The sequence below is a fragment of the Brevibacillus gelatini genome (assembly GCF_050920745.1).
Classification (GTDB): domain Bacteria; phylum Bacillota; class Bacilli; order Brevibacillales; family Brevibacillaceae; genus Brevibacillus; species Brevibacillus gelatini.
This window is the reverse complement of the sequence record NZ_CP154342.1, coordinates 132,501-185,000: the sequence shown is the minus strand read 5'-3', so window position 1 is coordinate 185,000 and position 52,500 is coordinate 132,501. Positions and strand designations below refer to the sequence as shown.

The following is a 52,500-nucleotide window of genomic DNA, read 5'->3' as shown; positions in this document are numbered from 1 at the left end:
CAATACAATCAAATAGCGATACGGCGTACCTTGTAAAAGGTACGCCATGATAAACTGCTTACATGTTAATATCGAGGATTTCGTACTGAATGACGCCTGCTGGTACGTTCACGTCTACAATCGCGCCCTTGGTCTTGCCCAAAAGCGCCTGACCTACAGGAGACTCGTTGGAAATCTTGTTGTTCATCGGATCGGATTCGGCAGAGCCTACGATTGTGTAATCGACGATGTCGCCAAACTCCAGGTCTTTCAGCTTCACTGTTGAGCCGACGCTTACTACACCTGTGTTCACGTCATCATTGGTGATGATGGTGGCCTTGCGGAGCATTTTTTCCAGCGTCAGAATGCGGCCTTCGATGAACGCCTGCTCATTCTTCGCTTCTTCGTATTCAGAGTTCTCACTGATATCTCCAAAGCTGATCGCTTCTTTAATCCTTGCAGCAACTTCCTTGCGTTTAACCGTTTTCAAATCTTCAAGCTCTTGCTCCAGTTTTGTCAAACCTTCTGGTGTCAGGAAAACTTCTTTTTCAGACATGATTCAATTCCCCCGTTTTATAAATGATTCCTTTGGCACTGGGTAAAGTACAAAGGATTATATGTAGTTGTTCTATACAATATACAGCAGAACGCAACAACGGTGAGGGTTCAAAGGTAAAGCTGCCAGGGTTAACTGGCAGCTTGGCTCCCAATATTACGGAGTATTATAGGATATGAAGGAACCCTTGTCAATGTCTGGAACAAACAACCATTTTAGTAGCTGACAGCCTCATCGCGTGCCGATTCCAGAGGCTCCTCCAGGTCATCTGCGCAGTTTTCGACCCAGTCGACATAGTCAGTCAAAACCCGCCGAAGCTCTTCTTCCGTCTCCACGGCATTCACCAGGTTTTTCGTATGGGTCGAGCCGCGCAGCCCTTTCAAATACCACGCTGCGTGCTTGCGCATTTCCAGCACGCCTACGCGCGGACCTTTCAGCGCAATCAGACGCTCGGCGTGCAACAGACAGATCTCGATCTTTTCGCGCACGGAAGGCTCGGGTACGAGCTCGCCTGTCGTCAGGTACTGGACCGTCCGATACAGCATCCACGGATTGCCAAGTGCGGCGCGTCCGATCATGACGCCATCGCAGCCTGTCGTATCGAGCATGCGTTTTGCATCCTCCGGTGACGCGACATCGCCATTGCCAATGACCGGAATCGAAACAGCTTCCTTCACGCGTCCGATCCAGTTCCAGTCTGCATGCCCTTTGTACATTTGTACACGCGTGCGACCGTGGACTGCGATTGCCTTGCCGCCTGCGCGCTCAACCGCCTGGGCATTTTCCACCACGTACAGGTGCTCTTCGTCCCAGCCCAGACGCATTTTCACCGTAACCGGCTTTTCCACGGCATCCACTACAGCCGAAACAACCTCGTAGATTTTATTCGGATCGAGCAGCAGGCGGGCACCTGCGTCGCAACTCGTAACTTTCGGAACGGGACACCCCATGTTGATGTCGATAATGTCTGCATTTGTATGTTGGTCTACATACTTCGCCGCTTCTACCAGCGTTTCCTTGTCGCCGCCAAAAATCTGCAAGCTTAGCGGTTTCTCGCGCTCATCGACATACAGCATATCAATCGTCTTTTTGTTGCCGTGGACGATTCCTTTGTCGCTGACCATCTCCGCGCACACCAGTCCGGTGCCAAACTCTTTGGCAATCAAACGAAAAGCAGGGTTGCACACACCTGCCATCGGGGCGAGAACGACGTTGTTTTTCAATTCAACGTTACCGATTTTCATCTATTTTCAACCTCCTTGTTCCCGATTCACGGGTTATTGGAGAGGAAGAGACTCATCCAAACAGTCTATCATTTATTTATAGCACATAATTCTTCGTAGTCGACCTGTAAAGTGCTGGCGATCTTGCGCAGGACCGGCTCTGTCGGCGTGCGGGTTCCCCGCTCAAGCGATCCGACAAACGACAATGATACCCCCAGCTTTTCCGATAGCGACTGCTGTGTATACCCTTTTAACTTGCGGAAGGATCTGATCCGATTTCCCAGTTGGTTGCTCCCCACTCTCGTACCCCCTTCTGATCTTCTGCCAATAAGGAAAGATAATGGTCAATAGTCTGGTCGTGGCCGGGCAAAACTCCGCCCTCCCAAATATCGCGCAATGGAACGAGCACAAAAGCACGCAGGCTAAGTCCCGGATGCGGGATGACGAGATGCTCCAACGAGACGGAGGATGTGCCGTACAAGAGAAGATCAATGTCTATTGTACGCGGTCCCCAGCGGATCGTGCGAACGCGTCCCAGCTCCCGCTCCACTGCCAAAGCCGTTTCCAGAAGCTGCTCTGGGGAAAGGTCTGTTTCGACCGCTACGGCCATATTTAAAAACGCCTCTTGCTCGACGTAGCCGAACGGCTCTGTTTCGTAAACAGGCGATACACGCAGTACGCGAATCCCTGCTTGCCCATCAAGCTTGCGGATCGCCTGACGCAGATTCTCTGCCCGATCCCCCTGGTTCGAGCCAAGCCCCAGATAAGCAGTCACACTCATGAAGCAAAATCCTCTCTTTTGCGCGTCATCTCAATGGCGACAGATTCATAGTGCCCGTTGATCGGCGGGTTCGGCTTAGTCACCTTGACTTTGACCTCTTGCAGAGGAAATTGCGTCAAAAGCCGTTCGGCAATGACCGCCGTCAGTTTTTCCACGAGATTGAACCGTTCGCCCTCGACAATTTTTTGCACACAAGTATAAATATCGGCGTAATTGATCGTGTGTTGCAGTTCATCGCTTGCGCCTGCCAGCGACAAGTCGGCAAAAAGCTCCAGGTCGACGTAAAAACGCTGGCCCAGCTCCGCCTCTGCTCCAAACACGCCGTGGTAGCCGTAAAACGACATGCCGTTGAAGTAAATTTTGTCCAACGTCAAATGCCCCCCTTCAGCATCGCGTCCATCATCTTCGCAACCCGCTTCATCTCTTTGACATCGTGCACCCGCACCATGTGGCAGCCTTTGGCGACACCGAGTGCAACCGTCGCTGCTGTCCCTTCCACCCGCTCATCCACAGGAAGGTCGAGGACGTGGCCAATCATCCGTTTGCGCGAGGTCGCGAGCAGGACCGGATACCCGAGAGCGACGAGATCGTCGAGTCGGCGCATTGTTTCAAGATTTTGCTCGACCGTTTTGACAAAGCCGATCCCCGGATCGAGAATAATCTGTTCCTCGCGCACACCCGCTCGCCGGGCAATTTGCACAGACTCGCGCAAGTCTCTGACAAAATCGGAGTAAAAGTCCCGGTAGTCCGTATCTGTGCGGTTGTGCATCAAAATAATTGGCACCCCGCGCTGTGCAGCCACCTCCGCCATGCGCGGATCGCGTTTTGCTCCCCAAACGTCATTGATGATATGCGCCCCGGCATCGAGAGCGCGCTCCGCTACAGCGGCTTTGTACGTGTCGATGGACAGCGGGACAGAAAGCTCCGCGGACAAACGACGAATCACTGGCAGCACCCTGTCCAGCTCCTCCGCCTCCCCGACCGGCTCCGCTCCGGGACGCGTAGACTCGCCCCCGACGTCGATGATGTCCGCTCCCGCTTCGACCATCGCGCGCGCCTGCGCCACAGCGTGGTCAAGGTCCACGAAGCGTCCTCCGTCCGAAAAGGAATCGGGCGTCACATTGAGAATGCCCATTACCAGCGTCCGTTCGCCAAGCGGCAGGGTGTAACGGCCGCAATGCAGCTCCCGTCTGGCCCGCAGCCGCCCAGGCATCGCCAAAACCTCCCGTACCTCTGCCGCCACGGCTGCAAGCTCCTCATCCCGTTGTTCCAGCTGCGACAGCGCCTGCTCCAACTGCTTTGGTCCCGCAAGCAAAAGCAGCCGTACTTTGCCAGTTGTACCCGGCTGCCCGGACACAACGGCGTCGGCCCCGACCGAGAGCATGTCCAGCCGCACTTTTTCCGCAGCGGCTGCACGCAAGTTTTCCACGTGGATCATCAGACCCGTTCTCCACTCGGCCAACTGCTCGGCCTGTTCGCCAAAAATCCCCCGCTGGGCAAGCTCCGCCAGCATCTCGTCAACGGTTGCCGCATGGATTCGAAATGGATTGTACTTCATGGACCTACTCCCTTTTTTCCGTCTTCGCATGTTGATTAGTAGCATACCACAAATTACATTCCAGTCGCTACAGACTGACGATAGGCCAAGTGCAGTTCACGTGTGAATTTTCCGTAGGTCGATGCGACTGGCTGGCCGTCTACTTCTGCCACCGGGACGATTTCCTGCACGGAGTTGGTGGTGAAAACCTCATCCGCCGCAAACAACGCTTCCAACCGATACCGTCCTTCCGTTGTCGGAATCGCCAACTGTTTTGCCAGGCGCAAAACATGGCGGCGGGTCACTCCATCGAGAATGCCCGTATCCAGTGAAGGGGTGAACAGCTGCCCGTCCTTGACCCAGAACAGATTGCTGACGATGCCTTCTGCGAGAAAGCCGTCGTGCGTCAAAAACAGCCCTTCCGTATCTGTACGCGCCCCCAGCTCCTGGCGAGCCAGCGCGTTGTTGAGGTAGTTGTGCGATTTGAAGCGCTGGTGCCCCTCCGCAGTCTGCCGCGCCAAGGCCAACGTCTGCAACCGCTTTGGCTGAGGTGGAACGGCAAGCGGGGCGACCGGCTTGGCAAATACGAACAGCGACGGGCGCTCGTAGCCGCCTGTCACCAAGCCCACTCCTTCCGGCCCGGCGGTGACGCTGAGGCGCACATACGCATCCCTGAGCCCATTGGCGTCAATCGTTTGCATGATCGCCTCCGCCAGCTCCGCCTTCGACCATACGGGCTGAATCTGCAACGCCAAAAGCCCGGAGCTAAGCCGGGCAAAATGGTCGTCCCACAAAAACAGTTTGCGGTCGTACACACGCATCGTCTCAAACAGCCCGATGCCGTACAAAAATCCGTGATCCAAAACCGATACGCTCGCCTCGTGTGCCGGACAGATCGTCCCGTTTACATAAACGTGCATCTTTGCCCTCTCCCGATAACATAGTCGAGAGCATCATACCATATTTTCCGGCGAAAGCGCAGTTTCCCGAGCGCGTTTTCCATGTATGAAACGTGGCGTATACGCTGCCAGTGGTGCCAACTAGGGCCGGCCAGTTTTCGTGCGGACAGGGATGACTGGCAGAAAAAACAGCGGCTGCTCTCGGACCAGAAACGAAGGTCCGGGACAACCGCTGCTTTTTACAAAACATAGGCATGCCATTAGTTAAACAAGGCGACAATTTTCCCCAAAACAATCCCGACAACCCCGAAGTCCGCGTCTCCGAAGGTCGTTCCTTCAAACCCGAGCGAGCCAAGGACCGGCAGCAGCAGGGCTGGCAGGAAGCTGATAAGAAGGCCGTTTACGAATGCCCCGGCGATGGCACCGCGGCGTCCGCCCGTCGCATTTCCGAACACCCCGGCTGCAGCACCCGTAAAGAAGTGCGGGACAAGACCAGGCACGATGACTTTCAGACCGAACAACGGCAGCAGGAACATCGAGATCAACCCTGCTACGAAGCTGACGAAAAATCCGATGATGACGGCATTGGATGCAAACGGAAAGACCGTCGGGCAGTCCAGCGCCGGGATGGCATTGGGCACCACTTTCTCAGCAATCCCTTTGAAGGCAGGAACGATCTCCGCGAGCAGGATGCGTACCCCAGCCAGGACGATGTATACCCCGGCTGCAAACGTAATGGCTTGCAGTACGGCATAAACCAGGTAGTTTTGACCTGCGCTAAGCTCTTTTTCTACGTAGCCGGGACCTGCCGCGATCGCTACGATGAAAAACAGTACAGTCATGGTCAGCGAGACTGACACCGACGTATCCCGCAAAAAGCCGAGCGATTTTGGCACTTTGATATCTTCTGTCGATTTTTCCGGATTGCCCACCACTTTTCCGATCGCGCCTGCGACCAGATAACCGATGGAGCCGAAGTGACCCATGGCAATGTCATTGGTACCTGTAATTTTGCGCATGAACGGTTGCAGCATGGCAGGAGACAGGACCATCAAGGCTCCGAGAATAATCGAACCGATGAGTACCAACGGGAAGCCTTTGACACCGCCAGTCGACAGGATGACGGCGATCATGCACGCCATGAACATGGTATGGTGACCAGTCAGAAAGATGTACTTGAACGGCGTAAAGCGGGCCAGCAGGATGTTGACAACCATCCCGAACAGCATAATCATCGCCGTTTCCGCGCCGAAGGTTTGCTGTGCCAGCGCTACAATCGCTTCATTGTTAGGAATAACACCTTGAATCTGAAACGCCTTGTCGAACATGCTCCCGAATGAGCCGAGTGCGCCAATCAGTATGCCTGCACCGGCACCCAGGATCAGGAACCCCATGATTGTCTTCAAGGTTCCCGATACAACATCCGTGATGCCTTTTCTTTGCAAGAGCAGCCCGACCAGGGCGAACAAGCCTACCAGAATCGCGGGAGTTCCCAAAATATCTTTCATAATCACGTCGAGCATCGCTCATCATTCCTTCGTGAAGTATTGTTGGAGTGCTTCCTTGATTTCAGACTGGTTCAGGATGTTTTGCAGGCCGATCACATACCGTTTGCCGTCTTCCAGCTGACCGACGATGTCTTTCGAGCCAAGGTACACGTCAGCGCTCTCGGTTTTGCTCGTAGCCAGGTCGGTATGGGAAACTTCTGCCTGGATGCCCAGTTCGCCCAAAATCTTTTTCACGTTCATCTCTACGATGAAACTGCTGCCCAATCCGTTTCCGCAAACGACCAAAATCTTTTTCATGATTCAATTCCCCCTGTTTTTGGAATACGCAGTGATGTAACCAAGGATCGTCTCCTTGTCTGCCGCGTCGATCAGCTTGTCGATGTTGTCTTCTTCCGACAGCATCATGGACAGCTGGGACAACGCTTTGAGATGGGTTTCGTTATCGACAGCCGCCAGTACGATGATGAGCTGTGCTTCCCGCTGCTCCGTTTCCGAAAAAGAAACCGGCTGTTTCAAGCGGAGCAAGCTCATCCCCACCCGCTGAACCCCTTGCTCCGGTCTTGCGTGCGGCAGCGCCACCTTGGGTGCGATTACCACATAGGGTCCGTGTTCCTCCACATTGGCGATCATCGCCTGCACGTACGCCTCTGTGATGGAGCTGCTGTTCAACAGCGGTTCGGAGGCGATGCGGATCGCTTCCCGCCAGTCGCGCACGCTGTCCTTCAGCTGGATAAACTCGTCTTGCAGCAACTCGTCAAGCATTGGTTTTCTCTCCCTCTTCAGCTGTTTCTGCTGTTGCAGCACTTGTTGGATTTCCTCAGTCAGCTGATGTTCGTTCTCTACAACCGCATATTTTTTGACGATACTCAGGATCGTCTGTGCGGTAATGTGGGCGGGTGTGTTACCCGAAAGCGTTTCCATTTGGTGGAGCAGTTGCACCTTGTCCCGATCTGTCAAAATCGGGTTGACCAAAATGATGCGATGGCGTGGATTCGCGATTTTCGTGGTGGAGACGACGAGGTCGACGTCTTCGTGAAACTGCTCATACTGCCGCAGAGTGATCGGCCCTTGCAGATCGATGTTGGAAAACAGCCCTTCCAGCTGCTGGGTCAAAATCCGCGATGTGCCCACGCCATTTGCGCACACCAGCAACACCCGCCGCAGAGAGGTGGCGGTGATCCCCTGCCAGCGCATCCAGCCTCCGAAGTGAACCGTAATATAGGCGATCTCGTCGTCGCTGATCGTCTTGCCAATCAGCTTTTCCAATGGCTGCACGCTTTTTTTCGTCAGCTCGTAAATATCCCGGTACTGGCGCTGAATCATTTCCTTGATCGGATTCGTCACTTCGATGTCGTACAAAAACCGATAGTACGCAGGCTGCAGATGGAGATACAGATTGTGCTCCAGTTGCGCGCGCTGGTCAAAAACGACGCAAGCGCGGACCTCAAACAGATCAACCATTTCCGCGATCGCCTGCCGCAGTGCAGGAATCTCGTTCGACTTCGCTGCCTGCCCGAATTCGTTGACCTTCGCGCTGAGCAGCAGCGTAGTCAGGTAGCAAGCTTCATCATGCGGCAGTTCCAGCGGCAAGGTGCGCGTCAGCGCCTGGACGGCCTCGTAATGCCTCGTCTCCATGATCGGACTGATTTGCCGCTGGGGAAAGGCAACCGTATGCCCGTTTCCAATCCGTTTTAGATAGCAGGGAAAAAGATAGCTCAAAGGCTTCGTCGCATCCTCGGCAAACTGCACCTCCAGTTGCTTTTCGCAATCGCTTAACCATTGCAGGATAGCGTCGGGATTCGGAACGACCTGCTCCCCGCCCAGCAAATCCTTGAGCAGCGGCTCCTGCCCTTCATGCACCAGGGAATGGACATGGTGGCTGAGCAGGTTGCGGATGGTCAGCTCATCCCCGGTAATTTCGTAGCCGTCTGCGTAGGAGTATGCGAGCTGCAGACCATGCTTTTCCGCGTCCTCCTTGACGCTTTTCAAATCGTGCAAAATGGTATTCCGGCTGACGCCTGTTTTGTCCATGCACACTTGCGTAGTGATCCTCTCGTCCGCGAGCAGCACGTACAAGAGCAAGTAGACTTGCCTGTCCGCTGCACGCAGCACCAGCACATTCGGCTTGTTTTCCCCGATGATCCGGCCCGCTGCCTGCCTGCTCGCCGCGTCCAGGTAAAACCCTTTCGCATAGATGTGCTGAATCTGCTGAAGCCCTGCTTGCTTGAGCCAGTCGTTGATTTTCTGGATATCGTAGTACAACGTTCTGCGCGAAATTGAGAACTGCTCCATCAGCTCCTTGACGGACAAGGTATGATGGGACTGCACAAAAAGCTGCAACATTTGCATTGCTCTTTTGTCTAACATGGTGGCCACCCTTAGCACAAAATCATGCACATTTTGTTGCACCAGACGTTGTCTTGCCTCGTCTTTATGCCTCTACTTTACAACAGTTTCATTTTGGACAGTTAGAACGAATTTACCCCATGAAGTTGTGCAAAAAATGTGCTCAGAGGACTTTCCCCTGAGCAGTATGCCTGTCCTTGTCTATGTATGTAGGCCGGCTGTCTTGCTATCTCCGTTCACTTTCATCGGTTTTGCTCGCATCTGCTGCCTTTGTGCAGCGACAAACATAGGCATCGCCAACAGCGTTATCACCATCAACAAACCGAAAACGATGCCACCTTGCGAAAAGCCAAAAAGCTTGAGAAGCACGCCGCCAAACCAGGGTCCCATACTTTGGCCAATAAACTGAAACCCGCTTGCTCCGAAGTACGTGCCGCGAAGACGCTCCGGTGCGATCTCTTGAATCACCACTTCTGCCATCACAAAACTTAGCAATTCCCCTACCGTAAACAAGATCATGGACAGGATGAGCAGGAAAGGGGAATGAAACAAGCCAAACCCAAGCAAAGCCAAAGCAAGAAAGACGCTGCCAGCCTGCATGCAGGCCATGGAAGAAAATTTGCGGGCAAGTCGCATGACCGGCACTTGCAATAGCATCACGGCAACCGTGTTCGTCGTGACTAGCACAGAGAAAAGCTGTACCCCGTTCACAAACCCTGGAGCGTTTCCCATGTACTGGACCAAGGTAGATTCCATCTGGGCGTATGCGGCCGTCAGGAACATCGTGCCTATCAAAAAATAGCGGAATACGCTGTCCCGCAGAACCACACCAAATGCCTGCCGAAGGCCAATGCGCTCCGACTGTACGCGATTTGCGGACGCCTGCGGGTACATTCCTTTCAGGAGCAAGACCAGTACGAGGAATGCGGCATAGGTACCTGCTGTGAGAAAAAATGGCGCTGTCGACTCGGCGCTCCCCAGATAGACACCGGCAATCGGCCCAAGCGCGGCACCGGCATTGATGGCAAAATACCGGGTGTGGAACACGGCCAGTTGATCTTCCGGCTTCGTGATGTCGGATAGCAGTGCCTTGGACGTAGGCTCAAAAATATTCCGAAAAAATCCATTCAGTCCGCTTATCAAAAAGAAGCTCGTGATGGATTCCGTAAAGGCATAGCCAACGAATGTCAGACACCACCCCAGCAAGGAAACAATCATGACGGGATAACGTCCGTATCTGTCAGACCAGACACCTCCCAGGAAGCTGCTAAAGGTACCGACCAGAAAGCTCACGCCAATAATCGCTCCCGTAATATCCGCTTCGATTCCTTTGCTTTTGTATAGGTAAATTGCCAAAAAAGGCATCGTCATATATGTCGCCGCTCTGGACAAGAACGTTCCCGCTATCATACACCAGACGATGGGATGGAACCTTGCCACCTGAACCACCTGCTCTTTTCCCCGAAGTATACTGCCAATTCCTCCGTTACTATAGCGCAAGATGGGGAAATGGACTCTGCAGCAATTGCAGGAGTAGTTGCAGCAATAAGTGAGAGGCAGTCAAATAAAAAAACAGTTTGAGGGATCTCTCCCATCAAACTGCTTCTTGGCCATGATGTGCATTGATTGAATCAGACACTTTTTCTGAATTCGCTCGCGGTCATGCCGTACTTCTTTTTAAATAACCTTTCAAATGTGCTCAAGCTTCCGAAACCTACTTCAAAAGCAATATCCGTTACTTCATTGGGAGTTTTTCGCAACAGCCGTTCCGCTTGGCGAAGCCTGTAATCCGCAATGTACTGGCTGGGCGTCTGTCCAACATACTCTTTAAACAAGCGGATTAAATAAAATTTGCTGATTCCCGAAGCCTGTGACAATGTGTCGAGGTCCAGCTCTTTGGAAAAATCGTCGTGGATGTAATCCATCGCTTTGCGCAGCGAAGGGTGGTCTGTACACGATGCCGCGTTTCTCCAGGCATCGGAGTGAGCCCCTTTGGTATGCGAAAAAAGCAAAGATGCCAGCTCGTACTCAAACTCTCGCAGTTCTTCCAACTGCAAGGAGCTATCAAGCGTATGCTTCATCACATGGGCAGCAATTCTTTTAAAGCCCTCCACAGAGCTTTCCACCCAGGTCGCAAAGTCGAGCTGATCCACACTCCGCTCCAGCCGCTCTGTCAGCACCTTCTCTAAAAATGACCGTTGCAGGTTGATTAGCAGCAGTCTCGATCCTTCTTCATTTGCGTAATGGTAGTGCTTTTCACCAGGAGAAGTAATGCACCAGCGTCGTTCTTCAAACTTTCGCTCGTGGTTGTTGATTTGAATAAACGGTGTTCCGATCAGCGGAATGCTTAGCTGATAATCCGAACCGTGGCCGTGAACTTTGGGATCAGCCATTTTCGGCGAAAATTGAATCATCATCAGCTTGCTTTGCCCCAAATTCAATTCAAACAGTTTCATTGTGATTCCCCCAGCCATCCTCTTTCCAAAGCACCCCTACCATTACCGCGGCAACATGATAACCATGACAACTATTATAATAGGTCCATTTGAAACATCGACCTGTTTTTTACAATTTTTTATACAATTCGTTTTTCTTTTTCTCTGTGCGACGCGAAAAAACCCCGATACTGATGTACCAGGGTTTTCCATATTGCTCGTTACTCAACGGTTGCCCATTTCCAATCAATGAAACCGAGACCGTCAATGAGCACACCTTTGACATTCTCCTTCTGTACCCAGGTCTCCGTATTGTGGTAGATAGGCACAATGGGCATTTCATCCATGAGGATTTGTTCCGCCTGCGCCAAAAGTTGTTTCCGCTTTTCCGGGTCCGCTTCGATCGAAGACTGATTGAGCAGTTCTTTGTATTTGGCGTTTTCCCAGAACGTATTGTTGTTTCCGCCGTTTTTGTCTTTAAACATTTCCAGAAAGTTAATAGGATCGTTGAAATCACCGAGCCAGCCGGAACGGCAAACCATGAAATTGCCTTGGTTTTGGTCTTCCAGGTAAACCTTCCATTCCTTGTTGCTGAGCTGCACTTCGACACCGAAGGTCTTTTTCCATTGATCCTGGATCGCCTCCGCAATTTTCTTGTGCGCTTCCGACGTATTGAAGGAAAGCGCGATCGGCGGAAGCTTGGTGATGCCCAACTCCTGCATTCCTTCCTGCAACAATCGCTTGGCCGTTTCTACATCGTTGTCTTTGTAATATGGTTGGGTCGATACGGCCATCGAGGGCGGCACGAGACTGAACGCCGTTTTCTCGTTTCCTTGTGTAATATTGTCGATGATCTGTTGCCGATTAATGGCATAAGCAAATGCCTTCCTGATTTTCGCATTGTTGAAGGGCACTTTTTCCGTATTGAATTTATAGAAATACGTTCCTGCGATTGGCTGTGAAACTAATGTACCAGATTCTTTCAAGGCAGGCATGGCGTCTATGGGCAAGGAGCTTAAAGGCTTCCCGGCCCAATCCAGCTCATCGTTTTCAAACATGGAGAACTCCGTGTTTTCGTCTTCCACAATGGAGAATTTGATGCCATCCAGCTTCACGGTGTCCTTGTCCCAGTAGTTTTCATTTTTCACCAGGACCAGCTTGCTCTTGTGCTCCCATGACTCGATTTTAAACGGCCCATTGCCTACATGAGTAGCTGCCTCTGCTGCCCATTGCGGATTGGCCTCAACGACTTTCCTGTTTACCGGATAATAGGTATAGAACGCCGTCAGTTCGAGGAAAAACGGAGTTGGATTTTCCAGCGTCACTTCCAGCGTCTTCGCATCGATGGCCTTCACGCCCACCTCTTCCGCCTTCGCTTCTCCCTTATTGAATTTTTCGCCGTTTTTCAGATAAAACAACTGGTAGGCGTAGCTCGAACCTGTCTTCGGATCAAGGGCGCGCTTCCACGCAAACTCAAAATCCTGTGCCGTAACAGGATCGCCGTTGCTCCACTTGGCATCACGGAGATGAAAGGTGTACGTCAGCATGTCAGAAGATACATCAATTTTTTCAGCCATGGATGGATTAGGTTTCATATTTTCATCAGTCCGGGTCAACCCGTCAAAAGTGGCACGGATAATGGCACCCGAAGTCGTATCTTCCGCAAGCCCTGGATCAGCGGTCGGCGGTTCCGAATGGAGATTCCATCGCAGCACTTTCGGCTCGCCCTTCTTTTCAGAAGATGAAACTGCCGTGTCATCTGTCGGTTTGGTGGCCGTCTCACTGCCGCAGCCAGCCAGGACGGACCCGGCTACGAAAAGTGAACAAATTCCTGCACTGATGCTTCTTTTCATGTTTATCCCCCTCTTTCTGTTGGTCGGTACTAGACCCGACCTCCCAAAATATATAGGAGATTGCCTCTCTGTCATCGTCAGTAATTGCTGCATTTTCACAGCAAAAATTGAGAAGCCCGGCCGCAGGGAACCGGCTACAATCGGTGGGCAACACATCGGATAAGAGGGGTCTGTCATGAGAAACGCAATCGAGTCTTATCTCAAGCAACACACCAAGAAAAAGACAGATACCGTCGACTTGCAGAACCATGTCTTTGCCATCGGGGGCACGCAAAAAACCGAAACCAGCCCGTATATCCAATTTGCAAAGGAAATAGGCTTTTTTGTAGAAAAAGGCGTGTTGACACCGATTGTCTCGCGAAAAAAATACGGGTGGAACTTATCGCTGTATGAAGGCTATCGCATCGACCAGTTGGCGCTGCAAAATCTGCAAAAAGGGCTCGCCCAAACAAGTCCCGTACAGGCAGCGTTGCAAAAACTCCATCCGCTCATGAAAACGGAATACTACGCAAGGAATCCCGCAGCGTTCGCAAAAGCTGAAAAATATATGGTGGCCATCAGCCATTTTTTATATAAAGCCGACCAAAATCATGATACGGACACGGTATCGATTGAACAGCGATCTCTCTACCTGTTTCAAGACGAACAATTTTTAAGCAAACCATATGGAAAGCAACTATTGCACAATCTGGGCCTCACCTACGCTCACCTTGCATGCAGCAACTTCCATGAGCCTTTTATTTATGAACTCCTGGAGGAAGCGGACGCACACCGTCTGCTGATCGTGGAGGCAAGGGACACCTATTTTTTGCTGAAGAATTTTTTTCAGAGCGGGTCCCCTTCCATTTGCGGCACTACGTTTACGGGGCTTATCTACGGCGAGGGGGATAAAATTGAGACCAGCTTCGGCTATCTTTCAGAAATAAAAAAGATACGCGCCAAGGAGGCCCGCATCTATTATTTCGGGGATATTGCGCCTAAAAATCTGGCGGTGATGCGCAATCTGATGAAAAAGTATACCCAGTACACAATTGAACCGTTTCTTCCTTTGTACGAACTCTTGTTGAACCGACACCAATCATTGGCTCCGACCAGTAGACGAAATTCCCGCTGGAACCGGTACGCAGAGCAGGAGAACATACTAGCGATTTTTCCTGAATCGCTCAAGTTGAAAATGAGTCTTTTGTTTGCAAGAAATAAGTATTTACCGCAAATTGCCCTTTGTTCGCAAGATCTTCTGGATCTACTGCACTGATACGGATACTTTTTCACCAACCCTGTTTTCCGGTGAAAGCGCCGTATCTCATGTGCGTCTCCCATGTATGAACCGCGAGATCGTAATGGAGATTTCGTACAGCACGATCAGCGGCACAATCACCAGCAAATCGGACAAAAAGTCAGGCGGCGTAATCGTAATCGAAATGATCGCGAGCACCAGGTAGGCGGGCTTGCGCATTTTTGCCAGCCGCTGCGGATTCAGTATGCCCAGATGGCTGAGAAACAGAACCACCACTGGCAATTCAAACAAAAGCCCGAACGGCAAACAAAGATTCAGCATGAACGTGAAGTAGTCATTGGCCGTAATCACCAGCTCAAAGTTGCCCGCAGACAGCCCCAGCACGAACTGATACATCAGCGGAAACAGGACAAAGTAAGCAAAAGACAGACCGAACAAAAACAGCAGAAACAGCGCCGGAATATACATGAGCGCCACTTTTCTCTCGCGCTCCTCCAGCGCCGGGACAACAAAACGCCACGCCTGGTAGGCAGCGACAGGAATCGTGACCGCCACCGCCCCAACCGCAGACAGCTTTACATAGATTGACAAAATATCACCGGGACCAAGAATCGCCAGCTTTTCGCCCGAATGATTCGACAATGCCAAATAGATGTGATCGACAAACAAAAAGCACACGACCATGCTGACGGCCAGCGTCGCTGCCACAATCAGCAGCCTGCGGCGCAAGTCACTTACATGCTCCAGAACAGGCATCGTTTGGTTCACACGCACTCCTCCTTACTTACGCGCTGCGCTGCAAAAAGGCAGTGCGCTTCTTGCACGCACCGCCTTTTTTCCAAAGTATGACAGACCGATTAGTTGATCCGTTTGACCGCTTCCTCAGCGCCCTTGTCTTTTCCCTCGTCGTCGTCCTTGGTCAAATCTTTGGCAGCACTTTTAAACTCCGTCAGCGTCCGGCCAAAGGCACGACCGATCTCCGGCAGCTTGCTCGGTCCAAAAATGACCAGGGCGATAATTAAAATCAAGATCAATCCGGGAATCCCGATGCTCGATAGCATGGTGCACTACACTCCTTGTCCTAGAAACCCGTAATGGCAATCACACTCGGCAAAGCGACTGCATTGCCGCCTTTTGGCCAATGGCTGGTTGGCTGGCTGTAGTCCTTGAGGTTTTCGCCCGGATGCTGTACCGACAGAAACAGCGTTTTTTCGTCAGGTGTAAACCACGGGCCTGTCATTTCCGCGCCTACGGGAGCAGAGGCAAACTGGGCAGCTTGTCCCTGGTTGTTGCCCGAGGTGGGAATGAAAAATACCCCGTTGTTTCCAAACGGCTTGTAAATGCCGCTGTTCATGGAGGAAGAAGAAATGTCGGTTACAACCCACAGGTTGCCAGCGCTGTCAAACGCCATGTTGTCCGGCGCAGCAAACCCGCTTTGCGGACCGCCCGCTGCGAAAATTTCAAAGGTGAACTCCATACCGGCATGGTTGTTGTCTTTTTCAAACAGACGTACGATTTGTCCGTAAAAATTGCCGTGCTTGTCGTTGTTGGTCAGGGCGATAAAGACGGAGCCGTCAATCGGATGGACTTCGAGGTCCTCCGGGCGATCCATCGGTGTTGCCCCAACCGCTTTGGAAGCTTCGCGGCAGTTGATTAACACGTCAGCCTGGGAGGTAAACAGCGGCTTGCCTTCTCCATTCACCGCTTTTTTCAAAGCGTCGTTGGTAGCGTAGTCAAGCGCGATCCATTTTCCTTTGCCGAAGTTGGCGACATACAGCGTGCCCTCTTCCAGCAGCTTCGAGTTGTTTTTCCCGGCTTTTGGATCGTACTTCGCTTTGGAGACGTATTTGTACACATACTGGTCTTTGGCATCGTCGCCCATGTACACAACCAGTTGTCCTGTCGGCGCCAGTACCATCGCTGTATTTTCGTGCGAGAAGCGGCCCAGTGCCGTATGCTTTTTCGGCGTCGATTTCGGATCGAACGGATCTACTTCAATGACCCAGCCATAGTGCTTTGCGTCAGGCAGCTTGCAATCGCCTACAACGTCCATGTAGTTTTCCTCACAGGAAAGAACGGTATTCCATAAAGTTACTCCACCGGAGCAATTTGCAAACGTTCCGGTCACTTCTTTTGCGATGGAAGCGGCTGGGCCAGTCAGCACGTGCCTGGTCAGTCCGCTGACGCGGCGGCCGTACCTGGAGTCGGCAACCAGTTTCCATGTTCCTTGCTCTTTTTTGATCTCGATAACGGAGCCGCCAAGCGCGTACAAATATTTTTGAATTTGCTCAGGCGTGCGCTTGTTGTCGTCCGGATCGGCATGCAGGTAGTCGTATCCGTTGACGTAGTATTCCAGCTCACCTAAATACTCGTGGTTCACCCACAAAAGTCCGTGGTCAGACTTGCCTTCTATCGGCAAAAAGCAAGTAAAGTCATTGTTGAAGCCAAACGTATCTCCGGCGGCATTGATTTTATCGCCGTAGGAAGCGATGACATCGTACTTGAATCCGTCCGGCAGCACGACATCGTCTTTTGTCGTCGGATGAATTTCTTTGAATTTGGGTTTAAATGAGTGGTTTTTCGTTTCGAGACCAAACAGATGATCGGCTGTTTTCCCAGACAAGGTACTGCCTGCTGCCAATGCTGGAATCCCTGTTGCCATTGATGCCAGTGCTGCCGTACCTGCACCCAGATAAGTCAAAAACTGTCGACGGTTTACATCCATTCATCATCTCTCCTCTTTCGCCATCTTATGCCTCATTGTACAGGCCGAATGTCGAGAGATGGTAAAGCTTGCATGAAGAGTCTGTAAAATACAAAAACCGCCCGAAAAAAGGCGGTTTTTGTCCTCTATCTAACGTTATCCTGTGGTATGGCGTGCATAGGTGGTGAGGAAGTTTTGCAAAAGCTGCTTGCCGTACTCCGTAATAATCGATTCAGGGTGGAACTGCACCCCTTCAATCGGGTACTCGCGATGGCGAATCGCCATGATTTCCCCTTCAGGCGTCCGGGCCGTAACCTCCAGCTCACTCGGAATGGAGGATTCCTCCACGATCAAGGAGTGGTAGCGTGCGGCGGTAAAAGGAGACGGAATATCGCGGAAAATCGTTTTGCCGTCATGAATGACCGGAGACGTCTTCCCGTGCATCAGTCGCTCGGCGCGAATGACTTTTGCGCCAAACACTTGGCCAATCGACTGATGTCCCAGGCACACGCCCAAAATCGGGATTTTTCCGGCAAAATGGGAGATGGCCTCCATGCTGATCCCCGCTTCGTTCGGTGTGCAAGGACCAGGCGACACCATCAAGTAATCGGGTGCCAGCCGCTCGATTTCTTCCAGCGTAATTTTGTCATTGCGATACACCTGCAGTTCCTCGCCCAGCTCACCGACATACTGCACCAGGTTGTACGTAAAAGAATCGTAGTTGTCAATCATCAAAATCATCTTACACTCATCTCCTCTCAACTCATCGTTCTCTGCTCGCTAATCTCTAATGCCTTCCACAACGCCTCTGCCTTTTTCAGCGACTCGGCGTACTCTGCCTCCGGGACAGAGTCAATCACGATGCCTGCCCCTGCCTGCACGTGAGCCATCCCGTCCTTGACGACCATCGTCCGGATCGCGATGTTGACCTCGACATCTCCGTTAAAGCCAAACCAGCCGATTGATCCCGTGTACACGCCGCGCTTGACTGGCTCAAGCTCCTCGATGATTTCCATCGTCCGCACTTTTGGCGCTCCTGTAATCGTACCGCCAGGAAAAGTCGCCGCCACAGCATCGAAAGCATCTTTGCCCTCTGCCAGCTCTCCTTTTACGTGGGAGACGATATGCATGACGTGGGAGTATTTCTCCACGACCATGAACTCGCTGACCTCCACGCTGCCATAGCGGCAGACGCGGCCCAGATCGTTGCGCTCCAGGTCCACCAGCATGACGTGCTCGGCGCGTTCCTTTTCATTGTCAATCAGCTCGCGGGCCAATGCTTCGTCCTGTGCGTCGTTTTGCCCGCGCGGACGGGTGCCTGCGATGGGCCGCGTATGAACCTCGCCGCCTTTTACCTTGACCAAAAGCTCTGGCGACGCGCTGACCAACTGAAACTCCGGAAAGCTGAGGTAGCCCATGTACGGGGACGGATTCAGCTTGCGCAGCACCTTGTACACATCGAAAGCAGGCACCTGGATCGGCTTGCTTTGCCGCACGGACAGGTTCACCTGAAAAACATCGCCCTGGGCAATATACTCCTGCACCCGGCGCACCGCGTCCTCGAACTGGTCTTTTGCAAACGATACAGACGCTGGCGTCATCTGAACCAGCGGTCTTTTTCGAAGCGCATCCCAGTCCACGGTGTCGGCTTCGGCCACCAGCTTTTCCAGTGACTCCAGCCGCTTTTCCAGACGTGTTTCCGCTTGTCGATAAGTCTCTTCGCTCAACTCGTTTGCAGACAAATGCGTCAGACAGACGATCTCCCGCGTCTGATGATCGAAGACAACAAGGTCTTGCATTATCATAACATACAGGTCTGGCAACTGTAAGTCGTCCGTCGCGATCTGGGGCAGCGTAGGCTCAAAAAAGCGGTTCATGTCATAGCTGAGATAGCCTACTGCTCCGCCGGAAAAATCAGGCATATCTGGAACGACTGGCGTGCGGTAGCGGGCAAGCAGCTTGCGCAAGGCATCGAGCGGCTGCTCCGCCTCCATATTTTCTACCTGCTGATCGGGATAGATTACAATCGTTTCGCCCCGCTGACTGCGCAACGTGGCTACAGGCTGGTAGGCCAAAAAAGTGTACCTTCCCACTCGGCCGCTTTCCAGCAAGACTGCATCCTGCATGGACGGCTGCAGCGTAGTCAACACCTGCCACGGGTCGATTTCAGCAGACCATTTGCCGCGAAGGGCAAGCGGAATCAATGGGTATGTCAAAGCGTACGTCTGGCATTGTGCATAGGTAGGGAACATCAATTTCGTTTCACGCTCCGGTTTTTTCACTGTTTATCCGTTCATTATATAGTCGCGCCGGGCAAAAAGAAAAGACCACGCAGCCAAAATGGCATGACATGGCCTCAAATGTAAAGAGCATGGTTAAGAATCTCGTCCTTGAAAAGGAAAAATCCAGCACCCGTTTTAAGGTACTGAATTCTTAAGGTTTACCCCATCCCATAAGCATATCTCGTTACTTTTTTGCTCTCATACCTTTTAAAAGAAGGACAGCTAACAAATCACAGCCAGCCCCTACGTCCCAATTAGTTCCAATTAACCTGTGATATTTTCCATTTAAAAGCCGCAGATATGAAATACAAGATTGAGGTAATAAAAAATAAAATAAACATATCTCCATACATCAAAAAGTAAAGACTTAAAGGTAAGGAGATCACAAAAGAAATAATAATAAGAGGTTGTTTAAGGAACGAGGTAATTAAACCAAATATCGCTGGAAGTAACAAACAAAGTGCAGTAAATACGGAAACAGTTGGTTTGTTGTAAAGCAAAATGTACCAAAGAATAATTGTTCCTACAGAAGCAAGAAAACCACATATCAGCGATAAAATAAACATAGCACTAGATTTCACGTTGCTCACCTTCTTTCAAAATATTGGAAATACCTCTTCGCTTTCCGGGATGCTTATGATAATATATTACTATAATGTTAAAAAAAGTTAATAGGGAGAGAGAATCAAATGTCAAAAAAGTGGATAGTAGTTCCAGTAGTCTTGTCACTTTCTTTTTTAAGCGCATTTACTGTTCTTGGTAAAGAGAACAAAGTCATGAAATTGAAAGCTGAACCAGGAAGTGAAGTCATTTTAAAAAAAGTAGAGTATCGTGAAACTGGAGATGGGGAAGGTCAAGTCACTATCGAAGGCAGAGCGACAGCAGACGGGATAATTGAGGCTTATCAAATTCAAATTGATACAGAAAATGGAACATACATTACCAAACCATTAGATTACGAGCTAAGTAAAGAAGAGAAAGAAGAATTTGAAGCGGAACTCTCTTATGAAAAAGGGGATTCTACTGAAAACAAACTTCTCGCTGCTAAAAGTTACTACAAAGGATGGCTGAGAGCCTCCACGGAAGATCCAGTTCGAATCGAAACCGCTGCATCAAAAATTTCGATGTCCTGGAGTGAAGATATTGACGGTCTGTTGGAATGCACAAGCAGTACCTTCAATACATGGGCAGCGAATCCATCCGAGTTTGATACACACTGGTATAAAAATGGCCAATCGTTCCCTAAATATACATACAACTCGGACAACTCAAAAATTACACAAACTGCTTGGGCCGCATATTATAATTACGATTTTGGTAATGACAACCTCCGAACAGATGTAAAACACAACATGACAATGATCCCGGTAAATAAGAAAATTGGTAGTGGTCAGTTTGATTATAAAGTAACAATGGATAAATCCGGAGAAGCTTCTGCTTTACTTCAACTTAATGTAACAACGAATTAAAAAGTTCCTCCAAGATGAGACAAGATTAGATCATTATGTAAAAAAACGCTCGAATTATCAAATTCGAGCGTTTTTTGCTGATATGAGCAAGTATTGTGTATAGGGAGACCTCCATCTTATGAGTCACAGTTCAAATGGCATGACATGGCCTCTCGTATTTTGCTGCCAATCAATCCTCGAATTGGTACAGAGGAGTAGACAGGTAACGTTCGCCGTTGGATGGAATCACGGCGATGACTTTTTTGCCTTTGCCCAGCTTCGCCGCCACCTGCAGCGCAGCATGGATCGCCGCCCCGGAGGAAATGCCGCCCAGAATGCCTTCCTGACGGGCAACGCGACGCGCTGTTTCAAAAGCTTCCTCGTTTTCTACCTTGATGATCTCGTCGTAAATTTGCGTATCGAGAATTTCCGGAACAAAGCCCGCGCCGATCCCCTGGATTTTATGCGGACCTGGCTTGCCGCCAGACAAAACAGGGGATGCTGCCGGCTCGACTGCGACGATGTGCACGTTCGGATAGTGCTCGCGCAGTACCTGTCCGACACCTGTGATCGTTCCGCCTGTTCCGATTCCGGAAACAAAAGCGTCTACGCCGCCGATTTCTTTTGCTTGCTCCAGCAGTTCGCGCGCGGTCGTATCGCGGTGGATCGCCGGGTTGGCCTTGTTTTTGAATTGTTGCGGGATAAAGTAGGTGCTGTCTTCCTTCGCCAGCTCTTCGGCTTTGCGAATGGCCCCGCCCATTCCTTCCGATCCTGGGGTGAGAATCAGTTCAGCGCCGTATGCACGCAGCAGATTGCGACGCTCGATACTCATCGTCTCCGGCATTACCAGGATCGCGCGGTAGCCTTTTGCTGCAGCCACCATCGCAAGCCCAATCCCTGTATTTCCGCTCGTCGGTTCAATAATGGTATATCCCGGTTTCAGGCTGCCATCTGCTTCGGCTGCCTCGATCATCGCCAGTGCGATACGGTCCTTCACACTGCTGCCCGGGTTGAAAAACTCAAGCTTCAAGTAAATGTCTGCAAGATCTTCAGTGACAACACGATTCAGCTTCACAAGCGGAGTAAAGCCAATCAAATCAGTAATGGAATTCGCCACGCGCATATGCCTTGCCCCCTTATTTTTAAATAGCCGAGTAAAACGCTAGGATTTGTTGTCATAATTATATCAACGGTTGCCCAATTGGTCAATGAGGCATTTGCCCAAAAAGCTGAACCCCTACCGATTCGCGCAACCGCGCAAGGACAGTATCGAGAGACTCTACCTGCGCAAACGCAATTTCCCGGCGCAATTCCTCTTTTACCTCTTCAAACGACCTCTGTGTAGCCTCTCTGTTTTGCTCCAGGTGATAAATCACATAGTTGCCGTCTACCTTGACCGGTTCGCTGTTGTCTTTTGCCTTCAGCTTTTCGATCGCGTTCCACGCTTCGTCTGGCAGCTGGTGGTCGCGCACGGATAACCAGCCGAGATCGCCGCCAATGGCGGCTGTTCTGCTGTCAATGGAGCGTTCCTTGGCGAGCGTCTGGAAGTTGGCCCCCTGCTTGAGTTCGGCCAGAACCTGCTCCGCCTCTTTTTGCGATGCGACCGCAATTTGCCACAGCCGCACCTGCTTCGGCCGCGAATAGCGCTCTGCCCTGCTTTCATACACTTTCAACACTTCGTCGTCACTGATGGCAATATCTCTGGTCGCCAACGTTTGCAGCAAAATTTGATAGGTGATCTCCCGCTTCAACGCATCGACAGTCGTTCCTGCCTGCTGTTGCAGCGCCTGCTCGAACTTGCTGTCTGTCTGGCTGCCGTAGCTGTCCCGAATTTGCGCCAGTTCTTGCTCGACCTGCTTCGGGTCAGCGCTGATTCCAAGACGCCTGGCCTCCTGGAAAACAACCTCGCGATTCACCAGGTCATCGAGCACCTGCTTCCCGAATTTTTGCTTGAGCGCTGACACGTACTCCGCTTCGCTGATCGTCACATCCCCGACGATAGCCGCAGGCTGCAGCTTGCCGGACGACTGGTACCAAGCCCAGGTCACGGCAAGCAGCAACAAAACAAGCGCCCCGATGAATGCCCACAACCCTTTTCCATTGGTCATGCCATCCCTCTCCCCTGGCAGACGCCGCGCAGCTTTTGCCTACATGTCTTTCAAGATGTCTTCCAGCGCGGCTCTGTCAAAATGATAGCGTTCGTTGCAAAAATGACAGTGTACCTCCGCTTCGCCCTGTTCCTCAATCAGACTCTCCATCTCTTCACGTCCCAGGCTAATCAGAGCCTGGATGACTTTATCCTCGTTGCATTTGCAGTTGAACTGAATGTCTGTGCGGCTCAGGTACTTCGGATCGTCCAGGACGCGCGCCAAAATTTCCTCCGGAGTCAGCCCCTCGCCGATCATGCGGGATACTTGCGGCAGTTTCCCCAGCCGTTCCTCGATTTTCGCCACAACCTCATCAGGCGTGTTCGGCAAAAGCTGGATAATAAACCCGCCGGATGCCAGAACAGAGCGGTCTTCGGGATTGACCAGCACGCCTACCCCTACGGCAGATGGTGTTTGCTCCGATGTCACAAAGTAGTAGGTGATGTCCTCGCCAATCTCTCCGGAGACAATCGGCGAGCTGCCTTGGTACGGCTCCTTCAGCCCAAGGTCTTTCGTCACGTACACGAAGCCATCTGTCCCGACTGCGCGCGCAACATCCAGCTTGCCTTTGTCATTCAGCTCAAAATGAACGTGCGGGTTGGTAGCGTAGGCGATCCCGTCTCCATCGGCATTGGCTTCCGCGACGATCTGGCCGATCGGCCCTCCCCCTTTTATTTTGACAGAGAGACTTTCGTTTCCTTTTAACATGGCGCCCATCATCAGCGTCGCCGTCAATGTGCGTCCTGTCGCGGCGGTTGCTGTGTTCCACATGTCGTGGCGACGGCGCATTTCTTCTACAATCCCTGTTGTCCGCGCGGCAAAAGCCCGCACGTGTCCGTCGAATCCGGTTGCTCTTATCAAATAATCGCTCATCTGGCGATCCTCCTTCTTCCATGAAAAAATCTGAACTGCCTTTATCAGTTTACCACAAGAAGACGGGCGCACGCGCCTTCCGCTGTCTTGAACCGACAGTTGTCCGTTTTCATGCAAAAAAGCCCCTCCGTGAAAAAGGGGGGCTGGGAAAGCTATCAGGTCAAATAGTCTTTCAACACTTTCGATGCTTTTTGCGTGCGCAGCCGGTCAATCGTCGTCGCTTCGATCTGGCGGATTCGCTCGCGGGTCAGACCGAACATTTTGCCCACTTCCTCCAGCGTGTACACATGGTCGTCGTAAAGACCGTAACGCATGGAGATGATTTCCTGGGCGCGGGGACTGAGCCTCTCCAATGCCGCATGCATTTGCGAGCGCAAGTCGACCTTTTCAATCCAATCGTCCAGCGAGGACAATCCATCGTCCATGATTTCGGCATAGCTGAGGCATTCATCGTCATGCTCCGTATGCCATTTTTCACTGTCCAGCTCGGCATCAATCGACTCCATTTTCATCGTCAGCGCCAGTTCGATCGCATCGACTTTTTCCAACGGTATGTCGAGCAGTCCTGCGATCTCGTGCCGATCCGGCGTGCGGTTCAGCGCGTGAATCAGCTGTAATACCTGCTTTTGGTATTGGCGAATCTGTTCATGCATGTGGACCGGAATGCGGATCAAGGTACCTTTGTCGTTGATCGCACGGGTGATCGCCTGGGAAATCCACCAATGCGAGTAATGATAGAGACGTACGCCGCGTCCCACATCGAATTTGTCTATGGCCGTAAACAATCCAATCGTGCCTTCCTGGATCAGATCCAGAAACGGCATGCCTCTTTTCAAATGGCGCAAGGCTGTACTGACGACATAGCGCAAATACGCCCGCACAATCTTTTCACGTGCCTCCATATCGCCGTGCTGCTGATAGCGAATCAGGCACGCCAATTCTTCTTCTTTGTCCAACATGGGTGTTGCAGCGACGCTTTCCAAAAACAGCAAGGCAGAGGTGTCAGATCGAAGCGACCTAGGCACTACGATTCCTAACTGTGCTTCTACTTCCCGCCAGCGACGGGGAGTGGAATGGAATGAGGAGGTACTCAAAGTCATATGCAACCCTCACTTCTCTGGATTGGGAGTTCACGATGAAGTCAGGCGAGTTACGTTGTTTACTGTAACCGTATTTCGACAAAAGTTGTTTGATTCCTGCCAGTTTACAGAATATTAATAGTTCTTCCCGCCAATCCTTGTTGGTAAACCTTCCTTTATGTAGAAACCAATCCTCGACAAAAAGCCATCCCTTGCGTGAGGGACGGCTGAAAAAAATGTCGAATGTTGCGACAGTGATATGCTTTTTATTGACTGCGCCTGTACCGAGACATCCAAGGCCGAGATCGGCTCATCGGCGATGACGAATTTCGGGTTGACGGCAAACGCTCTGGCAATCTCGATCCGTTGCCGCTGCCCATCGCTGAATTCGTGCGGAAAACGGTTGGCATGCTCTTTTTGACTCCGCTCGCTCATAGAGGCTTTGTGGACATTGATTCCGTCGAACAGTACCTCCCCAAAGGTCGGCTGGTACAAACCGATGATGGTGCGGCCTGTCGTTGATTTTCCGCAGCCAGATTCGCCTACCAGTCCAAATGTCTCCCCTTCGTATATGTCAAAGGAGTCGTAAAGGTTTTTGTCAGGTTCTTTACCTGGACCAGTTTTTTTCGTTCCATCTGGCCACTCCTCCCCCGTTATCCTTTTACCAGTAGCGTCTGGAGATTGCATGCTCCTTTTCCAGCTTGTAGCCATCCAGCTTGACGATCTCGATGGCGCTGCGCGAGTCAGGCGAGTGAATCATTTCGCCGTTGCCGATGTAAATGCCGACGTGATGCACTCTGCCCCGTCCTTCCTCATGGGCAAAAAACAGCAGGTCGCCCGGAAGCAAATCCGCTTTTTCCACCAGCAACCCCGCTCTCGCCTGATCGGAGGCGTCGCGGGGAATCTGGATGCCTACGGAGCGGTGCATGTTGTAGGCAAAGCCGGAGCAGTCATAGCCGTAAGAGGACATGCCGCCCCACAAGTAATGCAGATTGAGGAAACGCTTGCCTGTCTCCACGATGGCTTCGCCGCGGTTGCCAGCCAGCTCGATTGGCTCGTTTGCGCGTACGATTGCCACGTCTGCTTTTGGCAAAAGGGCTTCGCCGTCCGGAACCGCTACCTTTACCCACTCGGTGCCGTCTTCCACGAGCGGCAGTCTGGTCAGGAAGGCAAGCTCGATGCCCGGCTCCTGTTCCAGCGTGTGCAAACGGCTAAAGTCCGCCGTCACCATCGCCAGCTTTTGCCCATCCTGTACGTCAAAAGCAGCAGACCACGGAGCAAGCTGGCGGGACGGAATCCACCCCGGATAGCCGAGCTCGTTTTTGCTGGTCGTTTGGTCCGGGATCAGGACGTGCGCCCACTCCCCCTGTTCCTCGATGATTTCCACGCGAGTGCCGAACAAGGCTTGCGTCTGAATGGCGTTGTTGTCGTAAAAACCCAGCTTTTCCTCGACAGACAGCGACTGCAGCCACCCGCGCACATCAACAGGATTGCGGAGAGCCGCCTGATCGATGTCGCGCGGAGATTCCGGCTTCGTCCATACTGTCGCGACGGAAACGGATACGATTGCTGATTTCACTCCTGTTCTCCCCCTTCCCAGAAGCTGACCGAGCGAATGCCGAGTCCCGGCGCTTTTGGCATGGTCATCAGGCGGCCTTCGTAGGTCACGCCGCCATCAATGCCATCGTGCAACAGCATCAGTGGAGCATCGAAGTCAAAGCGGGTGATGTTTTTCTTGCTGGCTGCAAAATGCGCTGCCGCCGATACGGCCAGACGTGATTCGATCATGCTGCCAACCATGCATGGAATACCGTGTTCTTCAGCCATCTGGTTAATCAATTGCGCTTTGAAAATGCCGCCCGCCTTCATCAGCTTGATATTTATCATGTCGGCTGCGCGGTTTTGCAAAACCTGCAGCGCCTGTGCCGGCGAAAATACACTTTCGTCAGCCATGATCGGCGTATCGACCGAATCCGTAACCCGCTTCAGGCCTTCCAGATCATGCGCTTTTACAGGCTGTTCAATCAGTTCGATGCCCAGTCCCATGTCCTCCATTTTGCGAATCGACTGAATCGCTTCCTTCACGTTCCATCCCTGGTTGGCATCAAGACGAATCTTCACCTGATTGCCTACCGTTTTGCGTATTTCCTGGATGCGCAAAATGTCATCCTCGATATTGTCTTTGCCCACCTTGATTTTCAGCACGTTAAAGCCTTGCTGCAAATAGGCGGCTGCGTCCTCGCCCATTTCTTTTGGCGAATTGACGCTGACCGTATAATCGGTCTCCAGTTGGTCGCGATACCCGCCGAGAAACTGGTACAGCGGCATTCCGGCCCGTTGGGAAATCAGATCGTACAGCGCGATGTCCACCGCTGCCTTGGCACTCGTGTTTCCCACCATGGACTGGTGCAATGTCTGGAAAACACGCTCGTAGGCAACCAGATTGAGTCCGATCAGCTGCGGCTTCATCGTGTTCATGATGGCGGACTCGATGCTTTCGACGCTGTCGCCGGTAATGACGACCGTAGCAGTTGCTTCTCCCCACCCTACCATGCCATTGTCGCATGTGATTTTCACCAGTACGGATTCCAGGTTGTTCACCGTGCGCAATGCCGTTTTAAACGGTTTTTTCAGCGGAACAGAAAATCTCTTCACTTCGATGCCTTGAATAATCATGTTTTCCTCCATCTTTTCTAGCACGTGTGCTTTCTTTACCTATCTTTTTCTTTCAGGCAAACTAAATTATAGCACTATTAAAATATTTGACAAAAAAGGGGGAGAGTCATTCCATCCGCCTGAAATGACTTCTCCCGGCAAACGGTTTTTACTTCACGACCGCTTTTCTCAAATCGGTGTAGCTGAGAGAAGAGCTTTGAATGCCGCTGACCTGGTCGCTGGTCAAAAGCGAAGTGTTGTAGAAGTACAGGGGAGCAACTGGCGCTTCATTCAGCAAGATTTTTTCTGCGTCATGCAGCATTTGCAGACGTTTGGCATCGTCCGGCTCTTTGTACGCGCCCTCGATCAGCTTGTCGTATTCTGCATTCGCCCAGCCGGTGCGGTTGCTGCCGTTTTTCGACTGGAAGATGTCCAGGAAGTTGATCGCATCCCCGAAGTCAGGCAACCAGGAGGAACGGGCGATCTGGTACTCCAGTTTCTTTTGCATATCGGTCAATACTTGCCCTTCTACCTTCTGTAGCTTCACATCTACCCCCAATGTTTGCTTCCACATTTCCTGGGCAGCCTGGGCTGTTTTTTCGGTGGCCGTGCCGCTGCGGTAGGTGAGCGTTACTTCCGGCAAGGTGGTGTAGCCTTTTTCCTTCATGCCTAGCTCCAGCAGCCTTTTCGCTTCTGCCGGATCGAACTTCACCAGGTCGCCGCCTACCTGACGGAAATCACCCGAGCCGTTGGCATCCGGCAAGCCATACGAAACGAACCCGGTTCCCGGCTTTTGCTTACGCATCAATACGTGGTCAACCAATGTCTGGCGGTCAATCGCCATGCTGAATGCTTTCCGGATATTGGCGTTGTCAAACGGCTCCTTGGTCACATTGAAGCGGTAGAACTCTGTACCAGCGCCATCTTTCACGTAAACCTTGCCTTCCTGGAACAGCTGGTCAGCCATATCCGCCGGAACGGTTGTCGTTCTGTGCAGCTCTCCGTTCGTAAACATTTGGTACTCGGTATTTTCATCGTCGATCATTTTCCAGACAGCACCAGCCAACGTTACGTTTGCCGCATCCCAGTAGTTCTCGTTTTTCATGATTTTCAATTCGCTGTCATGCTTCCACTCCGTCAGCTTGAACGGCCCGTTGCCCACAAAGGTTGCAGCCTCTGCCGCCCATTTCGGATTCTTTTCCACTGTCGCTTTGTGTACAGGGAAAAATGCCGGGTTGGATGCCAAAAGCAACGTCCAGGAGGCAGGCTGCGCCAGTACGACTTCCAATGTTTTGTCGTCCAGCGCTTTTACTTTTACATCGTCAACAGAGCCTTTGCCACTGTTGTATGCTTCTGCCCCTTCAATAATGAATGCGAGGAAAGCAGCGGGAGAGGCGAGAGCCGGATCAAGCATGCGCTTCCAGGCGTACTCAAAATCATGTGCGGTTACTGGCTCACCGTTACTCCATTTGTTGTCGCGCAACGTAAACGTGTACGTCCTGCCGTCCTCGGAAATTTTCCATTCGGATGCGGCCGCTGGCTGTGGCTTCTGGTTTTCATCCAGGCGCGTCAAGCCTTCCATCAGGTTGTTCAAAATGTTGTAGGACGGCTCGTCAAATCCGAGCGGCGGGTCCAGTGAGGTAGGCTCCTTGATATTATTCAGGAGCAAAAGCTTGGCCGCCTGGTCTTCTGAAGAAGGCGTCTGCTGATTGTTCTCCGTAGGCGGTGCCGATTCGTTCGCTGGCGCTTGCCCAGAGCTGCATCCGGCCATGAGCACGGAAACAGCCAGCGAAGCGGAAAGCAGGATCGTCGATAGTTTTTTCACGTTCTTCTTCCCCCTTATCGTTTTCCTATGTCGTAAAAGGATAGCGCCGATAGACGACACCCTCTTTTACACCAGATGGCGAGCCTCACAATCTCTACCGAGTGCTGTCAGATGCTACGCTGTGCCGCAAGCTCACGTGCCCGTCGGCGCCTGCATGGCGGCCAGCACCTTTTTCGCTCGCGGATCTTGCAGCCAACAGGCTACGGAGTGCTTGCCGTGCACGCTCGTTTCCGCTGGCTGATGGTTGCGGCACACCTCCAGCGCATAGTCGCAGCGCGCCGCAAACGCACAGCCAGGTGGGGGCGCAAACAAATCAGGCGGAGTGCCGGGAATGGGACTGAGCGGTACCGAACGGTCGGTATCCAGACGCGGCATCGAGGCCAGCAAGCCTTTTGTGTACGGATGCTGCGGATTGTAGAAAATGTCGCGCACTGGCCCGGACTCTACCACTTTGCCCGCATACATGACATTGACCCGATCGGCAATCTTGGCGACGACGCCCAGGTCGTGCGTAATGATGATGATGGATACACCCGTTTTTTGCTGAATGCTTTTGAACAGGTCGATGATTTGCGCCTGGATCGTGACGTCCAGTGCGGTCGTAGGCTCATCCGCTATGAGAATGGACGGTCGACAGACAAGCGCAATCGCAATCATGATCCGCTGCCGCATCCCCCCGCTGAACTGGTGCAAATACTGCTTGAGCCGGCTTTCCGGGTTGGCGATTCCAACCAGCGTCAAAATTTCAATCGCCTGCCGCCGCGCCTCGCTCCTGGTGACTTTTTGATGGCGAATGATCCCTTCCATGATCTGCTCTCCGATGGAAATGGTCGGGTTGAGCGAAGTCATGGCGTCCTGAAAGATCATCGAGATTTCTTTGCCGCGCAGCTCGCGCATTTCTTTTTCCGGCAGCACAACCAAGTCCTTGCCTTTGAACATGATGCTGCCAGCAGCAATTTTTCCGATGTACTCCGGTACGAGTCGCATGATGCTTTTGGCCGTCACGCTTTTGCCACAGCCGGACTCGCCGACAATCGCCAACGTTTCCCCTTTGTTCAAGGTAAAACTCACGTCACGGACCGCATTCACTTCGCCCCCGTGCGTCTTGAACGTGACACACAAACCGCTTACTTCCAGCAATTTTTCCGTTTTGTCCACGTCGTCTACCTCCTTGCCTTCGGGTCGAACGCATCGCGCAAGCCATCACCGAGCACGTTGAACGCAAGCATTGTCAATGAAATGAAGAAGGCCGGGAAAAAGAGTCTCCACCAGTGACCGGACAAAATGGTCGAAAGCCCGTCGTTGGCCATCACACCCCAGCTCGCCATCGGAGCCTGCACACCAAGGCCCAGGAAGCTGAGAAACGCCTCCGCAAAGATCGCAGATGGAACCGACAGCGTGACGTAGACGATAATGACGCCAATCGTATTGGGCAGCAAATGCTTGCGAATGATGTAAAACGGCTTCGCTCCCATTGTTTTTGCCGCCAGCACGTATTCGGAGCTTTTCAGTTGCAGCACCTGTCCGCGAACAGTGCGAGCCATACCGATCCAGCCCGTGGCGCTGAGCGCGACAATAATCGTTCCAAGCCCCGGCCCCATGACGACCATCAGCAAAATGACGACCAGCAAGTATGGCAATCCGTAAAGGAGGTCGACGAAGCGCATCATGATGTTGTCGACCCGTCCGCCCACATAACCGGCGATCCCGCCATACAAGACACCGATGAAAAAGTCGATGAGTGCAGCCATCAAACCGACAAACAGGGAAATGCGCGCCCCGTACCATACACGGGTAAATACATCGCGTCCGAAATCATCGGTACCAAACCAGTTCGTCGCGGACGGCGCCTTGTTTTTCATGAGAATGGATTGTTTGGCGTACTCGTGTCCCGAAATCAGCGGACCGATGACAGCCATAACTCCCAGCACAATAATGATGACAAGCCCCATCAAAGCAAGCTTGTTCCTTCTCAGCCGCTGCCAGGCTTCCTGCCAAAATGTCAGTTGAGGTCGCACAATTGCTTCCGAATTGAGGTTGTCTTTGCGCATCGGGACAAACAAGTCGTCAGAAACGCTCATCCTTCGCCCTCCTTTCGATGCAGTTTGATTCGCGGATCAATGATGCCGTACAAAACATCGACGACAAACATCATGAAAATCAGCAGAGCGCTGTAAAACACGGTTGTGCCCATGATCACGGAATAGTCGCGGTTGATAATACCCGCTACGAAGTATTTGCCCATGCCCGGAATGGCAAAGATTTTCTCGATGACAAAACTCCCTGTCAGCACGTTGGCAATGAGCGCGCCAAGCAGCGTAACGACAGGCAAAATCGCATTGCGCAAGGCGTGTTTGACCACAATCGTAGCAGGCTTCAACCCTTTGGCTTTTGCCGTCTCGATATACTCCTGCGTCAATACCTCCAGCATGTTTGTACGCGTCAGCCGCGCGATAATGGCAATCGGTCCAAACGCCAAGGCCAGCGCAGGCATCACCACATGCTGCCACGTTCCCCAGGTCGCTGTCGGAAGCAGCTTCCATTCGACAGCCAAATATTTAATCAGCAAAGGCGCGACGACAAAGCTGGGAACGGATATTCCGAGAACAGCAATCACCATCGCGGCGTAATCAATCAAACGGTTATGGCGCAACGCAGCAACTACGCCAAGCCCGACCCCCGAGAAAATGGCGAACACGACAGCAATCACCCCAAGCTGAAACGAAACCGGAAAGCCGCGAGCAATCATTTTGTTGACGGTATCGGAAGCATTTGCCGTCGACGGCCCCAAATCAAACTGCACCAGCTTTTGCAAATACAGAACATATTGGACAACGAGTGGCTTATCCAGGTTGTAGTAGGCATTGAGGTTTTGCTCCACTGCCGCGTTCAGCGCTTTTCCCTCTTTTTCAAAAGGAGAACCGGGTACGGCGTGCATCAGAAAAAAGGTTACGGTAACAATGAGCCAGAGCGTAACGATCATGGAGATAAATCGGCGGAAGACAAAAGATAGCAAGGACTCTCCTCCTTTCACTCGGAAATACCGCGTGCAGCTCCCAGAATACGCATGCAACTCCAGAATACGCATGCAGCTCCCAGCGCGCGGTGTTTCGCTGCATAGCGGCGGTTGATTTTCCACATGCTTGAACAGGGCTGGTGGGCAAAGGCTGGGCAAAAGATGGGCAAAAGATGTTTGGTTCGCATCCCAGGCGGAAATGACGGACTTTTCCTTTACACGGACTTTCCCGATAAGCAAAAAACCCAGCAAATGCGCAATTTTCATGGCATTTGCTGGGTTTTACTTACGTGTATGACCGTGTATGACGTGCATACGAATAAATAAAGCAGCAGTGGATTTTTTATTTAGTTGTTTGGTTGGGAATTGCTGTTCACTTGGTGACTTCGGCTTTCCTTCTCACGGAAACAGCCTGTTTGTACTTCTTTTGCGCATCCTTGAATGCAGCAAGCAATGTTTTTTGCGAAGATCCAAAATACCGATAGCGAATCTCTTCCCCAATCTCCTCTGACGCAAAGATGGAATGACCGATAAAAATCGACCGGGCAAAGTCCGACGTCAGCTGCACCGTAGACGAACAAGCCGCATCTACGATTTTGTCGTTGGTCGTATCGACAACCAGTCCGATAAAGAAAGCACTGAACTGCTGCGTAATCGGATTGTTGGATGAAGATTGCGCATCGCCCACGATATAAATGGTATCTTTATCAAACAAAGCAAAAACCCCACTTTTATCATGCTTAACGAACCGGCCATGCGGGATGTTCGGAGTGCTACCTCCTTACAATCGCAAGCTGGCTAAGCACTTTCTTACATAGTACCAGAATAATTCGGAATTTGTAAATAAGTCTGACTAATCTTTCGCTGCATTGCTCCTTGCACTGCCCTTTACTTAGACCACCGCTCCCTGCTTGTATAACACGAGAGCCACCCCATGCTAAAACTTCACTTCCTCGACCGAAACCACCGGAAAGGAGTGCCCAGGCAGAATAGGTAAAAACGGCCTCTCGTCCACGTAAGCAACAACGATGTGGGACGGTCCGACCATCTTTTTCGGAGCGAGCTGCAGTTCTTCTCCCCGCTCGGTCACGACCGTAATTTGCAGTTGGCCGCCCCCTTGCCGGACGGGTCCTGGTGTCGCACTAACGGTGACGAAGATGTCTCCGTTATATTGCAGCCGCAACGTCAGATCCTGCCGCCAAGCGCGGAAATCCACGTAATGACGTACAAAAGGTATCGGATCGGTAGTCACGCTTTTCGCTCCTGGCACGTATGAATACTGCTGTCGCTGATAACCGCCATTTTCGCTCATCCTGCGGTCAAAACGCTGCAGCGCCTCGTCTTCCAGCAAATCGATCACGCCCTCTGTCTTCAAAACCGGATCAACCGCAAAGGTGGCATGGTGATTGGCCAGCTCCAGCAGCATTTTTACTTCCGTTTTTTTCTGCATCACCATATCAGCATCGACGACAAATGTACCGATCAGCAAAAAAAGCAACAGTGCTGATATAGATAAAATATTAACCCCCGTACGAACATCCCCCTAGTTCAGTTCTCTCTTTAGATTGAGGTTGCACGTGATTACAAATCGTAGTCCATGACGTTAATCGTCCCGTGGCGAGTAACTTGCAAAGTGTCAGCAGGTGCGGGAATCCATGAAGTGAAGCCAGGATATGGAATGGTCAAAACAAGGGAAAACTCGTCTGCGTGACTCCATAAGACAGGGTCGGCTGAATGAGTACGCGTGACACTGACAGACATCTCCCTCTCCTGCAAGGAAAAGCCTTTTTCTGCAAGCTCCCTCGCTATCAATGTCCGCACCTCTTTCTGTAGCGAGCTTTCATTTACCCCTCCGCGGTTGCTAATGTATTTCGTAACAGCAGCGCTGACTTCCATCAGCTCATTTTCCGTCTGCACGACCGTGTGCACCTGCAATAGCCCCAGACTCACCATCAACAGCAGCATGACATTGAGAATAACCGCAACAAGCTGTCCCATCAGGCTGTACCGAATCTCGTCACCTGGACGAGCAAATCTCCGAAAAACTGCTGGCAAGCCGACAGGAGGTTGTCTGGACCTGTAAAAAGCACTCCCACCGTAAGCGGCAGGACGAGAACAAGCAGCACCAACATGCTAATCATTTTATTCATCCACTACCACCCCGGGTCAAAATATTCGGAGGGGCGGCTCCCTGTAAAGGAAAAGGCAGCATCGCCCTCCACAAATGCATTCAACCATTTTGCCACGTTGGACGGCGTAACTGTAACAGTAAGCGTGACGGACTCCTTTTGCTCCTTACGCGCCCGCTCTCCCATTGTTCGCGGCCAACTGCCAGCAAACACATCTGCAGTTACATCCCAGCCAAGCTCGGCCATTTTTTTGGTATAGTACTCCGCCAAGGCCGGGTCCAGATAGCCGATATCCTGCATGTCATCGAGGATATCGGCGTAGATGCCACGGGCAATCGCTCTCTCCATGGAGTACAGATGATAAGCCCCCACTCCGGAAATAACGAGCAGCAGCACCATCAGGCAAACGAGAAATACTTTTGCTTTAACCATCGCTTCCGAGCCGACTGTTTTCTTTATTAATGAAAGATAACCGTCGTGGCCCGATACACCCTTTCCTGTTGAGTATCACGAAGCTGCTCTGCCGGCTGCAAATTCCAGATATACGCGCACAAACTCCCTACCATGATGACGATGATGAGAAAAACATGATGATGCAGCATCAGTTTGACGTATAGGCTGTGCCGTTTTGCATTCTGAAGTTGATGTTTTCATTTCTTGTGTCGTAGTTCAGGGATGTAATGGAGCTGTTAATGCTTTCGGCTGAATCGTTTGCAGCGGGCGATAGTTCATTGCCGTAAGAACTGACGCCGATCCCCAGGACCATGACGCATGCGAGAAATATAAAAAACATTTTCGACATTGTGGCACTCTCCTTTAAGTAGGTAATGTGGAATAGCCTTCCCCTGCTACGGTATCGCTTTATCGATCCAATCTACTGCTCGATCTCGCAATCCGCCATCCTGAACAACTGATGCGTTGATGTGCGAGAGACTTGACACGATGATTCCCAAAGTGAATACGATGCACATGATAATGGACAACAGCTTGGTCAAGCGCTTAGCCTCCCTTTAGGTTAAATACTTGGCCAAAATTTCTGTCAGCAGCTTGTACCAGGGAAACATGGCAACCAACAGTCCCATGTAAAATGCCGGGTAAACGATGACACTGTAGCCAATCCCCAGCGATTTTATTTTTTTGCGATGGCGAAACATCCTGCGCTGATCGACGGCCCACTCCATGCGCTGCATCGTTACACTAACTTGTCCCGCGCTTAGCTGCTCAATCGTGCGCATGCTGGAAACGAGAATGACGCCATCATCGACCCCCATCTTGCGTTTGAAGCTTTCTAACGCTTCATCCGGATCTTTGTTCCACTCTGACAAAGTGGGGATATACTCCTTCAGCTTTCTCGTCGGTCTTGCCGCTTTTACCATCGCATTGTAGACTGGCACCTGATTTTCCAGCAGCGTCACATAGCGGTTGATGAAGCGTGCTATATCTGTACTCAGCAGATCCTCGCGGTTGCTCGCCCACATCTTCAGAGCCAGGTACGGAAGGAAGTAGCCGCCTCCCGAAGCAATGCACATTGAGAAAAGCGGAAATGACTCAACACGGCACAAAATGGCCCAAAGCAAAACGAGAATGCAAACGGCACTTCCACACAATAGTTGCAGGAACATCCACTCGGCTTTTCCCCAGCCAAACGGCCTCCCTGCCCGGGAAAGCAACTGTTCCCATTGTTCATCGTCAGCGGATTTGACCGTGCTCTCCCAGCTTTTCCACCACTTCGCAGAGATGAACAAAACCGGCCTCTGGCTTTGCACCAAATACTTTCCGGCGAAGAAGACAGCTAGAAACATAAATAAAGCACCTAAGCCAAGCCACGTATACATGACCAGCAATTGCATTATCGATACCTCCTTCCCCAAATGAACGCAAGCAGGATGGAGAATGACCAGACTGTTGCTGCCAGCGCTAAAATAGCCTGTCCGTCAAGGGTGTAAAAGTACAGCCGATACGAGTCTTTCAACAAACTCTGGTTGTAAGGGATCAAGCATATGCAGATGGCAATGACGATTAAAAGGCTGATCCAGATCGAGTGTATCTCGCTGTCCCGCTCATGCTTTTCGTCCTGTTGGACAAACATTTCATTCGTCAATCGGTTCAGAGGTACCTGAATATCTTCCGTCTCCCCCTCCAATCCACTTGCGATGTACATGGCAAAATCAAATGCCCACGGATGGTCCAACCTCTGCGCAAATTGTTCTACTGCGGCTGTAGGATTCCCGCCATCGGCAAGGGTGTTGTTCAGCAGAAGCAAGTCTGGCAGCAGCTCCTTTGGACATTCTTCAATCATTTCCCGAAAAGTCAGCACGATATTTTTTCGACTGTTATAATAGCGGGCAAAAAGCTCCACGAAGCGGCAAAATGAACTGATTTTTTTGTTGATCCGAACTGTATATCGGGCGTACAACAAGAGAGTAGGCAGAAAAAGAAACAAAAGAAACAAAGACAGAGAAACAATCAGGTTCCCGAGCAAAACTCCCGAGATGAATCCCGCGACAGCACCTATCAAGGAGAGCAGAAGATAAGCCTCAGGCGTACCGCCGCCTATCTGACACCACCGATCGTATCGCTCATACAATATTCGCCTGGTGGCATGCCTCAAAAATTTTTCTCTCCATGCTGCTACCGTGCGGGGAAAGAACACGCGGCGAGCTGTCCAATTATGGTACAAGAAAACTCCCATAAACATAAAGCCAGTAAACAGGCAGACAACCATCGGAATGAGTAGCGAATAAATCATAGTTGCCTGCCCAGATCAGTCAGACGTAGCTCTTTCAATACATCCAGGTTCGCTTTCCCCACGTAGCACATATACTCCACCAGATGAGGACTAAGCTGTCTCCCTGTCCATTCGTATACACCCGTTTGCACATTGCAACTGACTAGCGGAATCGATTCTACACGATTGAAGGTGTCGTTCCATTCCGTAGTATGAATGGCATCAACAAAGCGGTGACCGTTATTGCGATAGGTCAGCGAATTTACAAAGTTAACTGCCCTGCTGATCCTCTCTTGCGTCAATTCAACACTTCGTCCTCCATACTGATAAACGAGGTCTGTCAGGTCGTGCAAAGCTTTATGGGGAAAACGTTCGTGCATTGCCGCTATGGTAGCATCCGTTCCTCTGATTCCCGCATTGACAAAGTGGTACGCTTCAATCGGCTCGCGTATCTCACCGATCAAAATCGTATTGGCTGTGGAACGATACATATCTTTAAAGCAGTTGCTCAGCTCAATACCGATTTCCTCCACATTTTGCAGTTCAATGACTTCTCCCGGCCATACATCAGCAAAGCGCATCTCATGCTCACTCTCGAAAATAGTAATGTACTCTGTCTGTGGGTCCTTGAGCTTCAGCATGCACATCATCAAGGTTGTTTTCCCGGCAGCCATCGGTCCAATGACAAGAACGTTGCCACGTCCGTGCACTTGCTGTTCGAGCAGCCATTGCACAGGTTCGTCAAAGGTCGGCTGTGGCTGTGTCCGAAGCTGGTCAAGCGAGAAAGCCGGGGTTGTAAATCGCCTGACAAGAATCGTAGGCACTCTTGAGTATGGAAAAGTAAACATGGTCAAACGAGCCTTTAATGCCGGAAGATATCCGCTAAGACGCGGCTTTTTCTCGTTAAAAGACAGGCCCGCAGCATTTGTAAGCTTTTGCTGGAGAGTCTCCACTTCCTTCCGGGTAGGGGTGTAAGAGAGAAACTTTTTGACCCCTTGTTCAAGGTACGCTACTCTTCGGTCGGCACATATCCGCACTTCTTCTACCCACGGGGACAAATGCAGAACGGCGTCCAGTATTCCCCAGCCATAGGTCGCAAACACAAGACCTTCGTAGCCATTGACATGCGGCAAAATCTCCTCTGTTACCGGACGTTTGAGCACTTCTTCAAAGTAATGCTGCAATCGCAAAATAATATGGTTGTGACTGTCGCGGTCTCCTTGCTCGGCCAAGGAGAGAATTTGCTGCATTTCGAGCTTTTCTTCACGCGTTTTGCCAAAGTGGTTCAAGTAATCCCTGGCCGCTTGCTTCAATTCCTCAATGCTATGCAACTCCGGCGTGCCCCTGCTCAATTCTGCTGCTCTCATCAGCTGTACACCACGCTTTTTTCAACATGGTCTGCTCTTGCAATTTCCTTGAGACTGCTGATGTACGATTTTGGCGGGAAAAACTCTTCAATTAACACGCTGCTGCTTCGTTGGGATTGCATCAGCCTGCTTGGCGATATGCGAGGAACCACACCATAGAGCGGAATATCCTCGCCAATCCGGTAGGGCTGTCCAGGCTCCTGATGGCTTAACAAAACCTCGCACTGTACGCCTTTTTCGCGCCAATTCTTGATCCACTCCCTGGCACTCTCAATGCCAAAGGGATCAGCACGAACAAACAAAAGATTGCGATCAGCCGTGTTAAGCAACCGCTGCATGGCCTCCGACTCAGGGAAGCAATATCCCCAGTCGACATACACGTGGTCAAATTGCTGGCGAAAAGCCGCAATCATATTGCTTAGTTCCGCACTCCGCCATTTGCTGGCTGCGTTCGCGTAATACAGATTGGGCATATGAGCACTCTGCTTGCAGACGCTGCGCCAATTTCGCCTGAGTGCTGTCTGCAGATCCAATAAATCTGGCCGAAACAGAGCCAGTTGATGCTGCTGAAGCTTGAAAAATCGGGTTAAATCCGGTTTGGCAACGTTCATGTCAAGAACGGCAATACTTTTGGTTGGATACTGTCTGGCGAGCAAAATCGGGTAATTGATGCAAAACGTAGTAATTCCCGAGGCACCATAACTCATGAGGGCGTATACCTGTCCTTCGCTTCCGCCTCTATGATTTTCCGTCCTGTCCTGGGCAAAGCCCAGAATCAGGCTGATTTTGCCCCGAATCTCTTCCTGTGAAAGCTGGGCGGACAGTACGTATACCATTTCAAGCTCCATCTCCTCTGCCACTTGGGCAATGATTGGCTCATCCCGATACAATGGAACGATGATGAGCGGAGTATGGGCAGGCAGTATGCTTCTCACCGAGGGAAGCCACTCCCATGCCGGGGTTGCGTACATCTCGGAGAAGACGACTGTCGCATCCGGCTGGTACAGGTGAGCAAGACGTGAGAACTCCTCAGATGATTCAGCCACCAATACCTCACTCGTGATCGGCATATACGTTTTGGCCAACGACTTCATCGGATAACAAACCAAAATTTTCATGACGCTTGCTCCTTTGAAACCATGATGTGTCCTACTTGCAGCATGCCGTATGACATTGCTTCATTCAGGATTACGTACTCTCGATCCGTTAGATTGAATCCTAGAAAAGCAGGCAGCGCGGTGGGCTGTACCCGGTAATCATGATATTTTTTCTCATGGTTGGACTGAGGCTTTTCGCGAGCGCCATTAAATACGGCATCCATCTGATCTGGAGAAGGCAGCAAGCTTGGCTTCAACGTGTAAATCTCGCTGCCATTGCTGTCTCTTACGCTGACCAGTTGGCTCTCAAACAGAAACTCGGCCGTATCATTTGTCTTTTTGAATTGCACTGGCTCCGGGTAGTCCTGTAATTCAGCCAAGCTCTTGTATTTGACCCAGATTTTCACGTGGTCACCCTTGCGCAGCTCTGTCAAAGGCTGAATCGAGAGTAACGGAAACTCATACCTGGCCTCACCTTTTTCAGGTAGAAGTTGTGAATCTGTCAGCTTGTTTGTTAACAGCTGCTCGCCTTGATAAATGGTTTGCGTGCTTCTTTTGCCCACCACATCATTTATATCGCGCGCTGCATCCGGCAGGATTTCATCTATTTCCTCCTGTACAAGCACCACATCGTCCTCTGTAATCGGCTCAAAAGGGGAAATCTCTTTCCCGGCAGCAACTTTTACGACTGGTGCAAACAGCCTTTCGGTTGCCAGCGCATCAATATACTGGGTAGCAGCGTAGAAGGAGGAGCCTGCTAGAAGAAACGAGATCAGGCATATAACGAGCATGGTTTGCTTTTTCATAACACCCTTCCTTTGTGCGCATAAATCAGGGATTGAAACTGACTTTCCTCTTCTGGAAAAAGTTCCAGCAAAAAGTTGGCCTTTACGTGTGCCATCGCAACTTTCTCTTCATCAACGCGAGCAATCTGGTAATCAATTTGCGGAACACTTGGACCCCAGAGTGACAGCGTCCCTTCTACCTTTTTCATGACGGATGAACGAGAAAGATGCGTATTCCATTTGTTTGCGATGAATCTCAATTTGCTTTTTTCTGCTACCCACCAGCCTGGAGTCGGCTCTACCAGGCATAAGCGGGTGAGACGTGCAATATCTGTGTCAAAAACAACCCATACTTCATCAGCCAGTTCGAAAATTTGTCTTGCCTCTCTATGATTCCAGTATGAAGAAACATCTATGAGAACAATCGAACTGTCTTTGCTTAATCGAAGTATCCAGTTGGCTATATCCATGCGGGAAGATTCTTGCTGACTATGAAAAGGGGTGTCGATCTGGATGCGAAGCTGATTATTTTGCATGAGGAGCAATGATGTCGGAGAAAGATTCTTAAATGATCGAACTCTGCGTTCGTAATCAAGAGCGAAGTAGAAGTAAGAAGTTTGGGTTGGCATCTCGCAGAGTGTCACAGGTATTCCTTGTCCCGCCCAGGCATAAGCAATATTTCCAGCCACAAAACTGGCACCAGCCTGCGGGTACAAACTGGTTACAGCGATGCATTTTCGAATGATCGCCTCTTGCTGCTCCACTGTATGAGTAGAAGCAAGCTTTTCTTTCAGCAGCCTCCACTGCCGTTCTTCCTCGGAAGTATGCGCAAACTCCTGTTGTTCCAGATCACGGAATTTGGAGACAAAGCGGCTCACTTGGTGAAACATGCTATCCCACCTGGGAATCGTTCGATTTGTTTTTTCCCATGATGTATTTCTCGAATTTCTCAACCATTTCCCTGACCGTAAGTGACTTCCGGTGGTAGTAGTAAATTTTCCGCAGACGCTCCCGTTCTTGTCGAGTCATTTCCGGTTTGACTTTGGCTGCCAGGTCAATGAGCAGTGCCAGCTCTACGTTGTTTGGTCTCCCTCTGCGGGGCGGGTTGGCGAACAATTCCTGCTGCTTTTTATCAAAGGCGTTTGGGTATTCGAGCAGCCACATATCTACCAATGTTTCAATATCTTTCTGGCTTCGAACTCCCAGCTTCATCAAGTATCTAAAGTAGTGTGGCAATGAGCGCTCTTTCAGCATGCCGCTTTTCCATCTGGCGACAAATCCGTCGGGCATGGTTAAAAGCTTGGTCACATCCCGGATGAGTGCTGTCCGATTTGGCGATTGGTACTGTACTACTGCCTCTTTCACCAGCGTGAACAGAATGTCATGATAGTTCGCGTCGCTATAACCGCTTCCGTACTCGACGATATACCATTCCTCTACTGCCTTATCAAAGTCTCTGCGGCAATTGGTCAGTTGCAGCTGATTCAAATGTTCGTAAAACTCCTCCAGATCATACTGAACCATGAACTCCTCCTGGTATTCGCCAAAAACGTAAACGATAAATGCCTCTTTCAGTTCTTCCAATGACAAAAATTTCAGACCATTTGTCTTCTGATAGCAGCGGTTCACCAATTCGATAGCACTCTTTGCCAACACATTAAAAACCCCCTATTTTTGACATATTTATACAATAATAGACATTTTGTAACATATTTCGTCACCCGTCAAACCTTTTTTATAAAATTTTGCAGCAGGCTTTTTGAATTTTGGATCGCCCCCACACGCATCCGTGCAAGGGCGATTTTCCTGCACTTACTCTGCCTTCAGGTAAAGCTCTTCTCCTGTAGCAAAAAGCAGTGCAATTCTGCCTCCCCGCTCCATGACGGTCGGAGCATTCTCCATCACAATCAGCCCGTCATTGAGTACGACTCTTTCTCCAAATCGATGTACAGTCTCGATTTGGAAGCTTCCCAGCGGTAGCCTTTTCAATAAAAGGTGTCTGCCGGGCTTGTGCTTCTGGTAGCGTACATGCCGCCCAAGAAGCTGCTCCACGGATGCAGAGCGCTGGTGGTGAGCCTCTACTGTTGCCATGCGCAACGCCTCCTTCTCTCACCTGTAGAGTACGGCCGTTTCATGTGCTTATAAGCCAATGAAACTATGTATACCGTAAAAAAAGACAGAGGGCATTGGCAAATATTTTTACTTCTCTTCCCAATAAACCGGATCACTCAGTTCGGGATACATCTCTGTCACCATGTCAAAAGGAGAAAAGTACAGCGTGTCGACAAGAATTTTCAGTTTGAATTGTTTCAGGATCGAGTAAGCGCGCTCCGTTTTGCTGAACAGTCTGGGCAGCTCGCGCATATCAGACAGCTTCAGCAGGTGCTCGCACATATAATCGACGCAGTATTTGGCACGCTCCTCGCCCTTGATGCTCTGGAAATAGGCAGGAGGGAAATGACGGCGAATGCCTGACAATACCTCCTGATAAACCCACAGTACCCGTTGCTTTTCCGGCAATCGAGGAAGATGCGGGTAGGCATACTCAACAAAGTAGTACACATCTTCCGCCTTTGCCTCGATCGGCGGCTCGATATACTCACGGATCAAATGCAGCTTCAATTTCTTGATATCCTCCAGACTCAACTCACGTCTCGCCTGCTCAGGCGTCCACTTTTTGACGTTTTCTATCGCATAGCGGACGATTAACTGGACCTTCTGCTTGCGGTACTGCGCATCTTCAAATTCATACGGGGAAAAGCGTTTCTGCTCTCCATTAAGAATGCGTTTGTACCGATCGACAATTTTGGACGGCACTGTCCCTCACTCCCATCCCCATTTTTGGAATATACTACTAAACTACCACGGGTGATTGGGACAAAAATAACAGTCGCCTTCTTTGTCATCTAGGTCTTTTTTCATATACGCCAGATTGTGAGACACGATCTATTTTTGCATTCAGCTCTCCCCAAAACACCGGAAGGCGCCGCTCTACCTCTACTTGCAGATGGTAAATGCCCTGTTGATACAAATAGGCACGCTCTCCTTTTTGGTGCACAACGGAAATCTCATCAGCATTTTTCTCCAGTGCTGACTTGTTCATTCTCCATAAAATGGCTGCTTCCTCACGTGCGCCCCTGATTACCTTGGCACCTGCCCGTTCGGCTTCCTGGCTGGTTGCATAGAGTCTTCTCTGTGTTTCGCCATCCGTATCCGTATACTCCCACAAGCCAGCTGCACGCGCTCCTTTGGTAACCAGATCGGCAGTTTGCTGAACATTCATTTCTACATAAGCAGCCTGCTCTGAAAACAAAAGCAAAGACAACAAGCCGCCCAAACAAAAAAGATAGAAGAGCAGCGAAATCATGGTGGCACCGCTCTCATCTTTTGCACGTATCTGCACATGCTGCCACAAACCGCTCATTTTTTGTCCTCCGCATTTTCAATCATCATGTGATAGCTTTCGGACAACTCGTAAACCGCTCCTGTAGCAAGCAAGCGAAAGGACATTTTCGCCTCAACTGTAAAGTGATTTCCCTTTTTCCAGCCGTCCCCGTCTAGCTCAAGCACAATATCGCGATCAGCAACCTCCATGCCCTGGTCGAGTTCGGCCATCCCCTGTTCTCTCGCATGGTATTTGGCCAGTCCAAAATTAGGCTGCACAGCTGCGATTCTGCCAGCCTCGTATGCAGCTGCCAAAGTCTTTTGACGGTTGTACAGAACCGTAAACTGATCGAAGGAAAAAACGATCAGCAGCCAGACTAGCGGAAAAATCAGCACAAACTCAATCAATTGACTGCCCCGCTCATCTTGCAGCCATCGTCTCAGCATTGTTTTCATCAGGCCGCCCCCACTTTATGCAACATGTGACGGAGCAAAAAAGCGCCCAGCAAAAATACTGCGTAAGGAAAAGCAAACGCCGTTTTCTCTACGCCAGGAAGCCATAATTGCCGATGCGCTGTCCATCCTGCTGCCATGACAAAGAGATTTTTCCCCAGCCGGGGCCAGCTGCGCGGATACAGTAAGACAAATAGAACGCACAAAACCATAGAGTGAAGAAATAACGGGTATACCTCTGTCCAGCCGCTCCATGCCCCGACTGCCATCAGCAGCTTCAGGTCGCCCATCCCCATGCCCTTGCAGGCGACTGGAATGGCCGTCAACAGAAATGCCCCCATCACACCTGATAACGACGTCCAAAACGTGCCTGTATACCACTGATAGCAACATCCAAGCATAATCGCAGAAGACGTGAGTGCATTTGGAATTTTCCGATGTCTCCAGTCACACCATGCCGCGATGGTCAAAAGACTGCCCAATAACACAGTTGTCATTTGCTGATCTTTTCTTGCAGTTCCTTCAGCTTGGCGTCTTCGGCTTCCCCCAATGATGCCAGCGTCGGAATAATCAAAATGAGAATCACCGCTACAATGATAACCATTTCCACAATCGTTACACCGTCTTCCTCACTCCAAAAGCGTTGGAAGAAGTTTGCAATCAATGACATCTCTTTCACTCCTTTATCAGATCGTACTTTCACTTTGCCAAAAGACAGAGCAGCCTTGCAAAAATATTTACAGCCGCTCCCCTATGCCGATTAATGCCGGTCCCATCACGAGAAACAACAACGGAACTCCCATAAACAAAATGACAAAAGGGAGCAGACGAACATTTAAGCGATTCATATGTGCCGCTGCCTCATCCTCTTGCTGCCTCACCTGTTCCTCGATTTGCGCGGACAGCATTTGCGAAATACTGACGCCTTTGGTGACCGCCTCATTCATCTCCAAAGCGATGGTGGTCAGTGTGTCGATTTCCCAACGGAAAGCCAATTCCTCCAATGCTTTTCTCCACGATCCGTGCCGTTTTTCCGCGACCTCCAGTTTGGCAAGCTCCTTGCCCAGCCTGGCATCGAAGCGGCGAGCGGTCTGCTTGACTGCCCCTTGCAGCGGCATGCCTGCCTCGACCAATGATTGGACAATGCCAAAAAAGACGGGGACTTGTTCACGTATTTCCGCCTTGGCCCTTTTATCCGCCCAATCAAGATAAAACGTCGGCAGCAAATAAAGTCCCAAGCTGAGCATCAACGGATACCCGGTCTTGATCCCGAGCATTTCCCCATTGGCCATCTTCAGCAAAAGAGAGACAAGAGCAGAGGCGACCAGGCACATGCAAATCAATCTCAACAAGACCATTTCCGCCAAACGAATCCGAAGGTGGAGCCGCGATATGATTTCTTCCGTTTTGGAAGCATGGATGCCCGTCCAGCTGCATAATTGCAGCAAAAGTTGCTCGTTTTTTTCCAGCAGTCGAACCAGTGTCCAACGAGGTTGGCGGCGTTCGAATGCTTGATCGAGCTCTGCCTGCTGCTCAATATCGATTCGACTAAACAAGCTGGAGAAAAAAGAATCTCCCTTGCTCACACAAGCAGGGAGTCCATAAAGAAGTACGGCAAGCCCAATCAGAGCGCAAATTACAAGCACACGCTCAACCTCCCCGATGCATACTTTTGTGCGCTATGTAGCGAATCGCTTCTCCCCCCAGCAAAATACTCGCCAGGCACGCCAAAATGAGCAACCTTCCTCCTACGGTAGCTGTCAGCGAATCAAAATGATGCGGATTGTTTGCATACAGCGCCAAAATGAAGACAAATGGCATTACGCTCAACAGATTCACTTGCGCAACAATTTGAGCCATAGCCGCTTTTTGTCTGCGCATCGACTGCCTGCGGCGCAAAATGGAGGACGCCGCCAAATCAAGTGTTTTTGCCATGTCCCCACCCATTTCTCGCTGGATTTGCACAATCGTAGCCAAATATTTGACATCGGCTGATCCTGTGCGCCCGTAAAAATCATTCATCACATGCTCCAGTGGCACTTGCGCCCGAAGCAGCTCGACAATTCGCCTGTATTCAGCCGTTACGCTTTTGTCTAAAAATCGGCTTGCCGCAACCTGCTCAAAAGCATGCAGATAGGATGGCGACGTACGGAGCGAGCTTGCCATGAGGCGAATGGCTTTAATATTTCCAGCCTCAAATTTGTCTCGGTGCCTGGCTCCCCACAAACTGACCAGACGTTCTGTAAACAAGACACCGGCAAACAAGGCAGGAATCGCCAGCCACCAGGAGTGCAATATTTGGCTGCTGATACCAAAAGACAATACGCCTAATAAAAAAGACAAGGTGACATACTGGTTGACTCCCCAGCCTGAGCGTGACTTCTGCAGCCTTCCCTCCAACCGATGCCAGACCGTCTTTCTGTCTCGCTGAAGCAATCCCACAATCTCGTGTTTGCTCGTTCGCCCGCGGACATACATTTTTTGTGGAATGACGAGCAGTAATGTAGCCAAACCGATTCCCATCGCAACAGGCATGCTGATGTCAACCAAGGTTCGCTCCCTCCTAGACCTGTATCGGCATTGTAAAAAATACTTGCTCGATTGCTTCTTGTGAAAGTCCTTTTTCCTGCCAGCGCTTGATGATCCGCTCAGGGCGATAGCCTGTCCACTTGAACTGCCCCTTTACTTTTCCGTCCTGGACACCTGTTGCTTCATACACAAAGATATCTTGCAAATATACCCGATCAGGCACGACCTGCTTGACGTTGCACGCTCTTTTTATCCATTCCTCGTGCGATTGGCCTGTACCGACAACCTCTGTGATCGCAACCACTTTGCGGCTCCCATCCTCTTCAAACCGCTTTACTTGCACAATCAAATCCAGTGCCGAGCCAATCATCAGGTTGCGTTCCTCCGCGCTGTAAACTTCATCTGCCTTGCCAAACAAAATCGGCAGCGTAGAATCGACCAAAGCTCGCGGTGAGTTTGCATGTGCTGTACTCCAACTGCCGGGGTGGTCCGTGTTCATCGCCCACAGCATATCGACAATTTCCCCGCCTCGTGTCTCGCCCACCATTATGACGTCTGGACGCTTGCGCAAAGATAAACGAACGCAATCCTTGATGGAGAAGCCGCCTTTTCCTTCGTAGTTGGCCGGCTTTGCCAAAAGCCTGCGTACGAAAGGATGTTGCAACTTCAACTCCAGCACATCCTCAATGGTGATGATGCTCAGATGGTCAGGAACGTATTGGGATATGAGGTTCAGCATATGCGTCTTCCCTGATCCTGTTCCTCCACTGACAATTCCGGACGCTCTGGCTAAACCAACCGCTCTTTGCAAAAACAAAAGCATCGGTTCACAAATCGACCCGTAACGCAAATAGTCGCTTTCACTCAGCAGTTCGCGATGTTTGCGAATGGTGAGCGTGTACCCATCCGGCGAAATGGAACGATGAGTGGCTGCCACCCTTGAGCCGTCAGGAAGCTGTGTGTGCAGCTCCGCCTTTGTTTCATTAAACTCCCGGCCCATTGTCGCAGCAATTTGCTCCAACAACCGCAGCATTTCTTCTTCGTCGCGAAATACAGCCGTTTCGTGCTTTTCCAACCGTCCGGTGCTTTTTCGTTCCACTACGAGGTAATTATGGCGATGAAACAGTATCTCCGTAATATCACGGTCCTCCAATAGTTCATCGAGCGCTCCCCAGCCAGTCAACGAATGCAGCAGACGTTTTACTTCCGACTCCAAATGCATAGACGAAAGCGGCACCTGCGATTCCAGCAACATGCGAATATCCCCTGCCAGCTCTTCCTTGAAGGCGGGAGAATGTTTATCCTCCCACAGACGTTTGCCGTACTTCTCTACAATTTGCGTACGGATAAATGTCTCTGCCTCGCTGCCAATCGACCGCTCCTGACTGGTTGACGCTCCTTGCTTTTTTTCAAACAAGGTAGCCGGTGGTCCCGAAACTTCCCGTCCGATTGTTCGTTGCTCCTGGCCTCTTGGCATCTGATTGGTTATCCCCAGCAATTGTCGTTTGTCGAACATAGCGCCTCCCTAGCCCCACAACCAGCGCAAAATGGATGGCTTCTCGCTCTGCTTCCCTTTTGCAGCAAGTTTTTTTGTTTCTTCATCAACCGGAAACAATGCCTTTCCCAACGTTTCAATGGCCTCCCTGGCGGCACCTCGCCCGGTTTGCAGCATGACAGGAATCCCTGTGTTAATGGACTTTTTCACTTCTCCATCGTCAGGAATGGAGAAAATCTTTTTGCTTGGATGGAGCTGAAAATAAGCGCGGATTTCTTCCAGCGTAAACATTTCTTTTCGCTGCAAACGGTTCATGCATACCTGGATTCGCTCTTCCGGGTACTCTGCTTCCCTGAGCAGCTTCAGCAAGCGCTGAATGTTTTCGATGGAATCCACTACAGGAGTACCTACCATCACAACTTGCTCGGCAAAAAAGAGGGCTTGGATCGTCGCATCAGTCGTATCGGGAGCAGTATCAATCAAAATCACATCGTAGCTGCTCTGTTTGAGCGTCTCCAGGATGAGATACAAATGATAATCGCGAATTTCAAAGCTTTGGCGAATATCTCTCGGAGAAGTAAGCACATCCAATCCCGATTCTGTATGTCCAATGACGTACTTTTCAATATGCTGTGGAACAAGCGGCAGCAAGGAAGCGAGCTCCTGCCATTCCTCTGGCCTGACAGAATACGGGTCTATCCCTCGTCTTTGCGCAAAGGCGTGGAGCTGGCTGTCAAGCTCTTGTACCCACGTAAACAAATTGGGCGTTCTGGGCAGATTCAATGCGGTGGCAAAGGTCCCCAGGTCCAGATTGAAATCGACTGCCAACACTTTCAAAGGGCGTCCTTCCTTTTTTTGCATAGAAAAAAAGATCGCCAGCTCACGAGAAATAAATGTTTTTCCGACGCCGCCTTTTGGGCCATACACTGTAATGAAGCGCTTTTTCCCTGCTTTAGGTTGAGCATGAATCGCCGGGTAAGGCTCTGTCATCTGGTGTTGGTCTTGCGAGTGAGGCATGCTCCCTTGTTGCTCCTGGGAAAAATGTTGTTGGGGCTGCCGGGGGAACCTCGTGTCCAGGGCTGGATTCTGGGCCATCATGGCTAGCGCTTCCACTTGTCCGGATTGTACGGGTTTGGCAATCACCCAAATGCCCAAGTTTCGAAAAAACGGCTCCCACACCAGCTCATTAGGCGAGCATGCTGCTATAAATGCGAGATGGGGAAAAGCAAGGCGGAATTGCTGGCACAATACGCCCCTTTCCGTCTCTTTTACACCCCCCAAAAGAACGAGATCCGGCCTTGATTGCTGCAACTTTGCCCATGCTTCGTCTACACTGGCAGCTTCCCCGCATATTTCGATCAACTGACTGCCCGCAAGCTGGTTTGCCAACTGACGCATTGCCTCTCGATCATCGTCTACTATGAGTAATCGCCTTTTCACCCTTGTTCCTCCTTGTCCAATCCCCATCGTTTCTTGGTTTTCATTAACTCCGCGGCGAAGCTGGCATCACCTATTCCTGCCTTGTGGTCATCCATTACCGCAGCCAACCCCAGTCTGATCTTTCCATAATGCAGAGCATGCGTTAGCAAAACGGCCTCTTCTCGTGTGAGAGAAAGAGTGACAGCCTGCAGTTGTGGATGATCTCCCTCCATCTCCCGCTGAACAGCTAAAATAGGCATGTTTTGCAGTAGTATGCCGGAGTGCGCCCCTGCCTCATCTTCAAACGAGGCGTAAACGTGCACTCTTTCCCCTGTGGAAATGTGCGGGGAAACACCTGCCACATTATCTACCGGAATGCTCATCCCGGTTCTTTTGTCTCTCAATGCGGCTTCATTTCCCGTCTGATTGGCCAGTTCCAAATCACTCAGCAACAGAGGTCTTCCTCCCTTTACCGGACGCGAGAAGGGCAAGCCGATCAAGCCTTGTGCCTCTGTCCATGGAATCAATCCTGGAATGGGATCAGAAGTTGTTTGAAAAAGACCTCCCAATGCCAATGTCAGCGGCTCCATGTCCTTTGCCTCCAGTAGTTGTCCACTTTCTTTTTCCACTGTTGACCGCAGCTGAATATAAGTGACATCATACGGTTTTAAAATAGCGTAGGCTCCAATTCCAATACATGTTGCCAATAGTAAAAGAGCCAATAATCGCAGCGGATGAACAGACATTTTCCCCCTCCTTTCCATCTTGCTATTAGGGTAAAGGAGCGGGGTGGGACAAAAAAAGAAACACAAAAAAACCGTGCAGGTAATTCTACACGGTTTTCTTCACTGGCTATATTCGCTTATTCATTCCCTGAAAACTGGATCTGCATGTTTGCCAAGTATGTGTGGATAAGTCCTCGACCGATTAGTATTCGTCAGCTCCACGCGTTGCCGCGCTTCCACACCGAACCTATCAACCTCATCGTCTATGAGGGGTCTTACCAGCTTAACGCTGTGGGAAGTCTCATCTTGGAGGGGGCTTCACGCTTAGATGCTTTCAGCGCTTATCCCGTCCGCACATAGCTACCCAGCTGTGCCACTGGCGTGACAACTGGTGCACCAGCGGTGCGTCCATCCCGGTCCTCTCGTACTAAGGACAGCTCTCCTCAAACTTCCTACGCCCGCGACAGATAGGGACCGAACTGTCTCACGACGTTCTGAACCCAGCTCGCGTACCGCTTTAATGGGCGAACAGCCCAACCCTTGGGACCTACTTCAGCCCCAGGATGCGATGAGCCGACATCGAGGTGCCAAACCTCCCCGTCGATGTGGACTCTTGGGGGAGATAAGCCTGTTATCCCCAGGGTAGCTTTTATCCGTTGAGCGATGGCCCTTCCATGCGGAACCACCGGATCACTAAGCCCGACTTTCGTCCCTGCTCGACTTGTAGGTCTCGCAGTCAAGCTCCCTTCTGCCTTTACACTCTGCGAATGATTTCCGACCATTCTGAGGGAACCTTTGGGCGCCTCCGTTACCTTTTAGGAGGCGACCGCCCCAGTCAAACTGCCCACCTGGCATGGTCCTCTCGCCCGATGAGGGCGACGAGTTAGAAACTCCGTACATCAAGGGTGGTATCCCACCGACAGCTCCACAGAGGCTGGCGCCCCTGCTTCTCAGCTTCCCACCTATCCTGTACATGATGCACAAAGTTCCAATACCAGGCTACAGTAAAGCTCCATGGGGTCTTTCCGTCTTGTCGCGGGTAACCTGCATCTTCACAGGTATTATGATTTCACCGGGTCTCTTGCCGAGACAGCGCCCAAGTCGTTACGCCTTTCGTGCGGGTCGGAACTTACCCGACAAGGAATTTCGCTACCTTAGGACCGTTATAGTTACGGCCGCCGTTTACTGGGGCTTCGGTTCAAAGCTTCGCTTGCGCTAACTCATCCCCTTAACCTTCCAGCACCGGGCAGGCGTCAGCCCCTATACTTCGCCTTGCGGCTTCGCAGAGACCTGTGTTTTTGCTAAACAGTCGCTTGGGCCTTTTCACTGCGGCCCCCTCGGGCTCAGCCCACCCAACGCAAGCTTACGCTCACGTTGGGCGGGGACCCTCACCCTACCGGGGCGCCCCTTCTCCCGAAGTTACGGGGCCATTTTGCCGAGTTCCTTAGCAAGAGTTATCCCGCGCACCTTAGGATTCTCTCCTCGCCTACCTGTGTCGGTTTGCGGTACGGGCACCTTGTTCCTCGCTAGACGCTTTTCTTGGCAGTGTGAAATCAGGGACTTCGGTACTCAAATTTCCCTCGCCATCACAGCTTGCCCTTGGTGGTGTGCGGATTTGCCTACACACCAGGCTTACTGCTTGGACGGCCATCCAGTAGGCCGCTCACCCTATCCTCCTGCGTCACGCCATTGCTCAAGCGGAACAGAGGTGGTACAGGAATATCAACCTGTTGTCCATCGCCTACGCCTTTCGGCCTCAGCTTAGGTCCCGACTAACCCTGGGAGGACGAGCCTTCCCCAGGAACCCTTAGGCTTTCGGTGGACAAGATTCTCACTTGTCTTTTCGCTACTTACACCGGCATTCTCACTTCCAAGCGCTCCACCGCTCTTTCCAGTACGGCTTCACCGCTGCTTGGAACGCTCCCCTACCCAGTCCATACGGACTGCCATAGCTTCGGTGATACGTTTAGCCCCGTTACATTTTCCGCGCAGAGTCACTCGACCAG

Annotated in this window: 54 protein-coding genes, 1 rRNA gene and 1 pseudogene (1 of these 56 cut by a window edge); 2 read left to right on the top strand and 54 right to left on the bottom strand. The window is 51.1% G+C overall.

Annotation, left to right across the window (positions count from 1 at the left end):
- Positions 1-58: 58 nt before the first annotated feature.
- The 13 genes from greA to AAFJ72_RS01035 form a co-directional block, all read right to left on the bottom strand.
- Positions 59-535, bottom strand: coding sequence for a transcription elongation factor GreA (gene greA, locus AAFJ72_RS01095; protein WP_122906040.1), 477 nt, complete (start codon positions 533-535; stop codon positions 59-61).
- A 215-nt stretch (positions 536-750) separates the two neighbouring features.
- A complete protein-coding gene (gene dusB / locus AAFJ72_RS01090) occupies positions 751-1,779 on the bottom strand; it encodes a tRNA dihydrouridine synthase DusB (protein WP_432775775.1) in 1,029 nt (342 codons plus the stop codon).
- 68 nt (positions 1,780-1,847) lie between these two features.
- Positions 1,848-2,057, bottom strand: coding sequence for a helix-turn-helix domain-containing protein (locus AAFJ72_RS01085; protein ID WP_005836203.1), 210 nt, complete (start codon positions 2,055-2,057; stop codon positions 1,848-1,850).
- Positions 2,009-2,539 (bottom strand): 2-amino-4-hydroxy-6-hydroxymethyldihydropteridine diphosphokinase, encoded by a 531-nt coding sequence (folK, locus tag AAFJ72_RS01080; protein ID WP_432775774.1) that lies wholly within the window; start codon positions 2,537-2,539, stop codon positions 2,009-2,011. The genes AAFJ72_RS01085 and folK overlap by 49 nt, the downstream gene beginning before the upstream one ends.
- Entirely contained in the window at positions 2,536-2,907 is a 372-nt protein-coding gene (folB, locus tag AAFJ72_RS01075) for a dihydroneopterin aldolase (protein WP_122906037.1), read from the bottom strand. The genes folK and folB overlap by 4 nt, the downstream gene beginning before the upstream one ends.
- 2 nt (positions 2,908-2,909) lie before the next feature.
- A complete protein-coding gene (folP, locus tag AAFJ72_RS01070) occupies positions 2,910-4,097 on the bottom strand; it encodes a dihydropteroate synthase (RefSeq protein ID WP_432775773.1) in 1,188 nt (395 codons plus the stop codon).
- Between the two features lie 53 nt (positions 4,098-4,150).
- On the bottom strand, positions 4,151-4,996 hold the full coding sequence (gene pabC, locus AAFJ72_RS01065) for an aminodeoxychorismate lyase (RefSeq protein WP_432775772.1): 846 nt from the start codon (positions 4,994-4,996) through the stop codon (positions 4,151-4,153).
- A 239-nt stretch (positions 4,997-5,235) separates the two neighbouring features.
- A complete protein-coding gene (locus tag AAFJ72_RS01060; RefSeq protein ID WP_122906035.1) occupies positions 5,236-6,498 on the bottom strand; it encodes a PTS ascorbate transporter subunit IIC in 1,263 nt (420 codons plus the stop codon).
- 6 nt (positions 6,499-6,504) lie between these two features.
- Entirely contained in the window at positions 6,505-6,780 is a 276-nt protein-coding gene (locus AAFJ72_RS01055) for a PTS sugar transporter subunit IIB (protein ID WP_122906034.1), read from the bottom strand.
- A 3-nt stretch (positions 6,781-6,783) separates the two neighbouring features.
- Positions 6,784-8,850, bottom strand: a complete 2,067-nt coding sequence (locus AAFJ72_RS01050) for a BglG family transcription antiterminator (RefSeq protein ID WP_290426827.1) — start codon at positions 8,848-8,850, stop codon at positions 6,784-6,786.
- A 180-nt stretch (positions 8,851-9,030) separates the two neighbouring features.
- Positions 9,031-10,239, bottom strand: coding sequence for an MDR family MFS transporter (locus tag AAFJ72_RS01045; protein ID WP_432777130.1), 1,209 nt, complete (start codon positions 10,237-10,239; stop codon positions 9,031-9,033).
- A gap of 221 nt (positions 10,240-10,460) precedes the next feature.
- Complete coding sequence (locus tag AAFJ72_RS01040) at positions 10,461-11,285, bottom strand: helix-turn-helix transcriptional regulator (RefSeq protein ID WP_290426826.1); 825 nt, start codon at positions 11,283-11,285, stop codon at positions 10,461-10,463.
- Positions 11,286-11,485: 200 nt separating this feature from the next.
- Positions 11,486-13,117 carry a peptide ABC transporter substrate-binding protein gene (locus tag AAFJ72_RS01035; RefSeq protein ID WP_432775771.1) on the bottom strand — a complete coding sequence of 544 codons (1,632 nt, stop codon included), beginning with the start codon at positions 13,115-13,117 and terminating at the stop codon, positions 11,486-11,488.
- 175 nt (positions 13,118-13,292) lie between these two features.
- Between AAFJ72_RS01035 and AAFJ72_RS01030 the strand changes: the two genes are divergently transcribed.
- Positions 13,293-14,372, top strand: coding sequence for a hypothetical protein (locus AAFJ72_RS01030; protein ID WP_432775770.1), 1,080 nt, complete (start codon positions 13,293-13,295; stop codon positions 14,370-14,372).
- A 48-nt stretch (positions 14,373-14,420) separates the two neighbouring features.
- Here AAFJ72_RS01030 and tatC read toward each other — a convergent pair whose 3' ends face one another.
- The 5 genes from tatC to trpE all read right to left on the bottom strand — a co-directional run bounded on the left by tatC (position 14,421) and on the right by trpE (position 19,310).
- Positions 14,421-15,122 (bottom strand): twin-arginine translocase subunit TatC, encoded by a 702-nt coding sequence (gene tatC, locus AAFJ72_RS01025; protein WP_432775769.1) that lies wholly within the window; start codon positions 15,120-15,122, stop codon positions 14,421-14,423.
- 89 nt (positions 15,123-15,211) lie between these two features.
- Entirely contained in the window at positions 15,212-15,415 is a 204-nt protein-coding gene (gene tatA / locus AAFJ72_RS01020) for a twin-arginine translocase TatA/TatE family subunit (protein ID WP_432775768.1), read from the bottom strand.
- 20 nt (positions 15,416-15,435) lie between these two features.
- On the bottom strand, positions 15,436-17,079 hold the full coding sequence (locus tag AAFJ72_RS01015) for a PhoX family protein (RefSeq protein ID WP_432775767.1): 1,644 nt from the start codon (positions 17,077-17,079) through the stop codon (positions 15,436-15,438).
- A 135-nt stretch (positions 17,080-17,214) separates the two neighbouring features.
- Complete coding sequence (pabA, locus tag AAFJ72_RS01010) at positions 17,215-17,799, bottom strand: aminodeoxychorismate/anthranilate synthase component II (RefSeq protein ID WP_122906024.1); 585 nt, start codon at positions 17,797-17,799, stop codon at positions 17,215-17,217.
- A gap of 17 nt (positions 17,800-17,816) precedes the next feature.
- Positions 17,817-19,310, bottom strand: a complete 1,494-nt coding sequence (gene trpE / locus AAFJ72_RS01005) for an anthranilate synthase component I (RefSeq protein WP_432777129.1) — start codon at positions 19,308-19,310, stop codon at positions 17,817-17,819.
- Positions 19,311-20,029: 719 nt separating this feature from the next.
- Here trpE and AAFJ72_RS01000 point away from each other — a divergent pair.
- A complete protein-coding gene (locus AAFJ72_RS01000; RefSeq protein ID WP_432775766.1) occupies positions 20,030-20,809 on the top strand; it encodes a hypothetical protein in 780 nt (259 codons plus the stop codon).
- A gap of 169 nt (positions 20,810-20,978) precedes the next feature.
- Here the strand turns inward: AAFJ72_RS01000 and cysK are convergent, their stop codons facing one another.
- The 36 genes and pseudogenes from cysK to AAFJ72_RS00820 form a co-directional block, all read right to left on the bottom strand.
- Positions 20,979-21,911: a cysteine synthase A gene (gene cysK / locus AAFJ72_RS00995; RefSeq protein WP_122906023.1), complete on the bottom strand. Its 933-nt coding sequence runs from the start codon at positions 21,909-21,911 to the stop codon at positions 20,979-20,981.
- 82 nt (positions 21,912-21,993) lie between these two features.
- A complete protein-coding gene (locus AAFJ72_RS00990; RefSeq protein ID WP_432775765.1) occupies positions 21,994-22,896 on the bottom strand; it encodes a peptidyl-prolyl cis-trans isomerase in 903 nt (300 codons plus the stop codon).
- A 39-nt stretch (positions 22,897-22,935) separates the two neighbouring features.
- On the bottom strand, positions 22,936-23,808 hold the full coding sequence (hslO, locus tag AAFJ72_RS00985; protein ID WP_432775764.1) for an Hsp33 family molecular chaperone HslO: 873 nt from the start codon (positions 23,806-23,808) through the stop codon (positions 22,936-22,938).
- A gap of 155 nt (positions 23,809-23,963) precedes the next feature.
- Positions 23,964-24,908, bottom strand: a complete 945-nt coding sequence (locus AAFJ72_RS00980; protein ID WP_432775763.1) for a sigma-70 family RNA polymerase sigma factor — start codon at positions 24,906-24,908, stop codon at positions 23,964-23,966.
- A 225-nt stretch (positions 24,909-25,133) separates the two neighbouring features.
- Positions 25,134-25,522 (bottom strand): annotated as a pseudogene (locus AAFJ72_RS00975) (ATP-binding cassette domain-containing protein); the annotation flags it as partial.
- Between the two features lie 26 nt (positions 25,523-25,548).
- Entirely contained in the window at positions 25,549-26,466 is a 918-nt protein-coding gene (locus AAFJ72_RS00970) for an NlpC/P60 family protein (RefSeq protein WP_432775762.1), read from the bottom strand.
- Positions 26,463-27,563: a mandelate racemase/muconate lactonizing enzyme family protein gene (locus tag AAFJ72_RS00965; RefSeq protein WP_432775761.1), complete on the bottom strand. Its 1,101-nt coding sequence runs from the start codon at positions 27,561-27,563 to the stop codon at positions 26,463-26,465. The genes AAFJ72_RS00970 and AAFJ72_RS00965 overlap by 4 nt, the downstream gene beginning before the upstream one ends.
- Before the next feature lie 148 nt (positions 27,564-27,711).
- Positions 27,712-29,367, bottom strand: a complete 1,656-nt coding sequence (locus AAFJ72_RS00960; RefSeq protein ID WP_432775760.1) for a peptide ABC transporter substrate-binding protein — start codon at positions 29,365-29,367, stop codon at positions 27,712-27,714.
- A gap of 132 nt (positions 29,368-29,499) precedes the next feature.
- The gene (locus AAFJ72_RS00955; RefSeq protein WP_432775759.1) at positions 29,500-30,525 is read right to left on the bottom strand and encodes an ABC transporter ATP-binding protein; all 1,026 of its coding nucleotides are present in this window, start codon (positions 30,523-30,525) and stop codon (positions 29,500-29,502) included.
- 5 nt (positions 30,526-30,530) lie between these two features.
- Positions 30,531-31,418, bottom strand: a complete 888-nt coding sequence (locus tag AAFJ72_RS00950; protein ID WP_432777128.1) for an ABC transporter permease — start codon at positions 31,416-31,418, stop codon at positions 30,531-30,533.
- Positions 31,419-31,444: 26 nt separating this feature from the next.
- Positions 31,445-32,383, bottom strand: a complete 939-nt coding sequence (locus tag AAFJ72_RS00945) for an ABC transporter permease (protein WP_432775758.1) — start codon at positions 32,381-32,383, stop codon at positions 31,445-31,447.
- 373 nt (positions 32,384-32,756) lie between these two features.
- Positions 32,757-33,098: a DUF3870 domain-containing protein gene (locus tag AAFJ72_RS00940; protein ID WP_122906012.1), complete on the bottom strand. Its 342-nt coding sequence runs from the start codon at positions 33,096-33,098 to the stop codon at positions 32,757-32,759.
- Positions 33,099-33,320: 222 nt separating this feature from the next.
- On the bottom strand, positions 33,321-33,839 hold the full coding sequence (locus tag AAFJ72_RS00935) for a hypothetical protein (RefSeq protein WP_432777127.1): 519 nt from the start codon (positions 33,837-33,839) through the stop codon (positions 33,321-33,323).
- 125 nt (positions 33,840-33,964) lie between these two features.
- The gene (locus AAFJ72_RS00930; RefSeq protein WP_432775757.1) at positions 33,965-34,381 is read right to left on the bottom strand and encodes a hypothetical protein; all 417 of its coding nucleotides are present in this window, start codon (positions 34,379-34,381) and stop codon (positions 33,965-33,967) included.
- Positions 34,381-34,533: a hypothetical protein gene (locus AAFJ72_RS00925; RefSeq protein WP_170163466.1), complete on the bottom strand. Its 153-nt coding sequence runs from the start codon at positions 34,531-34,533 to the stop codon at positions 34,381-34,383. The genes AAFJ72_RS00930 and AAFJ72_RS00925 overlap by 1 nt, the downstream gene beginning before the upstream one ends.
- Positions 34,534-34,536: 3 nt before the next feature.
- Positions 34,537-34,944: a hypothetical protein gene (locus AAFJ72_RS00920; RefSeq protein ID WP_122906009.1), complete on the bottom strand. Its 408-nt coding sequence runs from the start codon at positions 34,942-34,944 to the stop codon at positions 34,537-34,539.
- Between the two features lie 169 nt (positions 34,945-35,113).
- On the bottom strand, positions 35,114-35,314 hold the full coding sequence (locus AAFJ72_RS00915; protein ID WP_122906008.1) for a hypothetical protein: 201 nt from the start codon (positions 35,312-35,314) through the stop codon (positions 35,114-35,116).
- 208 nt (positions 35,315-35,522) lie between these two features.
- Positions 35,523-36,362 (bottom strand): hypothetical protein, encoded by an 840-nt coding sequence (locus tag AAFJ72_RS00910; RefSeq protein WP_432775756.1) that lies wholly within the window; start codon positions 36,360-36,362, stop codon positions 35,523-35,525.
- Positions 36,362-37,123 (bottom strand): hypothetical protein, encoded by a 762-nt coding sequence (locus tag AAFJ72_RS00905; protein WP_432775755.1) that lies wholly within the window; start codon positions 37,121-37,123, stop codon positions 36,362-36,364. Before AAFJ72_RS00905 ends, AAFJ72_RS00910 begins: the two co-directional genes overlap by 1 nt.
- A gap of 134 nt (positions 37,124-37,257) precedes the next feature.
- On the bottom strand, positions 37,258-38,607 hold the full coding sequence (locus tag AAFJ72_RS00900) for an ATPase, T2SS/T4P/T4SS family (RefSeq protein ID WP_432775754.1): 1,350 nt from the start codon (positions 38,605-38,607) through the stop codon (positions 37,258-37,260).
- Positions 38,607-39,725: a hypothetical protein gene (locus tag AAFJ72_RS00895; protein WP_432775753.1), complete on the bottom strand. Its 1,119-nt coding sequence runs from the start codon at positions 39,723-39,725 to the stop codon at positions 38,607-38,609. Before AAFJ72_RS00895 ends, AAFJ72_RS00900 begins: the two co-directional genes overlap by 1 nt.
- Positions 39,722-40,510, bottom strand: a complete 789-nt coding sequence (locus tag AAFJ72_RS00890; protein WP_122906003.1) for an SAF domain-containing protein — start codon at positions 40,508-40,510, stop codon at positions 39,722-39,724. The genes AAFJ72_RS00895 and AAFJ72_RS00890 overlap by 4 nt, the downstream gene beginning before the upstream one ends.
- Positions 40,507-41,379 (bottom strand): hypothetical protein, encoded by an 873-nt coding sequence (locus AAFJ72_RS00885; RefSeq protein ID WP_432775752.1) that lies wholly within the window; start codon positions 41,377-41,379, stop codon positions 40,507-40,509. Before AAFJ72_RS00885 ends, AAFJ72_RS00890 begins: the two co-directional genes overlap by 4 nt.
- Before the next feature lies 1 nt (position 41,380).
- Positions 41,381-42,145 (bottom strand): hypothetical protein, encoded by a 765-nt coding sequence (locus AAFJ72_RS00880; RefSeq protein WP_432775751.1) that lies wholly within the window; start codon positions 42,143-42,145, stop codon positions 41,381-41,383.
- Between the two features lie 156 nt (positions 42,146-42,301).
- Entirely contained in the window at positions 42,302-42,580 is a 279-nt protein-coding gene (locus tag AAFJ72_RS00875) for a hypothetical protein (RefSeq protein WP_432775750.1), read from the bottom strand.
- A 108-nt stretch (positions 42,581-42,688) separates the two neighbouring features.
- Positions 42,689-43,306, bottom strand: coding sequence for a hypothetical protein (locus AAFJ72_RS00870; protein WP_432775749.1), 618 nt, complete (start codon positions 43,304-43,306; stop codon positions 42,689-42,691).
- An 85-nt stretch (positions 43,307-43,391) separates the two neighbouring features.
- Positions 43,392-43,913, bottom strand: coding sequence for a hypothetical protein (locus tag AAFJ72_RS00865; RefSeq protein WP_432775748.1), 522 nt, complete (start codon positions 43,911-43,913; stop codon positions 43,392-43,394).
- Positions 43,910-44,329: a TadE/TadG family type IV pilus assembly protein gene (locus tag AAFJ72_RS00860; protein ID WP_432775747.1), complete on the bottom strand. Its 420-nt coding sequence runs from the start codon at positions 44,327-44,329 to the stop codon at positions 43,910-43,912. The genes AAFJ72_RS00865 and AAFJ72_RS00860 overlap by 4 nt, the downstream gene beginning before the upstream one ends.
- Entirely contained in the window at positions 44,329-44,823 is a 495-nt protein-coding gene (locus AAFJ72_RS00855; protein WP_432775746.1) for an A24 family peptidase, read from the bottom strand. The genes AAFJ72_RS00860 and AAFJ72_RS00855 overlap by 1 nt, the downstream gene beginning before the upstream one ends.
- Complete coding sequence (locus AAFJ72_RS00850) at positions 44,820-44,996, bottom strand: pilus assembly protein (protein WP_122905995.1); 177 nt, start codon at positions 44,994-44,996, stop codon at positions 44,820-44,822. Before AAFJ72_RS00850 ends, AAFJ72_RS00855 begins: the two co-directional genes overlap by 4 nt.
- 67 nt (positions 44,997-45,063) lie before the next feature.
- Entirely contained in the window at positions 45,064-45,972 is a 909-nt protein-coding gene (locus AAFJ72_RS00845; protein ID WP_432775745.1) for a type II secretion system F family protein, read from the bottom strand.
- A 4-nt stretch (positions 45,973-45,976) separates the two neighbouring features.
- Positions 45,977-46,876, bottom strand: a complete 900-nt coding sequence (locus tag AAFJ72_RS00840) for a type II secretion system F family protein (protein ID WP_432775744.1) — start codon at positions 46,874-46,876, stop codon at positions 45,977-45,979.
- A 13-nt stretch (positions 46,877-46,889) separates the two neighbouring features.
- Positions 46,890-48,371 carry a CpaF family protein gene (locus tag AAFJ72_RS00835; protein ID WP_432775743.1) on the bottom strand — a complete coding sequence of 494 codons (1,482 nt, stop codon included), beginning with the start codon at positions 48,369-48,371 and terminating at the stop codon, positions 46,890-46,892.
- Between the two features lie 9 nt (positions 48,372-48,380).
- Positions 48,381-49,790 carry an AAA family ATPase gene (locus AAFJ72_RS00830; RefSeq protein WP_432775742.1) on the bottom strand — a complete coding sequence of 470 codons (1,410 nt, stop codon included), beginning with the start codon at positions 49,788-49,790 and terminating at the stop codon, positions 48,381-48,383.
- Entirely contained in the window at positions 49,787-50,515 is a 729-nt protein-coding gene (gene cpaB, locus AAFJ72_RS00825; RefSeq protein ID WP_432775741.1) for a Flp pilus assembly protein CpaB, read from the bottom strand. Before cpaB ends, AAFJ72_RS00830 begins: the two co-directional genes overlap by 4 nt.
- A 161-nt stretch (positions 50,516-50,676) precedes the next feature.
- A 23S ribosomal RNA gene (locus AAFJ72_RS00820) occupies positions 50,677-52,500 on the bottom strand (it continues 1,193 nt past the right edge of the window).

Coding starts and splice junctions, on each gene's coding strand:
- cysK (WP_122906023.1), bottom strand. CDS start 21,911: ATGCGCGTGGCGAATTCCATTACTGATTTGATTGGCTTTACTCCGCTT.
- AAFJ72_RS00950 (WP_432777128.1), bottom strand. CDS start 31,418: ATGCGCAAAGACAACCTCAATTCGGAAGCAATTGTGCGACCTCAACTG.
- AAFJ72_RS01030 (WP_432775770.1), top strand. CDS start 13,293: ATGAGAAACGCAATCGAGTCTTATCTCAAGCAACACACCAAGAAAAAG.
- folP (WP_432775773.1), bottom strand. CDS start 4,097: ATGAAGTACAATCCATTTCGAATCCATGCGGCAACCGTTGACGAGATG.
- AAFJ72_RS00965 (WP_432775761.1), bottom strand. CDS start 27,563: ATGATTATTCAAGGCATCGAAGTGAAGAGATTTTCTGTTCCGCTGAAA.
- AAFJ72_RS01060 (WP_122906035.1), bottom strand. CDS start 6,498: ATGCTCGACGTGATTATGAAAGATATTTTGGGAACTCCCGCGATTCTG.
- AAFJ72_RS01055 (WP_122906034.1), bottom strand. CDS start 6,780: ATGAAAAAGATTTTGGTCGTTTGCGGAAACGGATTGGGCAGCAGTTTC.
- cpaB (WP_432775741.1), bottom strand. CDS start 50,515: ATGTCTGTTCATCCGCTGCGATTATTGGCTCTTTTACTATTGGCAACA.
- AAFJ72_RS00835 (WP_432775743.1), bottom strand. CDS start 48,371: ATGTTCGACAAACGACAATTGCTGGGGATAACCAATCAGATGCCAAGA.
- AAFJ72_RS00930 (WP_432775757.1), bottom strand. CDS start 34,381: ATGGGACAGCTTGTTGCGGTTATTCTCAATGTCATGCTGCTGTTGATG.
- AAFJ72_RS00915 (WP_122906008.1), bottom strand. CDS start 35,314: ATGTCGAAAATGTTTTTTATATTTCTCGCATGCGTCATGGTCCTGGGG.
- AAFJ72_RS00875 (WP_432775750.1), bottom strand. CDS start 42,580: ATGGCAACAGTAGAGGCTCACCACCAGCGCTCTGCATCCGTGGAGCAG.
- hslO (WP_432775764.1), bottom strand. CDS start 23,808: ATGAGCGATTATTTGATAAGAGCAACCGGATTCGACGGACACGTGCGG.
- AAFJ72_RS00860 (WP_432775747.1), bottom strand. CDS start 44,329: ATGAAAACAATGCTGAGACGATGGCTGCAAGATGAGCGGGGCAGTCAA.
- AAFJ72_RS00900 (WP_432775754.1), bottom strand. CDS start 38,607: ATGAGAGCAGCAGAATTGAGCAGGGGCACGCCGGAGTTGCATAGCATT.
- AAFJ72_RS00925 (WP_170163466.1), bottom strand. CDS start 34,533: ATGAATAAAATGATTAGCATGTTGGTGCTGCTTGTTCTCGTCCTGCCG.
- AAFJ72_RS00895 (WP_432775753.1), bottom strand. CDS start 39,725: ATGAAAATTTTGGTTTGTTATCCGATGAAGTCGTTGGCCAAAACGTAT.
- AAFJ72_RS01015 (WP_432775767.1), bottom strand. CDS start 17,079: ATGGATGTAAACCGTCGACAGTTTTTGACTTATCTGGGTGCAGGTACG.
- AAFJ72_RS01035 (WP_432775771.1), bottom strand. CDS start 13,117: ATGAAAAGAAGCATCAGTGCAGGAATTTGTTCACTTTTCGTAGCCGGG.
- AAFJ72_RS00865 (WP_432775748.1), bottom strand. CDS start 43,913: ATGAGCGGTTTGTGGCAGCATGTGCAGATACGTGCAAAAGATGAGAGC.
- pabC (WP_432775772.1), bottom strand. CDS start 4,996: ATGCACGTTTATGTAAACGGGACGATCTGTCCGGCACACGAGGCGAGC.
- AAFJ72_RS01040 (WP_290426826.1), bottom strand. CDS start 11,285: ATGAAACTGTTTGAATTGAATTTGGGGCAAAGCAAGCTGATGATGATT.
- AAFJ72_RS00935 (WP_432777127.1), bottom strand. CDS start 33,839: ATGGTGATGCAGAAAAAAACGGAAGTAAAAATGCTGCTGGAGCTGGCC.
- AAFJ72_RS00850 (WP_122905995.1), bottom strand. CDS start 44,996: ATGTCATTGATTGCAAACTTCTTCCAACGCTTTTGGAGTGAGGAAGAC.
- AAFJ72_RS00890 (WP_122906003.1), bottom strand. CDS start 40,510: ATGAAAAAGCAAACCATGCTCGTTATATGCCTGATCTCGTTTCTTCTA.
- greA (WP_122906040.1), bottom strand. CDS start 535: ATGTCTGAAAAAGAAGTTTTCCTGACACCAGAAGGTTTGACAAAACTG.
- pabA (WP_122906024.1), bottom strand. CDS start 17,799: ATGATTTTGATGATTGACAACTACGATTCTTTTACGTACAACCTGGTG.
- AAFJ72_RS00920 (WP_122906009.1), bottom strand. CDS start 34,944: ATGGTTAAAGCAAAAGTATTTCTCGTTTGCCTGATGGTGCTGCTGCTC.
- AAFJ72_RS01000 (WP_432775766.1), top strand. CDS start 20,030: ATGTCAAAAAAGTGGATAGTAGTTCCAGTAGTCTTGTCACTTTCTTTT.
- AAFJ72_RS00885 (WP_432775752.1), bottom strand. CDS start 41,379: ATGTTTCACCAAGTGAGCCGCTTTGTCTCCAAATTCCGTGATCTGGAA.
- AAFJ72_RS00910 (WP_432775756.1), bottom strand. CDS start 36,362: ATGCAATTGCTGGTCATGTATACGTGGCTTGGCTTAGGTGCTTTATTT.
- AAFJ72_RS01045 (WP_432777130.1), bottom strand. CDS start 10,239: ATGATAGCGGGAACGTTCTTGTCCAGAGCGGCGACATATATGACGATG.
- tatA (WP_432775768.1), bottom strand. CDS start 15,415: ATGCTATCGAGCATCGGGATTCCCGGATTGATCTTGATTTTAATTATC.
- AAFJ72_RS00980 (WP_432775763.1), bottom strand. CDS start 24,908: ATGACTTTGAGTACCTCCTCATTCCATTCCACTCCCCGTCGCTGGCGG.
- AAFJ72_RS00990 (WP_432775765.1), bottom strand. CDS start 22,896: ATGACCAATGGAAAAGGGTTGTGGGCATTCATCGGGGCGCTTGTTTTG.
- dusB (WP_432775775.1), bottom strand. CDS start 1,779: ATGAAAATCGGTAACGTTGAATTGAAAAACAACGTCGTTCTCGCCCCG.
- AAFJ72_RS01050 (WP_290426827.1), bottom strand. CDS start 8,850: ATGTTAGACAAAAGAGCAATGCAAATGTTGCAGCTTTTTGTGCAGTCC.
- AAFJ72_RS00855 (WP_432775746.1), bottom strand. CDS start 44,823: ATGACAACTGTGTTATTGGGCAGTCTTTTGACCATCGCGGCATGGTGT.
- trpE (WP_432777129.1), bottom strand. CDS start 19,310: ATGTTCCCTACCTATGCACAATGCCAGACGTACGCTTTGACATACCCA.
- folK (WP_432775774.1), bottom strand. CDS start 2,539: ATGAGTGTGACTGCTTATCTGGGGCTTGGCTCGAACCAGGGGGATCGG.